This window comes from Duncaniella muricolitica (genome assembly GCF_910574735.1).
GTDB classification, from domain to species: Bacteria; Bacteroidota; Bacteroidia; order Bacteroidales; family Muribaculaceae; genus Duncaniella; species Duncaniella muricolitica.
In genome coordinates this window covers 1-57671 of the sequence record NZ_CAJTCF010000011.1, presented here as the reverse complement: position 1 = coordinate 57671, position 57671 = coordinate 1, and the positions used below count along the sequence as shown (strand labels likewise).

46 protein-coding genes (1 of these 46 running past the window's edge) are annotated in these 57671 nt (G+C 53.8%); 21 read left to right on the top strand and 25 right to left on the bottom strand.

What is annotated here, in order from left to right; all coding sequences use genetic code 11:
* From QGT73_RS04005 to QGT73_RS03990, 4 genes are all read left to right on the top strand, one after another.
* A protein-coding gene (locus QGT73_RS04005) for an LTA synthase family protein (RefSeq protein ID WP_280121516.1) crosses the window boundary here: on the top strand, positions 1–875 show its 3' portion. It extends 973 nt beyond the left edge of the window; the window shows 875 of its 1848 coding nt (coding positions 974–1848); its start codon lies beyond the left edge, outside the window; its stop codon occupies positions 873–875.
* 92 nt (positions 876–967) lie between these two features.
* On the top strand, positions 968–1354 hold the full coding sequence (locus tag QGT73_RS04000; protein ID WP_280121515.1) for a hypothetical protein: 387 nt from the start codon (positions 968–970) through the stop codon (positions 1352–1354).
* Between the two features lie 7 nt (positions 1355–1361).
* On the top strand, positions 1362–2327 hold the full coding sequence (locus QGT73_RS03995) for a GSCFA domain-containing protein (RefSeq protein WP_280121514.1): 966 nt from the start codon (positions 1362–1364) through the stop codon (positions 2325–2327).
* On the top strand, positions 2317–4794 hold the full coding sequence (locus QGT73_RS03990) for a bifunctional UDP-N-acetylmuramoyl-tripeptide:D-alanyl-D-alanine ligase/alanine racemase (RefSeq protein ID WP_280121513.1): 2478 nt from the start codon (positions 2317–2319) through the stop codon (positions 4792–4794). Before QGT73_RS03995 ends, QGT73_RS03990 begins: the two co-directional genes overlap by 11 nt.
* An 11-nt stretch (positions 4795–4805) precedes the next feature.
* Here the strand turns inward: QGT73_RS03990 and QGT73_RS03985 are convergent, their stop codons facing one another.
* On the bottom strand, positions 4806–6299 hold the full coding sequence (locus tag QGT73_RS03985) for a potassium/proton antiporter (RefSeq protein WP_280121512.1): 1494 nt from the start codon (positions 6297–6299) through the stop codon (positions 4806–4808).
* 89 nt (positions 6300–6388) lie between these two features.
* Here QGT73_RS03985 and QGT73_RS03980 point away from each other — a divergent pair, with 89 nt between their 5' ends.
* Both QGT73_RS03980 and QGT73_RS03975 read left to right on the top strand, forming a co-directional pair.
* A complete protein-coding gene (locus QGT73_RS03980) occupies positions 6389–8278 on the top strand; it encodes an amidophosphoribosyltransferase (RefSeq protein ID WP_280121511.1) in 1890 nt (629 codons plus the stop codon).
* A 50-nt stretch (positions 8279–8328) separates the two neighbouring features.
* A complete protein-coding gene (locus QGT73_RS03975) occupies positions 8329–9348 on the top strand; it encodes a hypothetical protein (RefSeq protein ID WP_280121510.1) in 1020 nt (339 codons plus the stop codon).
* Positions 9349–9356: 8 nt separating this feature from the next.
* On the opposite strand, the gene QGT73_RS03970 is transcribed toward QGT73_RS03975, so the two are convergent.
* The 4 genes from QGT73_RS03970 to QGT73_RS03955 are packed head-to-tail and all read right to left on the bottom strand — an operon-like array spanning position 9357 to position 13947.
* The gene (locus tag QGT73_RS03970; protein WP_280121509.1) at positions 9357–11360 is read right to left on the bottom strand and encodes a ComEC/Rec2 family competence protein; all 2004 of its coding nucleotides are present in this window, start codon (positions 11358–11360) and stop codon (positions 9357–9359) included.
* Positions 11360–12385 (bottom strand): YeiH family protein, encoded by a 1026-nt coding sequence (locus tag QGT73_RS03965; RefSeq protein WP_123616433.1) that lies wholly within the window; start codon positions 12383–12385, stop codon positions 11360–11362. The genes QGT73_RS03970 and QGT73_RS03965 overlap by 1 nt, the downstream gene beginning before the upstream one ends.
* Before the next feature lie 29 nt (positions 12386–12414).
* A complete protein-coding gene (locus QGT73_RS03960) occupies positions 12415–13179 on the bottom strand; it encodes a shikimate dehydrogenase family protein (RefSeq protein ID WP_280121508.1) in 765 nt (254 codons plus the stop codon).
* 6 nt (positions 13180–13185) lie between these two features.
* The gene (locus tag QGT73_RS03955) at positions 13186–13947 is read right to left on the bottom strand and encodes a hypothetical protein (protein ID WP_280121507.1); all 762 of its coding nucleotides are present in this window, start codon (positions 13945–13947) and stop codon (positions 13186–13188) included.
* A gap of 228 nt (positions 13948–14175) precedes the next feature.
* On the opposite strand from QGT73_RS03955, the gene QGT73_RS03950 reads away from it, so the two are divergent.
* The 5 genes from QGT73_RS03950 to QGT73_RS03930 are packed head-to-tail and all read left to right on the top strand — an operon-like array spanning position 14176 to position 19826.
* Positions 14176–14853 (top strand): ABC transporter ATP-binding protein, encoded by a 678-nt coding sequence (locus tag QGT73_RS03950; protein WP_280121523.1) that lies wholly within the window; start codon positions 14176–14178, stop codon positions 14851–14853.
* Positions 14850–16073, top strand: coding sequence for an ABC transporter permease (locus tag QGT73_RS03945; RefSeq protein WP_280121506.1), 1224 nt, complete (start codon positions 14850–14852; stop codon positions 16071–16073). The genes QGT73_RS03950 and QGT73_RS03945 overlap by 4 nt, the downstream gene beginning before the upstream one ends.
* Before the next feature lie 6 nt (positions 16074–16079).
* On the top strand, positions 16080–17324 hold the full coding sequence (locus QGT73_RS03940) for an ABC transporter permease (protein ID WP_280121505.1): 1245 nt from the start codon (positions 16080–16082) through the stop codon (positions 17322–17324).
* 39 nt (positions 17325–17363) lie between these two features.
* Entirely contained in the window at positions 17364–18494 is a 1131-nt protein-coding gene (locus tag QGT73_RS03935; protein WP_280121504.1) for an efflux RND transporter periplasmic adaptor subunit, read from the top strand.
* A gap of 9 nt (positions 18495–18503) precedes the next feature.
* A complete protein-coding gene (locus QGT73_RS03930; RefSeq protein ID WP_280121503.1) occupies positions 18504–19826 on the top strand; it encodes a TolC family protein in 1323 nt (440 codons plus the stop codon).
* Positions 19827–19960: 134 nt separating this feature from the next.
* On the opposite strand, the gene galK is transcribed toward QGT73_RS03930, so the two are convergent.
* The 11 genes from galK to QGT73_RS03875 form a co-directional block, all read right to left on the bottom strand.
* Positions 19961–21097, bottom strand: a complete 1137-nt coding sequence (galK, locus tag QGT73_RS03925) for a galactokinase (RefSeq protein WP_280121502.1) — start codon at positions 21095–21097, stop codon at positions 19961–19963.
* Between the two features lie 36 nt (positions 21098–21133).
* Positions 21134–22039, bottom strand: coding sequence for a sugar phosphate nucleotidyltransferase (locus QGT73_RS03920; RefSeq protein WP_280121501.1), 906 nt, complete (start codon positions 22037–22039; stop codon positions 21134–21136).
* Between the two features lie 129 nt (positions 22040–22168).
* Positions 22169–23209, bottom strand: a complete 1041-nt coding sequence (locus tag QGT73_RS03915; protein WP_280121500.1) for an aldose epimerase family protein — start codon at positions 23207–23209, stop codon at positions 22169–22171.
* A gap of 104 nt (positions 23210–23313) precedes the next feature.
* Positions 23314–24777 carry a rod shape-determining protein RodA gene (rodA, locus tag QGT73_RS03910; RefSeq protein WP_280121499.1) on the bottom strand — a complete coding sequence of 488 codons (1464 nt, stop codon included), beginning with the start codon at positions 24775–24777 and terminating at the stop codon, positions 23314–23316.
* Positions 24778–24853: 76 nt separating this feature from the next.
* Positions 24854–26716, bottom strand: coding sequence for a penicillin-binding protein 2 (mrdA, locus tag QGT73_RS03905; RefSeq protein WP_280121498.1), 1863 nt, complete (start codon positions 26714–26716; stop codon positions 24854–24856).
* Complete coding sequence (locus QGT73_RS03900; protein WP_280121497.1) at positions 26700–27221, bottom strand: rod shape-determining protein MreD; 522 nt, start codon at positions 27219–27221, stop codon at positions 26700–26702. The genes mrdA and QGT73_RS03900 overlap by 17 nt, the downstream gene beginning before the upstream one ends.
* A 9-nt stretch (positions 27222–27230) precedes the next feature.
* Positions 27231–28085 (bottom strand): rod shape-determining protein MreC, encoded by an 855-nt coding sequence (gene mreC / locus QGT73_RS03895; protein WP_280121496.1) that lies wholly within the window; start codon positions 28083–28085, stop codon positions 27231–27233.
* Positions 28086–28291: 206 nt separating this feature from the next.
* On the bottom strand, positions 28292–29311 hold the full coding sequence (locus QGT73_RS03890) for a rod shape-determining protein (RefSeq protein WP_123616449.1): 1020 nt from the start codon (positions 29309–29311) through the stop codon (positions 28292–28294).
* Positions 29312–29342: 31 nt separating this feature from the next.
* Positions 29343–30887 carry a bifunctional phosphoribosylaminoimidazolecarboxamide formyltransferase/IMP cyclohydrolase gene (gene purH / locus QGT73_RS03885; RefSeq protein WP_280121495.1) on the bottom strand — a complete coding sequence of 515 codons (1545 nt, stop codon included), beginning with the start codon at positions 30885–30887 and terminating at the stop codon, positions 29343–29345.
* Positions 30888–31025: 138 nt separating this feature from the next.
* Positions 31026–31901 (bottom strand): EamA family transporter, encoded by an 876-nt coding sequence (locus QGT73_RS03880; protein ID WP_280121494.1) that lies wholly within the window; start codon positions 31899–31901, stop codon positions 31026–31028.
* Between the two features lie 28 nt (positions 31902–31929).
* Positions 31930–33630 carry a SulP family inorganic anion transporter gene (locus tag QGT73_RS03875; protein WP_280121493.1) on the bottom strand — a complete coding sequence of 567 codons (1701 nt, stop codon included), beginning with the start codon at positions 33628–33630 and terminating at the stop codon, positions 31930–31932.
* Between the two features lie 347 nt (positions 33631–33977).
* On the opposite strand from QGT73_RS03875, the gene QGT73_RS03870 reads away from it, so the two are divergent.
* Complete coding sequence (locus QGT73_RS03870) at positions 33978–35474, top strand: sensor histidine kinase (RefSeq protein WP_280121492.1); 1497 nt, start codon at positions 33978–33980, stop codon at positions 35472–35474.
* Between the two features lie 6 nt (positions 35475–35480).
* The gene (gene rprY / locus QGT73_RS03865; RefSeq protein ID WP_123616454.1) at positions 35481–36188 is read left to right on the top strand and encodes a response regulator transcription factor RprY; all 708 of its coding nucleotides are present in this window, start codon (positions 35481–35483) and stop codon (positions 36186–36188) included.
* 232 nt (positions 36189–36420) lie between these two features.
* On the opposite strand, the gene QGT73_RS03860 is transcribed toward rprY, so the two are convergent.
* The 4 genes from QGT73_RS03860 to QGT73_RS03845 form a co-directional block, all read right to left on the bottom strand.
* Positions 36421–37281 (bottom strand): energy transducer TonB, encoded by an 861-nt coding sequence (locus QGT73_RS03860; protein WP_123616455.1) that lies wholly within the window; start codon positions 37279–37281, stop codon positions 36421–36423.
* Between the two features lie 47 nt (positions 37282–37328).
* Positions 37329–38081 (bottom strand): ExbD/TolR family protein, encoded by a 753-nt coding sequence (locus QGT73_RS03855; RefSeq protein ID WP_123616456.1) that lies wholly within the window; start codon positions 38079–38081, stop codon positions 37329–37331.
* 7 nt (positions 38082–38088) lie between these two features.
* Positions 38089–38805 carry an ExbD/TolR family protein gene (locus QGT73_RS03850; RefSeq protein WP_123616457.1) on the bottom strand — a complete coding sequence of 239 codons (717 nt, stop codon included), beginning with the start codon at positions 38803–38805 and terminating at the stop codon, positions 38089–38091.
* 70 nt (positions 38806–38875) lie between these two features.
* Positions 38876–39694 carry a MotA/TolQ/ExbB proton channel family protein gene (locus QGT73_RS03845; protein WP_123616458.1) on the bottom strand — a complete coding sequence of 273 codons (819 nt, stop codon included), beginning with the start codon at positions 39692–39694 and terminating at the stop codon, positions 38876–38878.
* 597 nt (positions 39695–40291) lie between these two features.
* Between QGT73_RS03845 and QGT73_RS03840 the strand changes: the two genes are divergently transcribed.
* From QGT73_RS03840 to nqrF, 6 genes are read left to right on the top strand one after another with little or no spacing between them, the layout of a single operon-like run.
* Positions 40292–41632, top strand: coding sequence for a Na(+)-translocating NADH-quinone reductase subunit A (locus QGT73_RS03840; protein ID WP_280121491.1), 1341 nt, complete (start codon positions 40292–40294; stop codon positions 41630–41632).
* A 32-nt stretch (positions 41633–41664) separates the two neighbouring features.
* Positions 41665–42873 (top strand): NADH:ubiquinone reductase (Na(+)-transporting) subunit B, encoded by a 1209-nt coding sequence (locus QGT73_RS03835; protein WP_280121490.1) that lies wholly within the window; start codon positions 41665–41667, stop codon positions 42871–42873.
* A 26-nt stretch (positions 42874–42899) separates the two neighbouring features.
* Positions 42900–43616 (top strand): NADH:ubiquinone reductase (Na(+)-transporting) subunit C, encoded by a 717-nt coding sequence (gene nqrC, locus QGT73_RS03830; protein WP_280121489.1) that lies wholly within the window; start codon positions 42900–42902, stop codon positions 43614–43616.
* 27 nt (positions 43617–43643) lie between these two features.
* Positions 43644–44270 carry an NADH:ubiquinone reductase (Na(+)-transporting) subunit D gene (locus QGT73_RS03825; RefSeq protein ID WP_123616462.1) on the top strand — a complete coding sequence of 209 codons (627 nt, stop codon included), beginning with the start codon at positions 43644–43646 and terminating at the stop codon, positions 44268–44270.
* A gap of 18 nt (positions 44271–44288) precedes the next feature.
* Positions 44289–44906 carry an NADH:ubiquinone reductase (Na(+)-transporting) subunit E gene (nqrE, locus tag QGT73_RS03820; RefSeq protein ID WP_123616463.1) on the top strand — a complete coding sequence of 206 codons (618 nt, stop codon included), beginning with the start codon at positions 44289–44291 and terminating at the stop codon, positions 44904–44906.
* A 51-nt stretch (positions 44907–44957) separates the two neighbouring features.
* Positions 44958–46223, top strand: coding sequence for an NADH:ubiquinone reductase (Na(+)-transporting) subunit F (nqrF, locus tag QGT73_RS03815; protein WP_123616464.1), 1266 nt, complete (start codon positions 44958–44960; stop codon positions 46221–46223).
* A gap of 113 nt (positions 46224–46336) precedes the next feature.
* Here the strand turns inward: nqrF and QGT73_RS03810 are convergent, their stop codons facing one another.
* From QGT73_RS03810 to QGT73_RS03795, 4 genes are read right to left on the bottom strand one after another with little or no spacing between them, the layout of a single operon-like run.
* A complete protein-coding gene (locus QGT73_RS03810) occupies positions 46337–46798 on the bottom strand; it encodes a hypothetical protein (protein ID WP_280121488.1) in 462 nt (153 codons plus the stop codon).
* Positions 46799–46838: 40 nt separating this feature from the next.
* Positions 46839–49577, bottom strand: coding sequence for a bifunctional fucokinase/fucose-1-phosphate guanylyltransferase (locus QGT73_RS03805; protein WP_280121487.1), 2739 nt, complete (start codon positions 49575–49577; stop codon positions 46839–46841).
* 36 nt (positions 49578–49613) lie between these two features.
* The gene (gene fucP, locus QGT73_RS03800; RefSeq protein ID WP_280121486.1) at positions 49614–50927 is read right to left on the bottom strand and encodes an L-fucose:H+ symporter permease; all 1314 of its coding nucleotides are present in this window, start codon (positions 50925–50927) and stop codon (positions 49614–49616) included.
* A 10-nt stretch (positions 50928–50937) separates the two neighbouring features.
* Positions 50938–52539: a family 43 glycosylhydrolase gene (locus QGT73_RS03795; RefSeq protein ID WP_280121485.1), complete on the bottom strand. Its 1602-nt coding sequence runs from the start codon at positions 52537–52539 to the stop codon at positions 50938–50940.
* 219 nt (positions 52540–52758) lie between these two features.
* On the opposite strand from QGT73_RS03795, the gene QGT73_RS03790 reads away from it, so the two are divergent.
* Positions 52759–54624: a TonB-dependent receptor gene (locus QGT73_RS03790; RefSeq protein ID WP_280121484.1), complete on the top strand. Its 1866-nt coding sequence runs from the start codon at positions 52759–52761 to the stop codon at positions 54622–54624.
* 16 nt (positions 54625–54640) lie between these two features.
* Positions 54641–55618 carry a DUF362 domain-containing protein gene (locus QGT73_RS03785; RefSeq protein ID WP_280121483.1) on the top strand — a complete coding sequence of 326 codons (978 nt, stop codon included), beginning with the start codon at positions 54641–54643 and terminating at the stop codon, positions 55616–55618.
* A 170-nt stretch (positions 55619–55788) separates the two neighbouring features.
* Here QGT73_RS03785 and QGT73_RS03780 read toward each other — a convergent pair whose 3' ends face one another.
* Positions 55789–57126 carry an NADP-specific glutamate dehydrogenase gene (locus QGT73_RS03780; RefSeq protein WP_280121482.1) on the bottom strand — a complete coding sequence of 446 codons (1338 nt, stop codon included), beginning with the start codon at positions 57124–57126 and terminating at the stop codon, positions 55789–55791.
* Positions 57127–57671: the final 545 nt, after the last annotated feature.

Here is a 57671-nt window from a genome sequence, read left to right as displayed (position 1 = left end):
ACCGCGGACTTGTGGCTCTGCTCAGCGGCTATCTCGCCCAGCCTACCACCAGCGTGATACGCATGACCAAAAAGGTGCCCAATCTGCCTGCCTTGCCACGCCGCTTCAAGGAAGCGGGTTATGACACCATGGCGGTACACGGCGGCGACCTCACCATATTTCACAAAGGCGAATATTACCTCACCGTAGGCCACGACCGCGTGGTGGGTGACAAAGACCTGCCCAAAGGACTCCCTTCGGGCAAATGGGGCATACATGACGGAGCAGTGCTCGACTGGATATATGACGACATCATGGACAAGACATCCAAAGGGCGCAGATGGTACACCACATTTCAGACCCTCAGCTCACACGAGCCCTGGATTGTGCCTTACACCCGTCTCAAGGATGACGAGATAGCCAACACCTTTGCCTATGTCGACGATGCCATCGGACGCTTTGTCGACCGCCTCAAAAAGACTCCGGCATGGGACTCTCTGCTTATTGTCATCACTGGTGACCACGGATGCAACACCGGCCAGCACTTGCCGGCCGACCGCTATGCCCACATCCCGCTGCTGATGACAGGCGGAGCCGTCAAGGCCCCGCGGCGCATCGACACCATAATGTCGCAGACCGACACGGCGGCCACGCTGCTCGGACAGCTTGGCATCAGTCATGACGAATTTATATTCAGCCGCGATGTCATGGCCGAAAGCTACACCTATCCGTTCGGATTTCACACGTTTGTCAACGGCTTTATGTTTCGCGACGCCACAGGCTACACCGTCTATGACAACGTGTCAGACACCGCGACCGACTCGCCCGACCCTGACCGCGAACGCAAAGGCCGTATAATACTCCAATATCTCTATGAGGATCTGGCCCGTAGATAAGTCAAAAAAGTGGGGGTAAAACAAAAAATTGCATGCGTTAAAAGAAAATTGTATTTTTGTGTGTTAATAAAGGTAACAAAAGTTTATCTGATATGAATCACTTGCCACTTCCCGCAAAAAAATCGCTTCGCTATCCGGGGCTTCTTCTTGTCATGCTCCTGACAGTCACAACACTCACGTCATGCGAGCCTGACGATGACAACTTCTTCTACTACGACATCGCAGGCCGATGGATGGAGGTGGCACCCTACTACGGTGACATCTATGACTTTAACAGCGATGGCACCGGCTACTGCTATTACGAAGACGGAGATTACTCCTACTTTGAATGGGAAGCCGACAACTATTATCTGACTCTTTATTTCACTAACGGTTATGAAGAGACAGTCGAATATTACTCATGGTCGTTTCAGGGCAACTCGCTCTACCTCTACCCCAACTACGACACCTCCAATCCACTCGTGCTAAAACCATATTAACCCGCCAATGGACTTCCGCACCGAAATCAAGCCGGAGCCGGGTCATGAGGGTATGATTTCACACACCGGCCCGGTAGTGCTTATAGGGTCGTGCTTCACCGATAACATAGGGGCCTGTATGCGCGACGAACTGTTTGACGTCACTGTCAATCCTTTCGGTCCCATCTACAATCCCGCATCGGTGAGACGCGCCATCGAGACCATCGTTGACCGTCGGCATGTGGAGACCGACGAGCTCTTCGAGCACGAAGGACACAGTCACAGCTTCCTGTTTCACTCACGCTACTCGGCTCCGACACGAGCCGAGGCTCTGCTCAAAATGAACTCGAGCATTGAGTCGGCACGCGAAGCACTGAAAAATGCCGACATATTGATAATCACCCTTGGCACAACGCGGGTGTTTTGCCTCACCGGCTCAGGCGACGTCGTGGCCAACTGCCACAAACTCCCCCCGAAAACGTTTCATGAGCGACAACTGTCGCTCGACGAGTGCGTGACTCATCTGACCGCACTCACCGACAAGGCCCGCAGCCTCAATCCCGGTGTGCGTCTGCTCTTCACGGTCAGCCCCCTGCGTTACCTCAACAATGGCGCGCATGCCAACACGCTGTCAAAATCGACACTCTTTCTGGCTATCGACCGACTTATGAAAGAGCGAGACAACATACATTATTTCCCGTCCTACGAAATAATGATGGACGACCTGCGCGACTATCGCTTCTATGCCGAGGACATGAAGCACCCCACACTCCAGGCCGTCGGTTACATCTACTCTATATTCAGCGACACCTATTACTCTCCATCCACACGCGAGCTCGCCCGCCGGTGCGGACGATTCACCCGCCGTCTGGCCCACCGCCCGCTCGGTGCGGCTCCTGACGCCAGGTCAAACGACGCGATAATCAACGAATTTAAACGAACCAATCCCAACCTGTCGACTATCGTCGACCTGTATATTTCAGATGGAATATAGCATTACCAAGATAGCCTCACTAATCGGAGCCGACTTACGGGTCCGTCATGACGATAAAATCACATCTCTGCTCACCGACAGCCGTTCGCTCCTCGAGCCGGCCGGCACACTTTTCTTTGCCCTGCGCACCCCCTCGGGCGACGGCCACAGATACATCTCGCAACTCTATCTGCGCGGGGTTCGCAACTTCGTGGTCGAGCATGTGCCTGAGGATGCTGTCACAATGCCCGAGGCCAATTTTCTCGTTACAGAGTCTCCGCTCGAGGCATTGCAGACAATCGCCACACACTGTCGCCGCGAAAGCAAAGCCACTGTCATTGCCATCACCGGCAGCCGCGGCAAGACTACAGTCAAGGAGTGGATATACAGGCTGATAAGTCCCGATATGCTCACAGTGCGCTCTCCACGCAGCTTCAACTCCCAGACAGGCGTCCCACTGTCGCTCTGGCAGCTCACCCCCGACACCGAGACCGCAATAATCGAGGCCGGAATATCGCAACCCGGCGAAATGGCCCGGCTGGAAAAAATAATCGAGCCGCGGATTGGCGTCTTCACCAACATCGGAGCCGCCCACAGCCGTGATTTCGGCTCTATCGAAGAGAAATGCCGCGAGAAGGCTCAGCTTATGAAAAGATGCAGCCACGTGGTGTATTGCGCCGACAATGACCTCATAGCATCCTCTCTCCCCGAAGGGCCTGAACGCGTAGCCTGGACACGCTGTAACGCGCCTGACGCCGCGCTCAAGGTCACATCGGTCGAAAGACACAACGGTGTCACAACCATAAGATATAGCTGGACTCCGACCGCTACCGACGGCGAGACCACCATACCGTTCACCTCCGAGCGTGACATTGAGAATGCCCTGCACACTCTCACCGTGTCGCTTCTCTCGGGCATCGCTCCGGCCGACATCTCGACCCGCATGGCCTCGCTGCGCCCTGTCAACACCCGCCTTGAGGTGGTCGACGGCGTACACGGATGTCAACTCATACACGACACATTCTCATCTGACATCACATCGCTCACGCTGGCCCTCGACTTTGCCCACAGACGTAGCATCCCTGGCCACAGCATCACACTCATCGTGGGTGATCTCTCGGCCCAAGGTTCTGACCCGGCCCGTGCCTATGCTCTCGCCGGCAAACTCGCACGCCAGTATGACATAAACCGCATCATAGCCATCGGGCATGAAATCGGCCGCTATGCCGACCTCCTGCCCCAGAACAAAAGTATATATGCCGACGTCGATGAGTTTCTGAAAGCGGAGCACACCGAGTCGTTTCAGGACCAGCTCGTGCTCATCAAAGGTTCACCCGAAGAGCCGTTCGACTCCATAGCCCGCATGCTCGAGAAGCGTCGCCATGAGACTGTGCTTGAGATAAATCTCGACGCAGTGGTCGATAATTTCAACTTTTTCCGCTCCCACATACGCCCGACCACAGGCATAGCCTGCATGATCAAGGCCTCGGGCTACGGAGCCGGCTCACACGAGCTCGCCAAGACACTCCAGAGCCAGGGTGCGACATATCTTGCAGTTGCCGTGCATGACGAAGGGGTCGATCTGCGTCAGGCAGGTATCACCATGCCCATCATAGTGCTCAACCCCGCCGTCGACGATCTAAGCACCATCTTTGACAACCGTCTGGAACCGGAAATATACTCGCTCGACTTTCTCCGCAGCCTCATCGCCGAGGCCACCCGACGCGGCATCAAGGGCTATCCCGTACACATCAAAATCGACTCGGGCATGCACCGTCTGGGCTTCCGTCTCGAGACACTGCCTGAAGTCATCGAAGTGCTGCGCGGTGAGGACAGCGTCGTGCCGGCAAGCATCTTCTCTCATCTCTGCGCAGCCGACGACCCGCAGGAGGATGACTACACACGCGGCCAGTTTGATTACTTCGACAACTGTTGCGACATGCTTCTCCAGGCTTTCCCTCAGCATAAAATCCTCCGCCATATACTCAACTCCACCGGCATCACGCGCTTTCCCGAGCGACAATACGACATGGTGCGCCTCGGCATAGGTCTCTATGGTATATGCACAATGCATGACGGCTCGCAGGATGCCCTGCGCCCTGTGTCATCGTTGCGTACATCGATTATCTCGCTCAAACACTGGCCGGCCGGCACCACCATCGGTTATAACCGCCGCGGACTCCTGTCGCGCGACTCAGTAATAGCCACCATCCCCATAGGCTATGCCGACGGACTCAACCGCCATCTGGGCTATGGCAACGCATCGTTCAATGTGAGAGGTGTGAAGTGTCCCACCGTGGGCAGCATATGTATGGACGCATGCATGATAGATGTCACCGATGTCACCGGTTTGGAGACCGGCGACCGCGTGGAAATATTCGGAGAAACCATCCCTGTCGAAACACTCTCCGACACACTCGGCACCATCCCCTACGAAATACTCACCTCCGTGTCACAACGCGTCAAGCGAGTATATTACCGCGAATAATCACTCTCACATCATCCGGCCGAGGAATCCTCGGTAATCACCAGCAGTTTGTCTCCGACAAGGAGACGGCGTGTGCCGTTGGGCACCATATATCGGTCGCCGCGCTTGATCATCATCACAAGCGAACCCTCGGGCAGCGACATGTCACGGAGCGTATTGCCGTCGGCAAGATGACGCTCCGTGAGCACTATGGTGTGGAGCGAGGTAGGAAGCTCGTCGGCAAGTTCGACACCGAAATCATCCTCTTCGGTGCTCTCGTCATCCACAAGTCCCAGCCGTCGGGCCGAACGTATGACCGTAGTGCCCTGAATCAGCAATGACAGCAGCGTGACGAAAAACACTATATTGAATATGAGTCCGGCTCCCTCGAGTCCGGCCACCACAGGATAGGTGGCAAAGATTATGGGAACGGCTCCGCGCAATCCCACCCACGAAATCCACACCTTGGAACGGGTGGTTATGTTGCGGAAAGGAGCCAGCGAGAGAAACACGCTGAGCGGACGCCCTACGAGTATCATAAACACACCTATGAGCAGCGACACGGCCGCCACGTCGAGCATCTCGTGAGGATTGACAAGCAGTCCGAGCATAAGAAAGACCACTATCTGCATGAGCCATGTCATACCGTCCATAAATTTGCTGATGCCGCGATGGTTGGGCAGACGCTCGTTGCCAAGCACTATGCCGCATATATACACGGCCAGATAGCCATTGCCGGCAAGCTCGGTAGTGGCCGAGAAGGTGAGAAACACCGACCCGAGCACCAGTATCGACAGCATGGCGGTGGCCTGTGAGGGGTCTTCGTCGTGACCGGCCTTGCCACCCCAACGCCTGTAAAGGTCGATAAGCCTTAAAGTCAGCTTGCCCATGGCCCAACCCATGCCTCCGCCTATGCCAAACTGCATCAGCAACTGGCCGGCCACTTTCCAGCCCGACAGCTCGCCCCCGAGGGTTATTGTCTCTATAAGTATAATGGTGAGCATATAGGCCATAGGGTCGTTAGAACCGCTCTCGAGCTCCAGGAGGGGACGCAGATTATGGCGCATACCCACTTTCTGGCTACCGAGTATGCCGAACACCGACGCCGAGTCGGTCGACGACATTGTGGCCGCAAGAAGCAGCGACGGCATAAAGGCAAAATGGATATTGGTCCAGCTCAGACCTGAAAGAAACCATATGAACAGACCGGTCACAAGAGCCGTAAGCAGCACTCCTATTGTCGACAGCACGAGGCCCGGCGCGATAACAGGACGTATGGCTGAAATCTTGGTGCCCATACCGCCTGAAAACAGTATGACACACAGGGCTATCATGCCTATGAACTGGGCCGTGTGCATGTCACTGAACTGTATACCGACACCGTCCGTGCCGAAGCCCATGCCCACAAGCAGGAATATAAGCAGCAACGGCAGTCCCACACGATAGCTCGACTTTCCTATCAGCACGCCCGCGATGAGCAGCACCGAACCGATGAGCATGATGCTCTCTAACGTTAGAATCTCCATAATGTGCAAAATTAGTGAAATTATTCGTGAAAGCCTAATGAGGTTTTTTACTTTTTTATGTACTTTTGTGGCGTAATAAGCCAACATAGATGGAGATACTCAAACACGAGTGTGGCGTGGCAATGATACGCCTGCTCAAACCGCTTGAATATTACAAGCAGAAGTATGGCGCGTATGCCTACGGTCTTAACAAGCTCTACCTCCTCATGGAGAAGCAGCATAACCGCGGGCAGGAAGGCGCAGGTATAGGAGTCGTGAAACTACATTCACTCCCGGGCAACGAATATGTCTATCGCGAACGCGCTCTGGGCAAGGACGCCATCCAGGAGATTTTCGACACGGTCAGAGGCAAAGTGGCCCACTATGATGTCGACTCACTGTCGGCACGACAGGTCGAGGAGGATGTGCCGTTTATCGGAGAAATCTATATGGGACATCTGCGCTACTCGACCACAGGCAAGAGCGGCATCTCATATTGCCACCCCTTCCTGCGTCGCAACAACTGGCGCGCGCGTAACCTGCTGATGTGTGGCAACTTCAACATGACCAATGTCGACACCATCTTTCAGGAGGTGGTCAAGAGCGGACAGCATCCGCGCATCTACAGCGACACTGTGATATTGCTCGAACAGCTCGGCGCGGCTCTCGACAAGGAAAACCACCGCATCTACCGCCAGTATCGCGACTCGCTCGACGAACCGTTGCTCACCAACACCATCGAGGATAATCTCGACATCACACGAGTGCTCTCATCCACAGCTCCCGCATGGGACGGCGGATTTGTCATCTGCGGAGCCACCGGATCGGGTGACATGTTTGCCCTGCGCGACCGCCACGGCATACGTCCCGCTTTTTACTATTATGACGATGAAATCGTGGTGCTCGCATCCGAGCGTCCTGTAATCCAGACTGTGCTCGACGTAGCGCGCCGCGAAGTCAACGAGCTCGCCCCGGGCAGCGCGCTCATCGTCGACAAGGCCGGACGTGTCAAAGTCACCGACATACTCGGCGAAGACACCAACCAGCGATGCTCGTTTGAGCGCATATACTTCTCGCGCGGAAGCGACGCCGACATCTATCGCGAGCGCAAGCAGCTCGGAGCCAACCTCGTGCCACAGATCATGCAAAGCATCGGTGGCGACATAGCCCACACGGCGTTCTCATTCATCCCCAATACGGCCGAAGTAGCATTCATAGGTATGGTGTCGGGATTTGAGGATGAACTCAATAAAGTCAAGACCACACAGATACTCAATGCGCAGACAGCCGGAACACTCAACGAGCAACGTCTCAACGAAATCATGAGCCAGCGTCTGAGAGTAGAGAAAGTGGCAATCAAAGACATCAAACTGCGCACATTTATCACCGAAGGCGACTCGCGCAACGACCTCGCCGCCCACGTCTATGACGTCACTTACGGCATCGTCGAAAACAACGTGGACACCCTCGTGGTGATTGACGACAGCATCGTGCGAGGCACTACACTCAAACAGTCGATACTCCATATGCTCGACCGTCTGCACCCGCGCAAGATTGTAGTGGTGTCCTCCTCACCCCAGGTGCGCTATCCCGACTACTACGGCATCGACATGTCGCGTATGGGCGAGTTCATAGCCTTCCGCGCAGCCGTCGAACTGCTCAAGGACAAAGGCATGGACTACATATTGCGCGAGACATATGACCGCTGCCGCCAGCAGGAAGGACTCCTCGACTTTGAGATAACCAACTGCGTCAAAGCTGTCTATGCTCCCTTTACACAGGAGGACATCTCACGCAAGATAGCCGACATGCTCACAGCCGACGGCTCCATTTCGGCCGAAGTCGACATCATCTATCAGTCACTTGACGGACTTCGCTCGGCAATCCCCGACCATCCGGGTGACTGGTACTTCTCGGGCAACTATCCGACCCCGGGCGGCACGCGCCTTGTCAACCGCGCCTTCATCAACTACTACGAAGGCAACGTCGACAAACGATGACCCTCCTCCATACTCTCTCTATACTTTCCCCTCTATACTCTATACTAAAAATGAGACCTATAGGCCTTACACTGCTTGGCTGGGTGTGCGTCTGCACATCCGGCCATGTGTATGCCTCGGACGAAATCCGGCGCATCCATCTCGACTCACCGCTCACACTAAGTGACACCACTCTGTCGCGACACCTCTGCGGTCCGGAGACCCCGCCGGCATCAGTCACTGTCGAGGCACGCGCATCGCTCGGAAAACTCAAGGAGCGCAGAGGCTTGTCAAAGGCCCATTGGGGAGTGTCGCTGACATCACCAGCCGACACAATCAAGGTCACACTTCAATTTGGCAACACCGACTTCGGCGACATTCTTGACCGCCGCATAGCCATTATTACCGTAACACACAACGGCACAGAGCTGTACAGCCACGAAGCCGTGGGCTTCCGCATGTCGGCCGGCGACCTCAACACCCTGTCGGTCAGTCTCTCCGACAGCACGCTCCACATAGGCGGAGGGGGCACACGCAACCGACAGCTCGCGGACATCAGCATCGGTCAACACACATTTCAGCCCACCGATGCCAGTGTATGGAGCCAAGGCCACATGTATCTGACATTATTCTCAACCGAAGTGCGACCTCATCCGTCATTTTCACTGGCCACTGATTACACTCACGAGCGACTGGCAGAACGGTTCAAATCGTCACGCGACCCAGTAGAGGGTTACTGGACCTACTTTGACCGGGCCAACGACCCTGTATACGCCCGTCCGGGAGGACAATACACCCTGGCCGTCGTGCGCAACGACTCCAATGCCGACGACACCGGGGCAACATATGATATAATCTACATCTCCGGGGCTGTGACTCTCGGCGACAGTTGGCACCCTATGATGCTCAAAGGCTCATTGCGCCCAACTATATTTCAAGGCCACTATGATATGGAATGGATTGATTCGACATTCAGCCGGATCAGCTCCGACATACATGCCTCGCTCGACAGCAACAACGCACTGCTCACATTGTCGTTTCCTCTGCTCAAGACCACACTCCGATTCTCACGTGTACCATCGCGCGAATAGCACCACGCTTATCTCCCGACTACATGCAGCGGAGCGTCACGCAGCGAACGATGAGGAATGAAAGCCTGCGTAAGTTCGCGCACATACCGGTCGTGACGGCGGCGGTCGAGGTCGCGGCTCAGCAACACCGAGTCGGCACCCACCGTCATGGCAAGGGCACACACATCTCCGCGAAAACCGCGACACACCACGGCATATGAGGGCGCGAAGGCATAATTTCTTACCTGGCTGCCTTGGCTCACAAAGACAAAACTTTTGCCGCATGCCACCACAAGGTTATCCTCACGTGCCGTGAGGCCGCTACGCATACCATCGGCCATCATGGTCAACCGGTCTATGCCGCGTCGTGTCATGTATCCCCCGCAACGTCGCTCCATACGCACCTTGACATCATCGACACGTCCACGTGTAGCAGTAGTGTGGACATACAGACTGTCACCTTCCCGCACCACCATCGAGGTCTCGGAAACCGAGCGCACGATATAGGCCTCATGCTCCGGCAGCCTGTCATCGGTCATTGTGCCCCACACCACAGCCGATACCCCTATCGCCCCCATGGCATAGAGTGTCACCACACGACGTCGGTAAAGCCACAGAGCAAAGAGCGAGAGCAGGACAAAATACACACCCACCATCCAACCCGACAGCCACAGACCGTCAACTGTGGCACATGGCAGTGCGGCAACGCCTCGCGCCACCCATTGCACCAGGTCCATAAGGCTGTCGACCGCCCCACCGAGCCATGCGGCTCTCACTCCCGCCACATTGAGCAGCAACAACACCACTCCGCCGCCGAGCAACGGAGGCAGCAGCAGCGACACGGCAATATTGGTAATCAGAAAACCGACGGGAAAGATGTGGAAATTATAGGCACACACCATGCCGGTGCCAAGCATGGCCGCAACCGTCACACACAGATAGCCGGCCAAAAGACGCAGCCATGGATGACGATAGTCAAACGGATTGATTTTTCCGGCAAACACTATTATGGAAAGAACGGCGAGAAATGTGAGCATAAAACCGAGCGTATAGACCTGCTCCGGTGCAAACAGTAGTATCAGCAACGCAGCCGCCCCGAGAGCGTTCAACGGACACCACACCCTCTGGAGCATCGTGCATCCGGCAAAGAGCGTAGCCATGACCACCGCGCGCACCACCGATGGCGACAGCCCCGTCATGACGGCAAAAATCCACAATACGACCACCGTAACCGTCATGCGCCTATAGCGTCCGCCCGCCATGCCGGTGAACGGAAACAGCATCAGAGTCACTACAAGAGTGAGCACACCCACGTGAAGTCCGCTGAGCGCGAGCACATGGGCTATGCCTGTGACCGAAAACAGCTCACGTGTCTCCGCCGCAACCCATGAACGGTCGCCCGTAAGCGCGGCTATCAGAAAACTACGAGTGTCGCCGTCAAGAGGAGCACAGGCTATGAGCCGCTGCACATCGCGTCTCATGCGCCTTATGTCATACACCACTCCCGATTCGGGCACTACGACGGTCACGCTGTCAGGCTCAATGACGGTCGCGGCCTGTATGCCAAGACGTCTTAGGGCGGCATTATAGTCATTCTCGTCGGGCAGGTCGGTGTTGCTGTCAAGAGACTGCATACGGGCGGAAAACCTCATCCTGTCAGTCTCGTCGAGAGCTGGCAGCATCGACGGGACGAGACACTTGATCATAAACGACGGACACGCCTCACCCTCACAGGTGTCAACCCTCACAATCACCATCTGCGCTCCCTCATACTCTCTGTGCTCGGCCACAGTGCCCGACCATGAGTGCCGTCTCTCGAAACACTCCTCAGGCAAAGGCTGCGGGGCGCGGACCAAGGCTACAAAAAATCCGGCCACCGCGCAGAGCGACAGTATGGCCGGATATATACGTTTACACACAAGCAGCACTATGGCCGCCGTAATCAGAGCCACCATCGGCCACACCCCTCCGCCGGCACCCTCCAACAGAATACCGACAATGAAAGCGAGAGCCACAGGCAGCAGCGGAGCCATCAGTCAATAGTCTCCATCACCACTATAAAGCTGCTCACGCCTATCACAATCCACAGCATCACAGCGAGGACAAAAGGCTTCACACCCACATTTTTTATCATCTTGACCGAGAGTCCGGCCCCTATGAGGAAGAGAGTGAGCACAAGTCCCTTCTTGGCCAGATACACCAGTGTGGCGGTGAGCCATGCGGGAAGCGGCAGATAGGTATTGACAATCATTGCCGCAACAAAAAGCAATATAAACCAGGGAATTGACACCTTGCTGCCTTTCTCCCTGAATATGAGCATCGTCATCAGAGCCAGCGGAATAATCCAGAGGGCACGCGTGAGTTTGATGAGTGTGGCGAGCTTAAGAGCATCGGCGGCATCGGCGACACCGGCCGAAGCAAGCATGGCTGAATATGCGTCGCCGGCACCTACCACCGACGATGTGTCATGAATGGCTATCGCAGCCCATGTGCCAAACTGACGGGCCGACATCTCGAAATAAGCACCGATGGGCGGAAATATGAAGAGTGCTATGGCATTGAGCACAAACACCACTCCGAGCGACACGGCCATCTCATGGTCATCGGCCTTGAGCACCGGGCCTACAGCAGCTATGGCACTGCCGCCGCATATGGCTGTGCCCGACGAAATGAGATAGGACGTCTTGCGGTTGAGCTTAAGCCAGTAACCGAACAGCACACCCATAATCATCACGCCAAACACCGACACGATGGTAAACATCATGCCGTCGCTTCCGCTTTTGAGCGACTCGGTGAGATTCATGCCGAAACCGAGTCCGACCACCGAAGCCTGGAGCAGATATTTGGAAGTCTTCTTGTTGAATTTAGGATAAGGACACTCAAAAACCAGTGCATAGACTATGCCCAGAAACAGTGCGAACCAAGGGGCGACAGTCACTCCCGTACCGAGCAGGTCAAACGGTGTCACAACCAGTAAAATCAGAAGGATATAAAGACATTTTTTTCTGTCAAGGCCTGACACCGTCTCGGCCGGATTGAACTGCACGCTATTAAGCATAACTTTTTGTAATTACTATTATCTTATTCTCAATTCTCATTCCATATTCTCCATGCATCAAATGCCTGCAGCAACAGCATCTCGAGTCCGTTTTTGACCTCAGCCCCGCGGGCCGCGCCCTTCTTCATAAAGGCTGTCACATCAGGATTGTATATCAGGTCATAGAGCAGATGGTCGGGAGTCAGACACTCGTAAGGTATGTCGGGGCAACTGTCGACCTTGGGATACATGCCGAGCGGAGTGGTGTTGACTATCACCTTGTGAGAGGCCATCACTTCAGGAGTAAGGTCGGCATATCCGAGCACACCCTTGCGCGCCGTGCGCGAAACATACACAGGCTCTACGCCAAGCTGCCGCAATCCGTGATACACTGCCTTGGAAGCTCCTCCGGTGCCGAGTATCAGGGCCTTGTCGCGACCCGGTGTCAGCAACGGAGAGATGGAGTCACGAAAACCTACGACGTCAGAGTTGTAGCCCACGAGCTCAAAATCGTCATCGTCGGTCGGATCATGACGCACTACCTTGATTACATTGACGGCCCCTATGGCGGCGGCATCGTCATCAAGACGGTCAAGAAAGGGTATCACCTGCTCCTTGTAAGGTATAGTGACATTAAGTCCGGCAAGATCGGTATGGTCATCGAGCACATCGCGAATATCACCCACCGAGGGTATCTCAAAGTTGCAATACTCGGCGTCTATGCCTTCGGCGGCAAACTTGTCGTTGAAATATCCGCGCGAGAACGAGTGGCCGAGCGGATAGCCTATAAGTCCGTATACCTTGTGATTTCTCATATAGCTTTATCTCTTCTTTTTATTTATGGTAAGCAGAGCCGAAACAAAATCGGCCGTCTCGCGGTCGCCCTCCTCGAGCCGCTTCATTATCGACTCGCGGTCGGCAGGCTGAGTGTAGCCAAACCGACGGGCCTGACGTTCGATATAATCGGTCTTGAGGTTGACTATCTGGAAGTCAAACGGATTGAAATCGCCATGCGCTTCCAGTTCCCAGTAGTCGCGGCGTATGTCATAGCCCGTAAGTCTGAGCGATGGTAATTTCTTTTTGAGCCGGCCTCGCGACTTGTCGGCAGCCTTGTCAAGAATAGCCGCAGCCCGTGGCTCGCCCGCGACATCCGCACTGCATATGTATTGCAGGGGGACATCGGCATATATGGTGCCCGAAGCATAGGGACGTATAAACTTCTGAGCCATCTCGAGCAAATCCTTACCCGAACGATAGTCATCGTTGTTTTTCAGCTCTATGACAAAAGCAGCGGCTCTACGGTCATAACCGATGCAGCTTGACGCAGAGGCCCGGTAGTTGCTGAAAAAGTAGAAACGGGCCACCTCGGTGCCGTCATTTTTCGACACAGCCACCATTGCAGGCTTGTCGCCACGGGTCTTTCTTATCTCAAAGTTCACGTCGGGTACCGCCGAGCCGTCGGCAAGAGTGATAAAATATTTTTTCTGCACGGCCTGAGTCTCGGCTCCGGTCGGCTCGACAGGCAATCCATAGGTCTGTCCGCATAGCATCAGAAGAGCCGACAACAACAGTATGTGTTTCATTTTTAACGTCGTTTGAGGTTGCAAAATTAGCCTTTTCCACGCAAATAACCAACTAATCGGCCCGATTATGAAACATATCACCACACATTATCGCTTATTTTTAGTCAAACTATGTTATAAACGCATGATTTTAACGGGCAAAAACCTAAATTTATTAAAATTTCCGACCTATTGTGAAACTATTGTGATAAATTTGCGTCATATTGAGTGCAATAAGCAATAATCATGATAATAGACCTTAAAGATATCAACAAATCCTATCCGGGAGCAGTGCCCCTGCATGTGCTAAAGGATGTCAACCTGCAAATCGAAAAAGGTGAGCTCGTGTCAATCATGGGCGCATCGGGTTCGGGCAAATCAACACTGCTCAACATTCTCGGCATACTCGACAACTATGACTCGGGCGAATATCATCTCGACGGCGTGCTCATCAAAAACCTCACAGAGAACAAGGCTGCCGACCTGCGCAACTACATGATAGGATTCGTATTCCAGTCATTCAACCTCATAGGCTATAAAAACGCGCTTGAAAACGTTGCCCTCCCGCTCTTCTACCGTGGCATCTCACGCAGGAAACGCAACCTCATGGCCATGGAGCAGCTCGAACGCATGGGCATGGCCGACCGCGCCACCCATCTGCCAAGCGAGTTGTCGGGAGGTCAGAAACAGCGTGTAGCCATAGCCCGTTCGCTAATCACCAACCCCTCCATACTTCTGGCCGACGAACCCACCGGCGCGCTCGACTCCAAGACCTCCAAAGAGGTGATGCAGGTGTTTCGCGACCTCAATGCCGAGGGACGCACCATCGTCATCGTCACCCACGATCCCGGCGTGGGCGAGCAGACCAACCGTATAATCCGCATATCCGACGGACGTATAGTCACACCATCCACCGACATCCGATGACCGACCTCATAAACGAAATACTCGCCACCCTACGCCACAACAAGCTGCGCACGGCCCTCACGGGATTTGCCGTCTCATGGGGCATCTTTCTCCTCATAGTGCTGCTCAGCGTGTCGCGCGGTCTGATCAACGGCATGGACTCGATGTTTTCCAAACGCGACACCGAGTCGATAACCGTCGAGGGCGGTTGGGCCCACAAGCCATACCAGGGCCTGACCGACGACCGAAGGATACAGTTGCGCGAACGCGACGTCAACCTGATAGGCAACCGCAACGCCGACTTTGCCGCACGCATCACTCCCGAGATAAGCAGCGACACCGCCACCATATCGACAGGCAAGGACTATATCACCGGCGGCTTCAAGGGTGTATATCCGTCGGGGATGAAAGCCGACGGTGCAACGATTGTCGAGGGACGGTTTGTAAACGACAACGACATCAGACTCAAACGACGCGTAATCGTGCTCCATAAGGACAATGCCCGAAACCTTTTCGGCGACAAGAAGGCCGTCGGACAGCTCGTCAAGATGAACGACCTGTTGTTTACCGTAATCGGCATCTTTGCCCACGAATGGAACACCAAGAGCTACATCCCCTACTCCACCGCCCGCAACCTCACCGGCGGAGGAGAGGATATAAACAAAGTCACGGTCAATGTCCACGGCATAACCACTGTTCAGGAAGGAACTCAAGCCGAAAACGATCTCTATGAGACTCTCGGCAAGGAACACCGGTTTGACCCCACTGACAAAAGCGCGCTGTGGGTACGCAACCGCTTTAACGAGCATCTCACCCAATCGTCGGCCTCGGGCGCACTCAATATAGCCATATGGGTCATCGGTCTTCTCACCATGCTCTCGGGCATAGTGGGCGTGAGCAACATCATGTTTGTGTCAGTACGCGAACGCACTCACGAGATCGGTGTGCGCCGCGCCATCGGAGCACGTCCGCTGAGCATACTCAAGCAGATCATACTTGAGAGCGTGGCCATAACCACACTGTTTGGCTACATAGGCATAGTGTTCGGAGTAGCCGTTGCCCAGCTCATCGACTATATCTGCACCAAGGGCAATATGGAATTTATGCAAAATCCGTCGGTCGACCTCAGCGTGGCACTCCAGGTGACTGTCGTGCTGATAATTGCCGGAGCGTTTGCCGGACTGTTTCCGGCCCTGAAATCCCTTAAAATCAAACCCGTCGAAGCCCTGCGAGACGAATAGCAGAATATGAAGAATCCCGTATTTGACATAGAAAACTGGCGCGAAATAGGCACCACTCTGGCCCAGAACAAGACGCGCACATTCATGACAGCCTTCGGCATATTCTGGGGCACTGCAATCCTGGCTCTGCTCATCGGCGGGTCGGAAGGACTGAAGCATTTCATGTCGCGCAACTTCGAGGGCTTTGCCACAAATGCCGCCGCGATATTTCCCGGGCGCACCACCAAGAGCTATGGAGGCTTTAACAAAGGCATGGATGTCGAGCTCAACCTTCAGGATGCCGTCAATCTGCGTCGCGCGCTTCCAAGCCTCGCTCACTCGTCATCAGTAGTGTTTCAGTGGGCCAACGCGCTCTACGGCCAGAAGAAATCCAACGCCCAACTCACAGGAGTCGAAAAGGACTACAACAAGATATTCGAGCCCATCGTCTATGAAGGCCGCTTCATCAACGAGGCCGACGACGTAAACTTCCGCAAAGTATGCGTCATAGGCAAGAAGGTCGCGGAAGAACTCTTCGGCACAGGCTCGGCCGTAGGCAAGGAGATTCAGCTCAACAATATATATTATAAAGTGATAGGTGTCATAGGACAGACCTCCGAGATAAATATCGGAGCCAAGATGGACGAGTCGATATTCATCCCCTACAACACCATGCGCCGCAGCTATAACCTCGGCAACCGCATACACATATTCATGATGACGTTCAGGAACGGATGCAAGCCCGGCGATTATGAACGGCTCGTGCGCCACGTCATCGCCTCCAACCATCCCATCGCTCCCGACGATGACGGAGCCATCAGCTATTTCAACATCTCCGAGATGTTTGAGATGGTCGACAACGTGTTTGCCGGCATCACGCTCCTCGCGCTCTTTGTCGGTATCGGCACACTGCTGTCGGGCGTGATAGGTGTTGGCAACATCATGTGGATAATCGTGCGCGAACGCACTCACGAGATAGGCATACGCCGCGCCATCGGAGCAAAGCCGCGCGACATCATAACCCAGATACTCTCCGAGTCAATGGTGCTCACGACCATAGCCGGCATCGCGGGCATCGTGTTTGCCACAATCATACTCGGTCTGGTCGAAATGGCCAGCGACGGACCTACGGGCCCCATACGCTTTCAGCTTAGTTTCTCCCAGGCGACAGGTATCCTCATTACCTTCCTCATACTCGGCACTGCCGCCGGCATAATCCCGGCAGTCAAGGCTATGCGCATCAAGCCTATCGAGGCTCTCAATGACAAATGACAAGATTAAAATTTCAGAATATATAACACTGACAATCATATGAAAAAATTTTTCAGAATCCTGCTGTGGTCACTTGTAGGTGTGCTGTTTATAGGCACATTCGTGTATCTTTTCATCAAGTCACAACCCACCGAGACACGCTATGAGCTTGTCAGCCCGACTATGAGCGACATCGAGCGCACCACCATACTCACGGGCACCATCGAGCCGCGCGACGAAATCGAAATCAAGCCCCAGGTGTCGGGCATCATCTCGGAAATCAATGTCGAGGCCGGCGATATGGTCAAGGAGGGCGACGTCGTGGCCCGCATCAAGATTATACCTGACGAGGGACAGCTCTCATCGGCACTCTCTCGCATAGAGACCGCAAAAATCAATCTCGAAGACGCCCGCGTAAAGCATGAACGCAACACTCTACTGCTCGAGAAAAAAGTCATCAGCCGCGAGGAGTATGAGGCTACCGCCACAACGCTGGCCCTGTCAAAAGCCGAACTCGACGCTGCCCGCGACGCCTATTCAATAGTCAAGGAGGGTGTGTCACGCACCAATGCCAAGGAGAGCAACACTCTTGTACGCGCCACCATCACTGGACTTGTGCTTGACGTGCCCGTCAAGGTCGGATCGTCGGTAATCCAGGCCAACACCATGAACGACGGCACCACAGTGGCAACCGTAGCCGACATGAACAATCTGATATTCAAAGGTAAAGTCGATGAGACCGAGGTGGGACAGCTCAGTGTCAACCAGCCTATGGAGATTTCAATAGGCGCGCTCCCTGATCTCAGCCTTGACGCCGTAATCGAAAACATCGCCCCCAAGGGCACGGAGACCAACGGTGCCAACACTTTTGAAATCAAGGCCGCCATCAATGTACCCGAAGGACGACAGTTGCGCGCCGGCTACAGTGCCAACGCTTCGGTCATGCTCAACAGTGCCCGTGGCGTGCTCACCGTGCCCGAAAGCGTTATCGAATGGGCCGGCGACAAGACCTATGTCTATGTACTCACCGACTCGGTCAAAGAACAGAAATTTGACCGCACCGAGGTTGCCACAGGTATCTCGGACGGCATAAACATTGAAGTGAAATCGGGTGTCGACAAGACGGCTCGCCTGCGAGGCGCAGTAATCAACGAAAAAGCCCGTAAAGCATCTGAAAACCAAAACAAATAGCCCACACCCATGCGACTCCCTGTAATTATTGCCGGCACAGCCATACTCTTGACCTCGTCAGTCTCTGCCCGGGGCGAGGCCTGGAGCCTGGACAGTTGCATAAACTATGCCATTGACCATAACCTCGATGTACGCTCGGCTCTTATCGAACGCTACAAAGGCGACTTGAATGTCACCGAAGCCAAAGACCGTTTTCTGCCCACACTCTCGGCCGGAGCGGCCCAGAGCTGGAGTTTCGGCCGAGGTCTGACCGCCGAAAACACCTATGCCAACCGCAACACATCCTCTCTCGGGTGGAACGCCAATCTCTCACTCCCGCTTTTCCAAGGTCTCAGCGCGCTGCGTCAGTTGCGCCAGGCCCAAGCCAATATACGCACTCTCGACCTGCAGGTCGAGGACGCCAAGGACAATGTCACTCTCGGCATCATGGCCTATTATCTCCAGGTGCTCTACAGCCGCGAGATGCTTGCCGTGCGCCGTGAGGAGCTGCGCCTCTCACAGACTCAGCTTCAGAGGCAGAACGACCTGCTTGAATCGGGCAAAGTCCCCGAGGTAGATGTGCTTCAGGCCAAAGCACAGGTTGCTTCGGGCGAAGTGGCTGTCGTCAATGCCGAAAACGATTACCGCCTCGCGCTCGTCGACCTTACCCGCGCCCTCGAGCTTGACGACACCCGTGGGTTTGACATTCTGCCGGTCGACTTTGACAGCACCATATCTCTTCCGGCATCAGCCGACGATGTGTATCGCAACGCTTTGAACACCAACAATGGCATACTCGCCGCCCGCTCAGGCATCACACAGGCCGACCATGCCGTCTCGATAGCCAAGAGCGGTTATCTGCCGACTCTCTCGTTCAACGCCGGACTCGGGTCAAACTACTACACACTTTCGGGCGTCGAGAATCCCTCATTTGCCCGCCAGATGAAGGACAATTTCTCCAAATCAATCGGTTTTTCGCTCAATATACCTATTTTTGACGCCTTCTCGACCCGCAACCGCGTACGTCAGGCTCGCGCCCAGCGTCTTTCGGCCGAGCTCGAAGTGCAACGCCGCGAGAGCGATCTGCTCAAGACCATACGTCAGGCCTACAGCCAGGCCGAAGGAGCCACTGCCCGATACAAGGCCGGAGAGGCCGCAGTCACCTCGGCCAAAGCCGCACTCGACGCTATGACCGACAAATACACCTACGGCCGTGCCAATGCCACTGAATGGGAACAGGCCCGCTCTAACTACATCACCACCCTATCCCAGCAGGTACAGGCTAAATACGAAATGATACTCCGCACCCGCATCCTCAACTTCTACAACAACGGTTCGCAAGCTAACCGTTGAGTTTAGGAGTTTAAAGTTTAAAAAGTTTATACATAGATTACCCGGCACATAACATTTGATGCTGTGCCGGGTAATCTATGTATAAACTTTTTAAACTTTAAACTCCTAAACTGTAAAAATGAGCATGCTCATTTTTACAGACGGCGGGCTCCATCCGAGATAATGACGTCGTAGATTTTGGGTTCGTGGCCATATTTGGCTGCGAACTTCTCTTTGGCTGTCGCGATGAAGTGGTCATACTTGTCATCGGCCACGAGGTTGATAGTGCAGCCGCCAAAGCCGCCGCCCATGATGCGCGAACCGGTTACGCCACACTCCTTGGCGATGTCATTGAGATAGTCAAGCTCCTCGCACGACACTTCATAATCCTTCGACAGTCCCTCGTGGGTCTCATACATGCAACGTCCAACGGTGGCAAGGTCGCCGCGTCCGAGTGCGTCACACACGTCAAGCACACGCTGCTTCTCTCCGATGACAAACTTGGCACGCATGTAGTCCTCAGCCGAAATGTCGCCTTTCACAGCGTCAAGAGCCTCCATGTCGGCGTCGCGGAGTGTCTCGATGCCGAGACGCTTGGCCACACGCTCACACGACTGACGACGCTTGTTGTAGGGCGAATCGACAAGTTCGTGCTTAACCACAGAGTCGACAAGCACCAGCTTGTGGCCGTCGATGCGGAAGGGGAAGTATTCAAACTCGAGCGAGCGGCAGTCGAGACGTATCAGACAGTCCTTCTTGCCGAATACAGATGCAAACTGGTCCATGATGCCGCAGTTCACACCGCAATAGTTGTGCTCGGTCGACTGGCCGATTTTGGCCAGCTCAAACTTCTCGATAGTGTTGCCGTTAAAAAGATCGTTCATCGCAAAAGCAAAGCACGACTCAAGGGCAGCCGACGACGAGAGTCCTGCGCCAAGAGGCACATTGCCCGCAAACACTGCGTCAAAACCCTTGACTGTGCCGCCGCGCTTGATAATCTCGCGACATACGCCAAACACGTAGCGGGCCCACTGCTGCGAGGGGGCGTCCTCCTCGTTGAGACCGAAGTGCGACTCTTCATTGAGGTCGAGCGAGTAGAGGTTGACAATGTCAGAGTCGTTGGGACGGATGTCGGCCATGATTACCTTGTCGATGGCTCCGGGAAATACGAAGCCGCCGTTATAGTCGGTATGCTCACCGATGAGGTTGATACGTCCGGCCGAGGCATAAAGTGTGCCTTCACCCCCGAAGTGCTCCTCAAAGGCTTTTACGATTTTTTCTTTTAACTCCATGGTTAGATGAGATAATAGGTAAGAGATTATATTTTTTTAAAACATTTTATCGGGATATACACCATCGGCATGAAGCTGGGCAAACTTCTCGACCACTCCGGGACGGTCGGCGGTATAGGTCACGCCAAACCAGCGGGAATCGGTGTCAAGCACCTTGACAGTAGCTTCGCCGTTGTGGATAAGAGTGTCGACACAGAGAGGGATGAAAAACTCAGCCTTGGGTGTGTTGATATCTTTGTCAAGGAATTTCTTGAACTCACGCTCGCTGTAATCGAAGTAGTCGGGAGTGAAGCCCCAGAGATTCATCGACACAGGAGTCATGGGGTCGAGGGTCTGCTCTACACCGTTTTCGTCGGTAAACACGATGTCACCGTTGGGAGCATAGCTGATGGCTGTGCGCTCCACCACACCGGTGAGATTGCCGTCGTCACCCTTGGAGCATACTCCGCGTGACACAGAGCCGTTTTCAGTCATGGTGTTGCCTACACGAAATCCTACCATCGAATAGTCGCCATTGCCTTCGCGGGGACGCATGAGGTCTTCGGCCATCACACGGAAGGCGTCACGGCCATAGAAGTCGTCGGCATTGATTACGGCAAACGGCTCGTTGATTACCTCCTTGCCCATAAGCACGGCATGATTGGTGCCCCAGGGCTTGGTGCGGTCGGCAGGACAGGTGTAACCCTCGGGGAGCTTGTCGGTAGCCTGAAACACTACCTCGACAGGAATGTGTCCTTCATATTTGGAGAGAATCTTCTCGCGGAAATCATTTTCAAAGTCCTTGCAGATCACAAACACTACTTTGCCAAATCCGGCCTGTATGGCATCATAGATTGAATAGTCCATGATGGTCTGGCCCTGAGGGCCAAGGGGATCAAGCTGTTTGAGACCTCCGTAACGGCTACCCATACCGGCAGCAAGAACAAAAAGAGTTGGTTTCATATTCTTTTAAATGTGATTTTTTATTGGATTCTTATGGATGACAAGAGAAGCAAAAGCCACAACTCCCGCGCCTCTGTGCTCTAATACTCTATACTATATAATCTCACTCAAATTATAATCTCACTCAAATTATGAGAATCTGAATACTATCGTCTCGTCATACTCCTGACCCGGAAGAAGCACGGGCGAAGGAAACGACGGCTTGTTGGGGGCATCGGGAAATCCCTGACACTCTATGGCCACACCGTCATAGTCGTTATACTCGCCGCCCGAGATGCTTTCGGGACATCCTGCGAGCCAGTTGCCAGTGTATATCTGCATGCCTGGCTGTGTCGAAGCCACAGTCATCACACGGCCCGATTTCGGCCCGCGCAACTCGGCTACCTCGCGGAGAGTGCCTTTCTCATATCCGTCCACCACCCAGCAATGGTCATAACCCTTGCCTATGCGGAGAGCCTCAAAGTCGGCCTTGATGTCCTTGCCGATAGGCTTTAACTCCGTAAAGTCCATCGGTGTGCCGGCCACGGGAGCAAGCTCGCCGGTCGGTATCTGGGTCTCGTCGGTCGGAAGCCAGCGCGAAGCATTGAGCCTGAGCTCATGGTCGAGCACCGAACCGGCATTCTCGCCGTCGAGGTTGAAATAGGCATGATTGGTGAGATTGATTACAGTCGGGGCGTCGGTCGTGGCACCGAGACGCAGTGTCAGCTCGTTGGCGTCGCTCCAGGTGTACTCGGCCGTCACAATGAGATTGCCCGGATAACCTTCCTCGCCATCCTCGGCGCAATAGACCATCACCACCGAATTGTCACCGACGGTGCGTGCGTCCCATATCTGATTCATGAACCCTTCGGGGCCGCCGTGAAGGGCGTTGGGCCCGTTGTTTATGGCGAGAGTGTATTCCTTGCCTTCGAGTGTGAAATGCCCGCGCGCTATACGGTTGGCAAAGCGTCCGGGCACCTTGCCCATACACGGACCGTCGGCTATCCACGACGCCGCGTCCTTATATCCGAGAGCCACGTTGGCCATCTCGCCCGATTTGTCGGGAACCATGACTGATACAATGCCTGCTCCGAGAGTCGAGAGTGTAACGCTCGCGCCCGAAGCATTGGTTATTGTAAAATGAGTAATTGTACCTTTAGGTGAGCTAAATGATTTTTCGGTAATAGACATGATGATTATGATGTTTTGGCAAATTTAATCATAAATCATATTGCATACAACCAAAAGTCCGTCAAAAAAGTATAAATTTATGTCTTTTTACCATCTGTTTTTCATCAGAACGAACGTTCTCTGCGCGAGGCGTCAATGCGAAGCAATATGAACAGCAGAAACGTGAAGCCCCACAGCGACGAACCTCCATAGCTGAAAAACGGCAACGGAATACCTATGACCGGACACAGACCTATCACCATGCCTATATTGATGGCTATATGGAATATGAAATAGCTGGCCACACAGTAGGCATACACGCGACCAAACACCGTGGGCTGACGCTCGGCAATAGCGAGCACTCTGAGTATCAATATCACAAACAGTAGCAACACCATCGACGAGCCTACAAAGCCCTCCTCCTCACCTATGGTGCAGAAAATGAAGTCGGTGTGCTGCTCGGGCACGTATTTGAGTTTGGTCTGGGTGCCGTTGAGAAATCCTTTGCCCCACATGCCGCCCGAGCCGACGGCTATCTTGGACTGGTTGACGTTGTAACCGACTCCCTGCAGGTCATCCTCTATGCCGAGCGCGACCTTGATACGCATCTGCTGATGCTCCTTGAGCACCGAAGTAAACGTGTAGTTGACCGAAAAGAGAAACGCCACCGACACGATGGCCGCACTGACAGTAATCATGAGTTTGCGAGCCTTGGTCTTGAACATGAGCAGTATGCAATAGACCAGCGCGACACCTATCACCGTGAGAAAAAACACGAGTCCGGGCACTTCGAGTCCGGCAATGGTCAGTCCGGCCGAGAGTGCGCCGCTGCCCACAAACCACAGCAGCACGTTACGTGCCGCTTCGGTCTCCTTACAATAACCGCCGAGCATGGCCACAATCAGCACCATTATCATCATAAACACAGCGGCCTGGCCCGTAGGGATGCCGAGAAGCAATGTATCGGTAAACTTCACCGCCACTACAAAAAACACCACCGCACACAGAGCGGCCAGCAACACCAGTCCGCTCATGCCCTCGCGATACAACACGAAAAAGAGCGACATATACACCAGAGCCGAACCGGTCTCATTCTGACCGAGAATCAATATCACTGGCAGAAATATCACCGTGAGCACCCTCATGTAATTCTGGCGTGAAGCATTGAGCGAGAAGTTATAGCTCGAAAACAGTTTGGCAAGACACAGCGCGGTGGCAAACTTGCCAAACTCGGCCGGCTGCAAACTCATCGGGCCCAGCACAAGCCATGAATGCGAGCCCTTGATGTCGGGAGCTATGAAAATCGTAATCAGCAGCAACACAAGCAGTCCGGCATATATGACATAAGCATAATTCTCATACACACGCACGTCGATAAGCAGTATCACCAGACCGAGACCGAGCGACAATCCTATCCAACGGAACTGCTTGCCCGAAAACTCGGCGAAGCTCAACATATTGGCGTGGTCAAAGTCATAGCTGGCGGCATATATGCTCACCATGCCGAGAGTCACAAGGATAAGATAGAGTATCACCGTAAACCAGTCGACATATTTGAACACCGAAGCTGTTGTCTCCTTCTCCTGCATTGTCTGTATTGAGGTATGTTGAATGATAAAAAATGAATTTGTAAAATCCCGCCAATTACTAATTACTAATTGAACATCAGTGTTTCTTGGTGCCGGCATACTGTATGGTATTGCTCTGCAGCATACGCTCCTCCAGATGTTTTCGTTCGGGAGGAATATAACCGCGCAGATACTTCTCCATCACGAGCGAGCCGATAGGCACACCGAAAGTGGCACCGAAACCGGCATTTTCCACATAGACCGCTATCGCTATCTTGGGGTCATGATAGGGAGCAAACCCCATAAAAGCCGAGTGGTCGCGGCCGTGAGGATTCTGGGCCGTACCCGTCTTGCCGCACACCTCTATGTCGGCAAGATTGGCCACTCGACACGTACCGCCTGTGACAGCCATGCGCATGCCCTCGGCAATCTCCTCATACCATCGGCGGTCGATCGACGTGTCATGCCGCTCGAGAAACTCGGCCGGCACCACAGTGTCCTGTATCTCCTTTACGACATGAGGCGTTATGTAATGGCCGCGGTTGGCTATCGTGGCCGACAGATTGGCTATCTGCAACGGAGTGGCAAGTATCTCGCCCTGACCGATGGCGATGGATATGACAGTGGTCGCGCTCCAGTGACCGTCGCCGTAACGCTTGTTGTAAAACTCCACGTTGGGGATAAATCCGCGATACTCACCCGGGAGGTCGATGCCGAGCTTATAGCCGTAGCCCTGCGAAATCATGTGATGCTTCCACACGTCAAAAGCCTTGGCCACAGTGCCATACTTGCTCTTCTTGTCAATCATGTTTTTCAGACCCCAACAGAAATAGGCGTTACATGACGTCTGCAACGCCGGCTTGAGCGGCAACGGCGAGCCGTGGCCGTGGCAGCCCACTTTCAGACGACCCAGCACAAAGCCGTGATAGCACGGATAGGGTGTCGAAGGTGTGATGATGCCTTCCTGGAGAAATATCAGGCCCTGCGTGGGTTTGAACGTCGAGCCGGGAGGATATGTGGCCTGGATGGCACGGTTGAGAAGCGGCTTGTCGAGGTCGCGCATCATCTTGTTGTAATTGTTGCCACGCTCACGCCCCACGAGCAGCGAGGGGTCATAGGATGGAGCCGTGACCAGACACAACACTTCGCCAGTAGACGGCTCTATAGCCACGACGGCACCTTTCTTGTTGACCATCAGCGACTCGGCATACTGCTGAAGCTCTATATTAAGACTCAGTTTGATATTCTTTCCGGCCACGGCCTCACGGTCGAGTGCGCCCTCCTCATATCGGCCCTGTATGCGGCCGAGGGCGTCGCGCATCAACACCTCGGTGCCTTTGACGCCACGCAAAAAACGCTCGTAGGTGTTCTCGACACCCACGTCGCCCATATAGTCGCCGCGGGCATAATAGGGATCCTTCTCCATATCGGAGGGTCCCACCTCTCGGATGTTACCGAGCACATTTGACGCGCATTTATAGTTATACTCGCGCAATATCTTCTTCTGGATATAGAATCCGGGGAAACGATAGAGCTTCTCCTGCAGACGCCCGTACTCCTCGGCCGAAAGATGCGACAGGAGTTTCTGAGGCGAATAAGGCGACCATCCGGGATTGCGACGCTTGTCACGCATATCCTCCATGCGCTTCACGAGGTCCTCGGGAGTGATGTTGACGGCGCGGCAAAAGTCGAGCGTGTCGAAATCCTTGATGTCGCGCGGGATAATCATCACGTCATAAGCCGGCTGGTTATATACTACAAGACGTCCGTCACGGTCATATATTATGCCACGCGACGGATAGACGGCCTTGCGCAGAAAAGCGTTGGAGTCGGCCGAGTCCTTGTATTTGTCCTCCATCACCTGGAGGTTGAAGAGGCGTATCACATATATTATAGCAATTATAACTATGAATCCGCCTATGACATATTGCCGTTTGGCCAGGTTATAGTCTTTTCTCACTTCTTGGAGTCATTATCGAGTCGATGCCGAGCATCAGAAACATTGACAGCAATGTGCTGAATATGATGCGCAACACGAGCTGGAGAGGATTGAAAAAGGTAAAGGCTTCGATAAGAAATATCAGCGTACAGTAGATGAGCGTCATCGTCAGAAGATATTTCATGAAGACGGCGGTGCCGAGCGAGAGCATCGACGGCTCGGGACGTGTCAGGTCCTCCTCGCGAGGCACATAGAGTCTCAGCACCGGACGCTTGAGCATGGCGAGCACCGTACAGGCGATGGCGTTCATGCCGTAGGTGTCGGAAAACACGTCGACCACCAGACCGAGAAAAAATCCGACGGTGAGTGTCCAGTTGAGCGACAGCGTGATGGGCAGGCGTATGATAAGATAGATAAATACCATGGGCACCGCCACATTGAACAGGCAGATGTGATTGAACACTATCACCTGTGCGAGCACCAGTATGAGTCCGAGTAATATGAATTGCAGCGTGGTCTTGCTCATCGTGTGACGTTAGTTGACATTCTTGACTTCGAGTTCCTTCTCGACAGTGGCAAGCTCGTCGCGCATGTTGTCGCGGATGACACGCACGGTCGAGAGGGTTGAAAAATCGGTAAACAGTTTGACGCGCAACGTATAGAAATTATCCTCCATATCGCGCGAACTCGACACTACGGTGCCGACCGGCACACCTTCGGGAAAGGCCGAGGAGTAGCCGCTGGTGACGATGGTATCGCCCGGCATGAACTCGGAGTGCTTGGGCAGCTCTTCGAGTATGACCTCGGTAGGGTCTTTGCCGTCCCATACGAGCGAACCCACCTGATTGTGGCCCTTGACCTTGCATGCAAGACGCAGATAGGGATTAAGCACCGATATGAGTCGCGCCGTGTGGTCGCCCACCACATTCACTATGCCCACGATGCCGTTCTGATCCATGACACCCATCTCAGGCTCCACTCCGTCGAGACGTCCTTTCTCGATGGTGATATAATTGTGGGCATGATTGATGGAGTTGTTGATTACGTGGGCTATGATGAAATGATAGCGCGACAGGGCCGAGTCGACACTCATGGTGTCGGCATAGAGCCGGCTGCTGTAATCGTCTATGACCTTGTTGAGACGATACACCTCAATCTCAAGGTCAGAGTTACGACGTTGCAGATCCTCGTTTATCTCCTTGAGAGAAAAATAGGATGTGACACTGTTGGATGCCTTGTAAAGCCCCGATGACACTTCGTTGGCCGACGTCAGATACACATGATGCTGAAACGGATTGCCCGAAAAGAGCAGCACACTTCCGGCTATCAGATATATGACGAACAGAAACCACGAACTGTATCGCACAAAAAATTTCAGCAGTTCGCTCACTTGTCTGTCTTTATTGTATGTGTGTCACACCACACTCCCGACGCCGCTTGCCTCTCTGAGACACAATGCGTCAAAAATGTCAGCTTGCAGGAGGCTTGCATAATTGCATCCGTGGACGGGGTCATCACGGAGCCCCATTCTGCAAACTGACATTTTGACACACGCTCTGTCCGAGGCTCATGCCTCAGGCGCGTAGTGCTGATATGTTATCGGATGAGGAATGAGAATGTCTCGATGTTTTTGAGAGCCACACCGGTACCCTTGGCCACCGCGAGGAGTGGATCCTCGGCGATATGGAACTGGATGCCTATCTTGTCGGTGAGACGCTTGTCGAGACCGCGGAGCATGGCACCGCCGCCGGCAAGAAAGATGCCGTTCATCACGATGTCGGAGTAGAGTTCCGGGGGAGTCTCGTCAAGGGCCTGAAGCACGGCTGCCTCGATACGCGAGATTGACTTCTCGATACAGTGAGAGATTTCCTGGTAGCTCACGGGCACCTCCATGGGGAGTGCGGTCATCTTGTTGGGACCGTGTACGATGAAGTCCTCGGGCGGGTTTTCAAGCTCGGTGAGGGCCGAACCGACATTGATTTTGATCTGCTCGGCTGTGCGCTCGCCCACCTTGACATTGTGCACGCGGCTCATGTGTTCCATGATGTCGTCGGTAAGGTCGTCGCCGGCCACCTGGATGCTCTTGTTTGACACGATGCCACCCAGCGAGATTACGGCAATCTCAGTGGTGCCGCCGCCTATGTCGACAATCATGTTGCCCTGCGGGGCGAGCACGTCGATGCCGATACCGAGGGCTGCTGCCATCGGCTCGTATATCATGTAGACGTCACGTCCGCCGGCATGCTCCGACGAGTCGCGCACGGCACGTATCTCGACCTCGGTAGAGCCCGAGGGGATACCCACCACCATCTTCATGGAGGGGGAGAACCAGTTGCTCTTCGAGCTGGCCTTCTTGATAAGGCCGCGTATCATCATCTCGGCGGCATTGAAGTTGGCTATCACACCCTTGCGGAGCGGGCGGATGGTCTCGATGCCGTCGTTTTCCTTGCCCTGCATGAGCTTGGCCTCGCGACCGACGGCGATGAGCTTGCCGGTGCGCTTCTCCAAGGCTACGATCGAAGGCTCGTCGATGACGATCTTGTCGTTGTGTATGATGATAGTATTGGCGGTACCAAGGTCAATAGCTATCTCTTTGGTGAATGAAAAAAGTCCCATTTAATATATTAATGTGTTTTTAGGAGGAGGATTAGTGCTTGAAGTGGCGATATCCGGTAGTGACCATGGCCATGTCGTGGGCGTCGCAGTAAGCTACGCTCTCGGCGTCACGGATGGAACCTCCGGGGTGTATCACTGCTGTGATACCGGCCTCGCCTGCTATCTCCACACAGTCGGGGAAGGGGAAGAAGGCGTCGGAAGCCATGACTGCACCGTTGAGGTCGTGGCCAAACGAGCGTGCTTTCTCGATAGCCTGCTTGAGCGCGTCGACACGTGAGGTCTGGCCTACGCCGCTGGCAAGAAGCATTCCGTCCTTGGCAAGAACAATGGCGTTGCTCTTGGAGTTCTTGACAATCTTGTTGGCAAACAGGAGGTCGGCCACCTGAGCGGGGCTGACGGCCTTGGCTGTCACCTGCTTGAGCTCTTCGGGTGTCTCAATCTTGAGGTCGCGGTCCTGCACAAGCGCGCCGTTGAGGCATGAGCGGAACTGGCGGGTGGTGGCGAGGGGTGACTTCTGAACGAGAATAATGCGGTTCTTTTTCTGCTTGAGTATCTCGAGAGCCTCGGGAGTGTAGGCGGGGGCGATGATTACCTCAAAGAATATCTTGTTGATTTCCTCGGCTGCATCGGCCTCGACTGTGCCGTTGGTGATGAGCACTCCGCCAAACGCGCTGACGGGGTCGCCGGCAAGTGCGTCCTTCCAGGCTTCGGCTATCGTGGAGCGTGTGGCCAGACCGCAAGCGTTGTTGTGCTTGAGCACTGCGAAGGTCGGATCGGTAAACTCCGAGATGAGGCTGACAGCCGCATCGATGTCGAGGAGGTTGTTGTAGGAAATCTCCTTGCCGTGAAGCTGCTCGAACATGGCGTCGAAATCGCCGTAGAAGGTGCCCTTCTGGTGGGGATTCTCGCCATAGCGCATCGCCTTGGAATCGTCAAAAGCTATGCGGAGCTCCTCAACAGGAGCGATGGGGCTTTCGACGGGGGTCGATGCGAAATAGTTGAAGATGTCGGTGTCATAGCCTGACGACACGGCAAAAGCCTGTCCGGCAAACCAGCGACGCTCCTCGAGCGATGACTCCGCGCCGTTGCGCTTGAGCATCTCGGCCAAGGGAGCATACTGGGCCTTGGAAGCCACGATGACCACATCTTTATAATTCTTGGCAGCTCCGCGTATGAGCGAGATGCCGCCTATGTCGATCTTCTCGATGATATCGGCTTCGGGTGCGCCTGAAGCCACTGTCGCGCTGAAGGGATAGAGGTCTACAATCACCAGGTCAATCTCGGGGATTTCATACTGTGCTATCTGAGCGCGGTCACCCTCATTGTCGCGACGGTTAAGGATGCCTCCGAACACTTTGGGGTGAAGTGTCTTCACACGGCCTCCGAGAATGGAGGGATAGCCGGTGAGGTCTTCCACTGCCTGACAGGGGTAGCCGAGGCCTTCGATGAAGGTGCGGGTGCCGCCGGTCGAAAGGAATGTCACACCGTTCTGGTGGAGGAGCGAAAGGATTTCTTCAAGCCCGTCCTTATAAAATACGGATACGAGCGCGGTCTTGATACGTTTATTATCTGACATGAGGGTAGCTATTGGATTTTTTTCAGAGTGCAAAGTTAGCGATTTTTAATCACTAAATGAAGAATGATATTCAAGTTTTAAGAAACTTTTTTATACGCCTTTTCACAGGCCTTTTCACAGGCCTTTTCATCAGCTTTTTCACAAGCTTCCTATCACGAGGAAAGTCAGACCTATGAGCAGCATGGTCAGGTCAATGAGCTTGAGCCGGATATTTTTCTCGTGCAGTGCTATCACACCATAGAAAAACGACACTATCACACTGCCGCGCCTTATCATTGACACGACTGCAATCATCGACCCATCGAGCGACAGCGAATAGAAGTAGGCGATGTCGGCCACGGTCAGAAACACCGATATGAGCGGAATGGTCCACCGCCAGCGCAACGGGGTGGTGACACGGGTGACCTTCATGATTACGCCCAGCGTCACGCCCACTATCACGAGCTGATAGAGCGAATACCAGGCCTGGACCTCGAGCGGCTCGAAGCGTGTGAGCAGATACTTGTCATAGAGTGCGCTGACAGCTCCGAGCGCGGTGGCTCCGATGGCCATCCACACCCAGCGGCTGCTTTTGAGCGAAAATCCTTCGCGCCCTCCGACACGGCTGATGAAGAACAGCGACCAGAAGCCGATGAGCACACCGGCCCACTGCCAGAGGTTGAGACGCTCGCCGAATATGAGCAGCGCGCCCACAAGCACTAGCACCGGACGCGAAGCATTGACCGGCCCGGCGATGGTCAGGGGCAGATGCTTGATGCTCGCATAGCCGAGCAGCCATGAGGCGAGCACTATGCCCGACTTGACGAGAATGAAGCCGTGACCGGCAAGCGTGCCGCCAAGCCCGTAATTGCCGTGCATAAGCCCGACGATAATCACGGGCAGCATGAACAGCGCGCCAAACAGGGTGTTGAGAAACAGCACTCCGAGCACATTGTTGCCGCTTACCGACAACTTCTTCATCACGTCATAGAAGCCAAGACACAGGGCCGAGACTGTAGCGAGAAGTACCCACATTGCTATTTTTCGGTTTTAAGAGTGTGGTTTAAGCCAGAGTGGCGCGTGAGCCGTCCACGGGAGCAAGATTGTTGGCCATGACCACGGCTTTGGTTATGTGGTCACATATATGGTCGGGACCAAGGAGCTTGTCGATACCGGCGTTGACCAGTGAGTGACGCACATTGTCCTGAACGCCCGAGAGCACTACATGTATGCCCTCCTCATGCGACGACTTGATGAGTATCTCGAGATTGTGTATGCCGGTCGAGTCGATAAATGGCACTCTGCGCATGCGTATGATACGCACTTTGGGCTTACGGCCGAGGGTCGTGCGCATCATCTCGTCAAATTTGGTGGCGACTCCGAAGAAGAACGGGCCGTCTATCTCATAGATTTCAACTCCGGGATTGACGTTGAGCACCTCATGAACGGTCGACTCCGAACCCTCGGCTATGTCGAGCTGCTCGGAATACACCTTGATTTCCGTATTTTCCATCACACGGCGCAGGAAGAGGATGACTGCGAGCAGCAGACCCATCTCGATGGCGATGGTGAGGTCAAATATCACAGTGAGCAGGAATGTCACCGCCAACACCGAAATGTCGCTCTTGGGATTGTGAAGCAGTGCACGGATTGTGCGCCATCCGCTCATGTTGTAGGCCACGACAATAAGTACGGCGGCCAGACACGACATGGGCACAAGATTGATGAGCGGCATCATGAAGAGGAATATAAGGAACAACACCACGGCGTGAACGATACCGGCCACAGGAGTGCGGCCACCATTGGTGATATTGGTCATGGTACGGGCGATGGCTCCTGTGACGGGGATACCGCCGAAGAAGGGCACCACGATGTTGGCCATACCCTGACCGATAAGCTCGGTGTTGGAGTTGGTCTTGGAGCCCGTCACACCGTCGGCCACCGTGGCCGAGAGAAGACTCTCAATAGCTCCGAGGATGGCTATAGTGAAGGCCGATGGGAGCAGACGGTTGATTGTAGCCATGTTGAGCACAAAGCCGTGGGGCTGGGGGATGTCGGTGGCAAGTTCACCGAAACGGTCACCGATGGTCTCGACATGCACGCCCGGGAGCAGCGACACCACAGCCGTCACAATGATGATGGCAAGCAGCGCGCCGGGCAGACGGCGCGACACCATGGGGGTCACAATGATGATGAGCAGCGACACGAGGCCGACTATCAGAGTCGTGAGGTCGATGGAGCCGAGGTTGGTCAGATATACACCCCACTTGGGCAGAAACTCGCTCGGCACCTGCTTGAGTCCGAGACCCAGGAAGTCATTGATCTGGGTCGAGAATATAGTGAGGGCGATACCTGCGGTGAAACCTACAACGATGGGATAAGGGATAAACTTGATGACTGTGCCCAGACGGAATACTCCGAGGGCCACAAGTATGAGTCCGGCCATAAAGGTGGCCACAGCAAGCCCTTCGAGACCGAAGTTGGCTATAATATTGTAGACAATCACAATGAACGCACCTGTCGGACCACCTATCTGCACCGAGCATCCGCCGGCTGCCGACACGATGAAACCGCCGATTATGGCGGTGATGAGACCTACCGTGGGATTGACACCGCTTGCGATGCCAAAGGCGATGGCGAGCGGCAATGCCACGATGCCCACTACGATACCGGCCACAAGGTCGGTCTTGAATTTCTCAAACGAATAGTGACTCAAGGCGGAAATCAATTTCGGCCTGAAGTCCAACGGACCTGTTAAATTCATCTTTACAGTTTTTTTAGTTCCGGCGATGCAGCTTCAGGGCCGGATGATGCAATCTTTTCTACTGATTATATTTTGGAGGTGCAAAATTACATAAAAAAACTTAATCAACCACAAAAAACATAAATAAAAGCACTTTACACCCGCTCATGGCAAAATAACGGTTGATGAAGTCTTGCAAATTTCACATTAATTTGTTAATTTTGACGTGAAATGTTAAAATCAAATTTAAACATTTTGTTAATTTTTTACAACAATTACACTTCCCGGTTGTTAACACTATAAACAAATCGCCTCTTGGACAACACACGTCGGTGTCAACGAGAGGGATGTACGCCTCACAACAAGATATGAAAAAGTCTACAATCTGGTTTCTGACAATAATTATGGCTCTCACCTTCATGGGATTGCTCTATGTGCAGATAATGTACATGAACAACATGAAGAAGATGCGTGACGACCAGTTCGCCGAAGGGGTGAAGCGGTCGCTCTATGCCGTAAGCACACGTCTGGAGCAGGACGAGGCCAAATATTATCTCGAAGAAGACATCGCGTCGCTTGAGACCGACCTCTATCCGAGAGTCAACTCCGACGGATCGGTAGGCATAAACAACAAATTCACTACCTCCGAAGGCATCAACTATGACCTCTCGCTCAAGATGCACGTCGACCGCAGAGCCGTGTCACCCTCGATGCGCGAGATGCTCCGCGGCAAATATCTCTACCAGAAAGGATTGCTTGACGAAGTCATCCTCTCCATCATCAACGAGTCAAGCGACCGCCCCATAACCGAACGCGCCGACTCGGCCGAAGTGGCCCGCTATCTGCGCTCGGAGCTTGACAACAACGGGCTCACGATACCGTTTGAATTTGCCGTCGTAAACCGTGTGGGAGCCTACGTGTATAAGTCGGCTGGATTCCGCCCTTCGGTCAAGGATGACTCAGGCATGTTTGTCCAGACGCTCTTCCCCAACGACCCCAAAAACAAGATGTATTACCTCAAGGTCTATTTCCCGACCAAGAGCGATTACATCTTCGACTCCATACGGTTCATGATACCGTCGTTTATCTTCACATTCATCCTGCTCGTGACATTCCTCTGCACCATCATTCTCGCATTCCGCCAGAAGAAACTCACCGAGATGAAAAACGACTTTATCAACAACATGACCCACGAGTTCAAGACCCCCATCTCGACTATATCGCTGGCCGCACAGATGCTCAACGACAATGCCGTGCTCAAGTCACCCAACATGCTCGGACACATCTCGACAGTCATCAATGACGAGACCAAACGCCTGCGCTTCCAGGTAGAAAAAGTGCTCCAGATGTCAATGTTTGACCGCCAGAAAGCCACCCTCCGTCTCCAGAATCTCGACGCCAACCAGGTGATAGCCGGCATCACCTCGACCTTCAAACTCAAGGCCGAGAAATATGGCGGACGCATCGACACGGTGCTCAACGCACAGGAGTCGACCGTCAATGTCGACGAGATGCACTTTACCAACGTAATATTCAATCTTCTCGACAACGCCGTGAAATATCGTCGCGAGGACACCCCGCTGCAGCTCACAGTGAGCACACGCAACGTAAAGATGCACGGCGAGGAAAAATTTCAGGTCACCGTGAGCGACAACGGCATAGGCATGCGTCGCGAAGACCTCAAAAAGATATTCGAGAAATTCTATCGCGTGTCGACCGGCAACCGCCATGATGTCAAAGGCTTCGGCCTTGGTCTGGCCTATGTCAAAAAGATGGTTGGCGAGCTGGGCGGCGAAATCAACGTCGAAAGTGAAATCAATGTAGGAACAAAATTTATAATAACTCTACCAATAACTCAAAATTAAGAAATTATGGAAGATCGTTTGCGCATATTGCTCTGCGAGGATGACGAAAACCTCGGCATGCTGCTTAGGGAATACCTCCAGGCCAAAGGTCTTAACGCCGACCTTTTTCCCGATGGAGAAAGCGGATATAAAGCTTTCCTCAAGGGCAAATACGATCTGTGCGTGCTTGACGTAATGATGCCCAAGAAGGACGGATTTGCGCTGGCACAGGAGATACGTACAGTCAACTCTGAAGTACCCATCATCTTCCTCACCGCCAAGTCACTCAAAGAAGACATCCTCGAGGGCTTCAAAATCGGTGCGGACGACTATATCACCAAACCTTTCTCAATGGAGGAACTCGTGTTTCGCATCGAGGCCATCCTGCGCCGTGTCAAGGGCAAGAAGGGCAAGGAGATTACAATGTATAAGATAGGCAAGTTTACCTTCGACACTCAGAAGCAAGTACTTCTTATCGACGACAAGGTGACCAAGCTCACTACCAAGGAGTCGGAACTGCTCAGCCTGCTCTGCGCACACGTCAACGAGATACTCGAGCGCAACTTCGCCCTCAAGACCATCTGGATTGACGACAATTACTTCAACGCCCGCTCCATGGACGTCTACATCACCAAGCTGCGCAAGCATCTCAAGGATGACCCGTCCATCGAAATCATCAACATCCACGGCAAGGGCTATAAACTCATCGCTCCTGATGTAGAAGCCGGAGCATAAGGCCACTGCCTACACGCTCTATACAAGCCAAAATCACGACACCCGCTACCGTCCCGGCGCAAAGCCTACCGACGATAGCGGGTGTCGTATTTTCAGATCGTATTAAGCGGGCGTTTCATGACAAATGTCACCCCATCCTACAACCGTCCCGCCATCTGACATATCAGTAAAAACATTCCGGCCCGGTGGCTTGATGCCATCGGCCCGGAAAGGTTTTAGTATATGTCAGGGATTAGATGCCCTGGAGCTTGAACTGGATGGGGAGTGTGTACCACACGTTCACTGCGTGACCGTTCATCTTACCGGGGACAAACTTGGGAAGTGACTTAACCACGCGGACAGCCTCTTTGTCGAGGTCAGGGTCCTTACCGCGGACAACTTTCACTTCGCCTACAGCACCTGTCTTGGTTACGACGAACTGTACAACCACACGACCCTGGATATTGTTTTCCTGAGCCATGGCCGGATAGCGTATGTGCTCCGAAACATATTTGAGAAGTGCAGCCTCACCACCGGGGAACTGGGGCTTCTGCTCTACGACGTCAAATACGCGGTTGTCATCTACAGGTTCGGGCGACTTCTCTTCCACAATGATTTCCTCCTTGTGCTCACGGACCACATTAAGGTCGTCGGTACCCTTGTCAAAGTCAGTTGTACCTACGGCAGTCTCGGTGTCCTTAAGCTCATCCTGGCTCTTGATTTCATCCTGGACTTCTTCGTCACGGACGATCGCAAGCTCGGTAGCCTTTACAGTGTTGAGGATTTCTTCGGGGAGAGCCTCGGGCTGCTGCTCCTCAACGCGCTGCTGTTCGGGTTCATCCTCGGGTTCGGGTTCTTCCTGCTCTTCGGTCGAGTAGTCAATGAGAGCCTGCTCGATCTGGTCATCGGGACGGTCCTCAGCCTTCTGCATCACAGTGTTGGCGAGGAGACCCAAAAGGGCCACTACAAGAAGTACGATAAGGATAACGAGCATAGCGCGGTTGTGACGCTTGGCTGAGGCCTTACGGAGAGTATACGCTCCAAATTCTTTATTTTTTCCTTCAAATATAAGGTCAATCCATTCTGATGATGAAAGATCTACATCTTTTGCCATATTTCGTAAGAGATTTTTCGGGTTAATATATATCTGTCATCAACGGATTAGTTCTTAGGATTCTTCTTGAGGTAGTCAAGAATCAGCACTGAGTCAGTCTTGTTGATGTTGTCAATCTGATAGCGAGATATCTGATTGATCTGCATCTCGTCAAGAGCTGAAATCAGGCTTTCCCAGGAAGCTTCGGGAGCGGCCTTGATAATGACCACAGGGCGGGTGAGCGTCGAGTCGTTACGGATCTGACGGGCGTGGGCCTGGTAGATAGAGTCGTTGGCAGCGGAATTGCCGGGGGCAAATTCCTTATTGCGCCAGCGCGCCTTCTCTACCTCGATCTTGTCAAGAACAAGTTTGTTGCGGTCATGAAGGATTTTACGGATACCCTGCTGGATTTTACCGTCGTTGCCTATGAACTGCTCGGCTTTGAGCTTGTTGTTGTCGATGAGGCCGTCACCGTCGGTGTCGGCGATCTCGGGCATACCTTCATAGAAATATACGGTGTTCATGGGACGTCCGGCGTCGTCTTTCTTGACTTCGCCATTGTCATTGCGGTCGGTCGTAAGGATGAGCGTGATTGCTTCAGATTCTTTAGCTTTGTTCATCTCCTGCTGTTCCACCTTTTCGTTCGAGGGGAGCGAAATGGTGAGTGTCTGAGACTTAATCATAGTGGTACAAAGCATGAAGAATGTAATCAGAAGCATGTTCATGTCCACCATGGGGGTGAAGTCCACATGGATCGACATTTTCTTCTGGGCGCCTTTTTTCTTTTTGCCGCCCTTGTCTGATTGTTCGATTTGTGCCATGGTGTGATTATTCTTGCTCAGTTTTTAATGCGGTCATGATGCTGAAGCGGTTCATCTTGAGCGACTGAAGGTTGTCAAGGACATCATGAACTACGTCATAGGGGGTGTCCTTGTCGGCCTTTACGGCGATACCTTCGCCCTTCTTCATTGCTTTCTGAAGGTTGTCATTGCCCGAGTTATAGATGGCGCGCATCCAGATTTGGAACTCGTTAAGGTGCTCCATGTCCTTGTTTTCAGCGATGGGTATACCCACGCCTTTCTGGGTCAGGTCAGCGATATACTTGTCCTGATCGGCCTGAGACATGGCGAGGAACTGGTGAAGGACTTGGAAAGGTACTCCAAACATATTGATTTTGGAGAAAGCCTCACGATCCTGTGCTGTAAGCTGAATAGCCTTTGAGGGATTCTGCTTGTTATAGAGCGTTACTGCTTCATCGAGGATGGTCTTGCGAAGAGCCTCGGTTCCCCATGTGTCTTTGGTTTCGGCATCAGCGTCACCGGCAATGGAGATGAAGACTTTTCCTTCGGGGCTCACGAGTATCGACGCCAGGTTGGCGGTCGGCACTTTCTGCTCCGACACAGAAGAAGGCGTCAGTACGGTGACGGGTTCTTTCTGAAGGAAGGTCGATGTCAACATGAAGAAAGTAAGCAAGAGCACAGTCACGTCGCTCATCGCGGTCATGTCGATGAGGGTGCTTTTTCTCTTAATTTTTACTTTTCCCATATTACGTTATCGGTTGAAGAGTGTTTTTGGTGTTATTTAAGAATTATCTTCTTGATAATGTAATGTGGAATTAGTGTGTAGCGGCAAATGTCTGCACGATTGAGAAGCCGATCTCGTCAATAGCGTAGGTCAGGTTGTCAATCTTGTTTGTGTAGAAGTTGTAAGAGATTACAGCGAATGCACCGGTTGCGATACCGAAGGCGGTGTTGATAAGGGCCTCAGAGATACCGGTAGAGAGCTCAGTCGAGTCAGGTGCACCTGAAGCGGCGAGAGCCTGGAACGATTTGATCATACCGATTACAGTACCGAGAAGACCAACGAGAGTACCGAGAGTTGTGAGGGTAGCTACGATGGGGAGATTCTGCTGAAGAGCGGGCATCTCAAGTGCGGTGGCTTCCTCTACAGTCTTCTGGAGGTTGGTGATCTTCTGCTCTTTGGTGAGAACAGTGTTCTTGTCCATTTCCTCATATGAATTGAGAGCTGCGGCTACGATAGCGGCTACTGACCCCTTCTGATTCTTGCAGAGATTCTTGGCGGCCTGGATGTCATTGGCAGCGAGAGCCTTCTTTACACCGGCTACAAACTTCTCGATTGAGCCTTTGCCCTTAGCTGAAGAGAGGGCGATCCAACGCTCTACAGAGAGAACGATTACGGTAAGGAAGAGGGTCTGGAGGATAGGTACGATAAATCCGCCCTTGTAGATGGTGCCCCAGAGGTCGATGGGGTGGCCTTCCTCAAAGTGCGACTCGTGGCCGAACCAGAACATGAAAAGGAGTACTGCTACTACGAAGCATGCGAGGATAACCAGGAATGCATTCTTGATACCGGCAACATTGCTGCCTTCTTTTTTTGCAGCCTGCTTGGCTACGGTGGGCTTTTGAGCTTCCATAATTTGTTTTAACTGTTTTTGTTTTGGTTTATTAGTTTGATGTTATTAGTTTTGATGATTTCGTCTTGGACATTGCCTTTCCACACTGCTGACGCTATCGAGCAATACGACAAAGCCACGGCCGGGATGTGGTTGGTGGCGCGGCCGCGATTGTTGACTCGGACGTAATGGGGGCCATGTGTGCGGTGTGGGTGGCAGTCAATTTAAGGATTAGATATTGATAGTTTAAAAAATTGATTACACTGTCGCTGCATGCTCGCAATCGGGCGTAGCAGAGAAACGATATGCAAATTTAAAATGAAATTTCCGTGTATGCAAACGTTTTATCCGTTTTTTTAGGCACGTAGCATTTATTTTTACCAGTAAAAGGCAAGGATGTATCATTTTGACTCATTTTTCGCGTTTTTCACTTAAGAAATGAAAAAATATTTAAAATTAATTTATTACCTTTGCCACTTCTAAGGTAAAGATTAAGTAAAGTTCGTCCATGTCTTGTTTGGTAAATTCACAGCTATATGCCCTAAGCCGGCAATATTATAGGATGAGCTGACATCTGACAACATCTGACGGTACAAAATTTTTTTATTATTTAAATAAATGAGAAGGACAATCAACCTCAAGAAAGGACTCAACATGCGTCTTGAGGGCTCGCTCGGCGACACGGCTGTCGCCGAGACAATCATGCCCGACAGGATAGCCATAGTCCCTGACGATTTCCCCGGTTTCCTCCCCAAGCTCGATGTCAAGGAGGGCGACGAGGTGAGCCTCGGCAGCCCCCTTATGCACGACAAGAATGACACTGCCATATGTCTCGTCACTCCGGTGGCCGGCATTGTCGAAAGCATTGTCAGAGGGCCACGCCGCAAGATTGAACGTGTAGTCATCAAAACCTCACCCCAAGCTGCTGTCCCCCACCCCGTTCCGGTCGCCGACCGTTCGGAAGAGTCAGTGCGCTCCGCACTCAAGGCCTCGGGACTCTGGGCCATGATGCGTCGCCGCCCCTACGACATCATACCGCAGCCGTCCGACACTCCGCGCGACATCTTCGTCACCGCCATGGACACCGCTCCGCTTGCCCTTAATCTCGAGCAGATGGTCAGCGGAATGGAGGCTTACATCACCGCCGGAGTCGAGGCTCTCGGCTCGCTCACCAAGGGTAATATATATATATGTGTAGCCAAGGGGAGCGGGATGCCCGACATCAAGGGTGCCGAGATAGTCGAGCTGCCAATGCTCCACCCCGCCGGCAACACCGGTGTGCAGATAGCCAACATCGCCCCTGTCAATAAGGGCGAGACCGTGTGGACGCTCGACATCGTGACCCTTGCCCGGATTGGCCAACTCATGAGCGAGGGCCGGGTGGACTATAGCGTGAAAGTAGCCGTGACAGGCAGCGAGGTACAAAATCCCCGTGTGGTGAGCACACTGCCGGGCGCACCGCTCGAGAGTCTGCTCAAAGGCAATGTCAAAGCCGACGGACGCAATCACCGCATCATCTCGGGCAACGTGCTCACCGGCACCCCCGAAGGCCCGGACGGTTATCTGCGTTACCCCTACCGTCAGGTGACGGTAATCCCCGAGGGCGACGATGCCGACGAGTTTATGGGCTGGGCCTCGCTTAGCCCCTCCAAGATGAGCGAGAGCCGCTCGTTTCTCGGACGTTTCCTTGGCCGACGCTTCAATCCCGACGCACGCCTCCAGGGCGGACGCCGAGCCATGATCATGTCGGGCATCTATGACGACTATGTGCCCATGGACATCGTGCCCGAATATCTTATCAAAGCCATCCTTGCCCGCGACATCGACCGCATGGAGGCTCTCGGCATCTATGAAGTGGCCCCCGAGGACTTCGCCCTTGCCGAATATGCCGACCCGTCGAAGCTCGAGCTCCAGCGCATAGTGCGTGAAGGTCTCGACTACATGCGCAGCGAAGTATAGCTCTATAACCCCACATCAACCACCAGTCTAAAATGAAAGTTTTAAGAAATTATCTTAACCGCATAAAGCCCAACTTTGAGCCCGGGGGCAAGCTGCAAAGCCTGCAAAGCGTCTTTGACGGCTTCGAGACTTTTCTCTATACCCCCAACACCACATCGCGCGCCGGAGCGGTCAATGTGCATGACAGTCTCGACTCCAAGCGCATAATGATTATCGTGGTGCTCGCCCTGATGCCGTGTCTGCTCTTCGGCATGTACAACACCGGCTATCAGAACTGGCTCGCCGCCGGAGCCACCGAATTTCCCTTCTGGGAGCTCATGGCCTATGGATTTCTGGCCGTTCTGCCCCGCATCCTCGTAGCCTATGTAGTAGGTCTCGGCATAGAGTTTGCCGTAGCCCAGTGTCGCCACGAGGAGATACAGGAGGGATTTCTCGTCACGGGCATCCTCATCCCCCTCATCTGTCCCGTCGAGACCCCGCTGTGGATGCTCTCCGTAGCCACCGCCTTCTCGGTGATATTTGTCAAGGAAGTGTTTGGAGGTACAGGCTACAACGTGTTTAACGTCGCACTCGTCACACGCGCCTTCCTCTTCTTTGCCTACCCGGCCCAGATGAGCGGCGACAAAGTGTTTGTAAGCACCGGTTCCATCCTCGGTCTCGGCCACGACCTGCCCGACGGATTCACCGGAGCCACCCCCCTCGGCCAGATAGCATCCTTTGCCGGCGACAAACTCGAGCTGCTCAATCTGCGCGGCGACGTCATCTCGGCATGGGACGCCTTCATAGGACTCATCCCCGGCTCCTTTGGCGAGACATCCACACTGTGTATACTCATCGGAGCGGCCCTGCTCCTCTTCACAGGCATAGCCTCGTGGCGCATCATGCTCAGCGTAATCATCGGCGGACTGCTGATGGGATGGATAGCCAACCTGTTTCAGACACCGACCTATCCGGCCTCGTTCCTCTCGCCGGTCGACCAGTTGCTCTACGGAGGTTTTGCCTTCGCGGCAGTCTTCATGGCCACCGACCCGGTGACAGCCGCACGCACCGGCACAGGCAAATACATCTACGGTCTGCTAGTAGGCATAGTCGCAGTACTCATCCGCACCTACAACAACGGTTATCCCGAGGGAGCCATGCTCGCCGTGCTTTTGGCCAACGCCCTCGCACCGCTCATCGACTATTGTGTGGTTCAGACCAACGTATCGCGCCGCATGCGCCGTCTCAAGACCAGAGCCTAATTTAATGTGCATTACTTTCAACGAATATGAATAAGCAAAGCAATACATACACTATCATCTACATCATCGTGCTCGTAGTGCTCGTAGGCACGGCTCTGGCAGCGACATCGCTCTCGCTCAAGGACCGTCAGCAGGAGAATATCGATGCCGACAAGATGAATCAGATACTTGCCGCCGCCCTCATCACTCCGGCCGACGGACAGACGGTGAGCGACTTCAACACCTACATCACCGACCAGTATGTGGTCGATGCCGCCGGACAGCGCATCGACGGCGTGAAGGCGTTTGACGTCAATGTAGCCAACCAGAGCAAACTACCGGCCGACCGCCGCGAGCTCCCCGTCTATGTATGCACCACAGCCGACGGCGCAAAAAAATACATACTCCCCGTCTACGGTGCCGGCCTCTGGGGCCCAATCTGGGGATATGTGGCTTTTGACGCCAACGGCTCTACTATCTACGGTGCCTACTTCGCTCATCAGGGCGAGACTCCCGGACTCGGAGCCGAAATCGAGAAACCGGCTTTCAGCGACCAGTTCAAGGGCAAAAACGTAATCAAGGACGGACGCTTCCGCCCCATAGCCGTAGTAAAGGCCGGCCAACAGCCTCTCGACGGCGAGGATTATGTGGACGGCATCTCGGGCGGCACCATCACCTCCAAAGGGGTCGGCTCGATGCTCGACAACTGTCTGGTGCCCTACCGCAAGTTTCTACAATCTCTTTCCGAGACCACCGATCTCTAAAACTGACACGATTCAAATCCATAACTTATGGCTGAAAAAATCAAGAATACCGACGTGCTCTTCAATCCCCTCTCGAAGAACAATCCCGTCGTAGTGCAGGTGCTCGGCATCTGCTCGGTACTTGCCGTCACCGCCAAACTCGAGCCCGCCATCGTGATGGGCATCTCGGTTATAGCCGTGCTGGCCTTTGCCAACGTGATAATATCGCTCATACGCAACACCATCCCCACCAATATCCGCATCATCGTGCAGCTTGTGGTGGTGGCCGGTCTGGTGGTAATCGTCGACCAGGTGCTCAAAGCCTATGCCTACGACGCCTCCAAGCAGTTGTCGGTGTTTATCGGACTCATCATAACCAACTGTATACTCATGGGCCGTCTCGAAGCCTTCGCCATGGGCAACAAGCCCTGGCCCGCATTTCTCGACGGCGTGGGCAACGGTCTGGGCTATGCGATAATACTCGTCATCGTTGGATTCTTCCGCGAGCTCCTCGGCTCCGGCACTCTGCTCGGCTTTCAGGTCATACCCCAGTGGTGCTATGACAACGGATATGTCAACAACGGCCTCATGATACTCCCCCCCATGGCCCTCATCGTCGTGGCGTGCATCATCTGGGTGCAGAGAAGCATCAACAAAGACCTCCAGGAAGATTAACCCTAAACAAACGACAGTATGGAAAATCTCAACATATTCATCAGGTCGATATTTATCGACAATATGATTTTCGCCTACTTCCTGGGCATGTGCTCCTTCATAGCCGTGTCCAAGAACGTTAAGACGGCCTTTGGCCTCGGCATTGCCGTGACATTCATGCTGGTGGTGACCCTTCCGGTCAACTATCTGCTTGAAAACTACGTGTTGCGTCCCGGCGCGCTCGCATGGCTTGGTCCGGAGTTTGCCGCCGTCGACCTCAGCTTTCTCTCGCTCATAATGTTCATCGCCGTGATTGCCTCCATGACGCAGCTCGTCGAGATGGCCGTCGAGAAGTTCAGCCCCTCGCTCTACTCTTCGCTCGGCATCTTCCTGCCGCTCATCGCCGTCAACTGTGCTATCCTCGGAGGCTCGCTCTTCATGCAGCAGCGTGACTTCCCGAGCATCTGGACAGCAGTGTGCGCCGGCGGCGGATGGGGTCTCGGATGGCTCCTCGCCATCACGGCAATCGCCGCCATACGCGAGCGTCTGGCCGAATACTCCAACATCCCTCGACCGCTGCGCGGTGTCGGCATCACCTTCATCCTCACAGCCCTGATGGGTATAGCATTCATGAGCTTCCTCGGCATCAAAATCTGACCGCGCCGGCCGGAGTTATTACATAATTTCTAAAATATTTCACAACAACTCATGTTAACGATACTGACAGGCGTATGCATATTTCTGGTTATAACACTCCTTCTCGTTATAATCCTGCTAATCGCCAAAAGATATCTCGTACACTCGGGCAAGGTGAAAATCACCATCAACAACGACACCGTCCTCGAGGCCGAGTCCGGCAAGACTCTACTGTCAACGTTTGCCGACCACAACATCTTCCTCTCCTCGGCCTGTGGCGGCAAGGGCAGTTGCGGCCAATGCAAATGTCAGGTGTTCTCGGGTGGCGGAGACATTCTCCCAACTGAAAAAGTCCACTTCTCGCGCAAGCAGCAGCAAGACCACTGGCGTCTCGGATGTCAGGTAAAGGTCAAGGAAGACTGCTCGGTGGGTATACCCGCATCGGCTCTCGATGTCAAGGAGTGGGAGTGTGAGGTCATCTCCAACAAAAACGTCGCGACATTCATCAAGGAGTTTATCGTCGCGCTTCCCAAGGGCGCACACATGGACTTCATCCCCGGCTCCTATGCCCAAATCAAAATCCCTACCTATGAGATGGATTATGACAAGGACATAGACAAGTCGCTCATCGGTGACGAATATCTGCCGGCGTGGGAGAAATTCGGCCTCTTCGGCCTCAAGTGCCGCAACACCGAGACCACTGTGCGAGCCTACTCGATGGCCAACTATCCCGAGGAGGGCGACCGAATCATGCTCACGGTACGCATCGCCACACCTCCCTTCAAGCCCAAACCCCAGACAGGATTCATGGACGTGATGCCAGGCATCGCCTCAAGCTACATCTTCACTCTCAAGCCGGGCGACAAGGTAATCATGTCGGGCCCCTACGGCGACTTCCACCCCATAGTCGACTCCAAGGCCGAAATGATGTGGATAGGCGGTGGCGCAGGCATGGCTCCGCTGCGCGCCCAGATAATGTGGCTCACCAAGACTCTCCACACCACTGACCGCGTGATGAACTACTTCTACGGCGCACGCGCACTCAACGAGGTGTTCTATCTCAACGACTTCCTCGAGCTGGAGAAAGAGTATCCCAACTTCAAGTTTCATCTCGCCCTCGACCGTCCCGACCCCGCAGCCGATGCCGCTGGTGTGAAATACACCGCCGGATTTGTTCATCAGGTCATCTATGAGACTTATCTCAAAAATCATCCCGACCCCGAAGACATCGAATATTACATGTGCGGTCCCGGCCCGATGAGCGCGGCTGTCAACAAAATGCTCGACGACCTCGGCGTAGACCCGACTTCGGTACACTACGACAACTTCGGAGGCTAACCGTCAGCTCTCAGACAAAGGTCTTCATATAAGAAAAGTGTCTATATTCACGGCAAAATGAATATAGACACTTTTCTTATATGAAGACCTTTGTCTGAGGGTATGTATCGTTGTTATTCCGCGTTCGAGCTGTAATTTTTGGCAAGCTCTTCGGGAGTGATGGACATCTCCTTGTCTGACTTAGAGTCCTTGTTGGTGTAAACGAAACGAGCACCGAGCTTAGCGTCGACAAAAGTCTTGCCGGCAGCACCGATATTCTGAAGAGCCGCATTTTTGGTCTCATCGTCAATCTCCAACTGATTATATATGTCGGCATCCTCGATAGCGATGGTGTAGACTACATAGTCGCCGTCGATAGCAAGCTTCTCAAGAGTAAGACCGGCACCCATAGGCTGGGGAAGCTGGCCCGTAAACTGGTCGAGAGTCTTCTGAACGCGCTCGCGGCCCTGAGCCACGGCATCATTTTCGGTCTGCTCGGTAGCATCACCCTTGGAGGCATTGCCCGAGCAGGAAGTAAATGTGAAAGCCCCGCCACATACAAGTGCGGCAGCAAGTGTCAATACAATTTTTTTCATTGTTTTATCAATAGGTTTTGGTTATTGGAATAGGTCTATATCAGCTTCTGGTAATCTGCAATCCCTGATGCGAGAGCGACATCTCCACCATGCGCGAATTGGCCGGCAGAGAAGAATCGGTCGTAAGGATATGGCGTATGCGTCCGGCAGCCTCGGGATCCTTGGCTATCATATAGAGATAGCCTCCGCCGCCCGCGCCCGGCAACTTATAGCCCAGACACAGGTCATCGACAAGACGAGTGATGGCGTCCACTCCCGGAGGATTGGTGCCGTGGTCGAGAGTCATGTTCTGCTGCCAGGTGCGCCGCACGAGACGTCCCATACGGGCGAAATCGTCGCGCTGTATGGCGTCATACATTTCCATGGTATGGTTTTTCATCTCTCGGAGCAGACCTATCTGCTCACCATGATTGAGAAACATTCTTCTTACAATCTCGGCCAGAATATCCTTGGCCGTGCGGGTGATGCCGGTGTAGAACAGCAGGTGACACGGAGCATACTGCGGGTCGGTAAACAGGTCGGATGGCAAACGGCGTATGAGAGGCTCCTGAGCCAGCTCCTTGGTCGACTGGAGCAACTTCACACCCCCTATCACACCGCCATACTGGTCCTGCCATCCGCCGCCGGTGGTCAGCAGTTGCTCAAGTATGAGAGTGCGCTTGCATATCTCGATCTTATCCCAGGCCAGAGCGCAGAAATCGCTTATGGCACCGAGCACCGTCGAAGCGAGTATGCTGCTGGTGCCGAGACCGCTACCCGCCGGTATGGCCGAAAAGAGTGTAATCTCCAGTCCGCCTCCCATATGCATGAGCTGGTCACGCAGCGAAGCGAAATGCTCGGTGCAGAACTGCGGATGGAATCCAGCCAGTGCGAGGGCGGCCTTGGGTATCGAGAACGGCGAACCGACTTTATTGAAATCGCGTAGCTGCTCATACGTCTCTATGGTCTCGGCAGCCCCCAGGTCAATGCTTCGACACACGATGTGGGGCTCGGCACACGGACGCACATAAGCCTGCAACGGAGGCTGGCCGTTGAGCTCTATGGCGAGATTGATGACATTGCCCCCTTCCATGAGACAGAACGGCGGGGTGTCGGTCCATCCGCCGGCTATGTCGATGCGCACGGGCGAGCGGCTCCATACTATCTGGTCGGAACACACGGCCCGGCGTGGCATCTGTTTCTGCTCGAGCACGGTAGATGTCAGCCCTTCGCGAAGCAATCCGAAGGCCTCCTGCTCATATTGCTGCCATGGCTCCGAACGGTGGCGACACACTTCGGCACGAAACATCGCGTCGCTCATGCGTGTAATCAGCGACGCAGAGTTGTCAAGCGGAGCCGGCAACGGAAGATTGTCGGTGGCAAACGCACCGGCGGCGTCATGCAGATCGAGCTGATAGAAGACACTGTGGGCATGGTTGGCAGCCATGGCGGTCCAGTTGAGACTTCTGAACTCTCTGCGCTGGCTCACAAGACGCGGCAACGATGCTTCGTTGGAAATCTCCTCGGCACTCATCAGTCTCTCATATCCGTGCGGCTCCTCTCCTGCAAGAAGGGATTTCACCGCGCGCTCCATCTCTTCGAGACTGTTGACCACGGGGAAGCGGCCACGCTGCTGCTCGGCTCCGGCAAACCGGTCATCGATGTCGTAGACTCTCACAGCCCATGCGTCAGCACCTATCGGCACAATGTCGACACACTTGCCCGGAGCGAGAGCAATATCCCAGTCGTTGCGAGGCACACCCGTGACTATATTATGGTCGGTAAGAGTCCAGCGTGAGGCTATATGGCTGTTCTCGACCCATATATCGTTGTTGGAAGCCGAGAGAGTGATGTCGAGCACCGAATTTTGCACAAAAATCGACGGATGTGGTTTGCGGTCGCGGTGCATGATTTCGCGCTGGTCATTGATACGGTTCTGGATGGCGAGAGTCGACGAAATCATCTCACGGCTCGTGCCATAGTGGTAAAACTCACCGCCGGGCAGCGGGACTATTGCCACCGAAAGCGATGACAGCTCGGGGTCAGGACACGTCGGATTGGTGCCGAGCGCGCCTCCAAACTCGCTGTACAGGTCATACTCGCGCAGACGGCCCTCATTGTCGCGCGAACGGCGACGCAGCATCTCGACCGCCCTGTCGCTCAGCAGCCACACTCCGATATCGGTGAGATAATAGCCCGACTGGAGCAGTCCGTTAAGCTCGTCGACCGAAGGCTTCTGCAACATGCGGTCGAGACGCGAGGGTGAGTCATGACGGCTGTAAAACACGCCGTGGTTTTTGGCTATCGAGGCATCGAGCCACAGACCGTAACACACCACGTCGGCCTCAGGTATCGGAGGAAGAGGCTGCGAGGAGTGGATATACACGTCTCCGCTCACTATGAGGGTGTGCATCCCCTCGGGAGCCGACCGCATGATGCGCTCATAGAGGGGCAACTGCAGGTCGAGCAGTGTCTGGCTCAACTTCTGGCCGCGCTCCCAGCGAAATATGGGCACCGGCGTGAGTATCTTGCCCGAAGGCGCGTATGACGGAAGCCGACGGCTCTGGCCTCCGGCGTGAAGGAGTATTCTTTTTTCCGACGAAAGCCATTCAGCAAAGTCGGCCTCGGCGTCGCCGCTGTTGCGGTGACACTCTTCGAGCAGCCACGTGGTGCCGCCTCCGCTGCCAAGGCGCGCGCCTATGGGGTCGGATGTGCAGAAATATTCTTTTTCAGACAGCCCTGTGACTTCGTGAAATGCATCGACGAGGTTGGGCGGAAGTGACAATAGTTTTTTTGTCATGATATCTTTTAAAGCTGTAGGTTTTAAGGTCAGAATTTAAGCCTTGAGGGTGCGCGAGCCGTAGAGTGCCACCACGGCAAAGCATATCATCGGGATGAAAAACGACAGATTGACCGCCGGAATTTCACCCAGACTCACGCCCGAGTCTATGACTGCACCCTGAAGCGGCGGGAACACCGAGCCGCCGATTATCGACATGATGAGTCCGGCACTGCCCACCTTGACATCCTCGCCAAGTCCGGTAAGTGCTATACCATAGATGGTCGGGAACATAAGCGACATGCACGCGCTCACTCCCACCAGGCAGTAAAGGCCCGTGACGGTGGTCGAAAATATCGCGCCGATGGTGAGCACGACTCCGAGCACGCCGAGCACACACAGCAGACGGCTCGGCGATATGTAGCGCAAGAACCATGTGCATATGAACCGGCTGCACGTAAAGAGAGCCATTGCCCCGATGTTGTAGCGTTGCGACAATATCTCGGCTTCATGCTCGGGCATACCTTCCGACATGAACAGACGGGTGCCATACTGGATGATGAATGTCCAGCACATCACCTGCGCGCCAACATAGAAGAACTGTGCTATTACTCCCTCGCGGTAATTGCGGCGGCCGAGCAGGGCCACAAGTGTGCGAAACACTCCCGTGCTCTTGCCCGAATCACTTGCTCTCGGCATCTTGAGCAAGCGTATTATCACAAGCATGACAAGAGCCACAAGTCCGATATAGACATAAGGCTGGATGAGCACCCACAGATCATGATTTTTGATGGCGTCAAACTCGGCCTCGGAGAGTGTGGCGCGTGCCTCGGAGTCGAGCGGGTGCATACGGGCCTGAATAAAGTGCATGGCCACCCACATGCCGGCAAGCGCGCCCACAGGATTGAATGCCTGCGCGAGATTGAGCCGTCGGGTCGCTGTGGCCTCGGGACCCATGCTGTAGATGTAGGGGTTGCAGCTTGTCTCGAGAAACGAGAGACCGCATGTCATTACGAAATAGGCGAGCAGAAAGGGATAATACATGCCTGTCCACTGGGCCGGCACAAACAGCAGTGCGCCCACTCCGTAGAGCAGCAGACCGAGCATCACACCGGCCTTGTAGGTGTAACGCTGTATGAACATGGCCGCGGGAAACGCCATGCAGAAATAGCCGAGATAGAAAGCCACCTGTACAAGCGCACCCTCGGTGACACTCATGCGGAAGATTTTGGAAAACGCTTTGACAAGCGGTGCGGTGATGTCATTGGCAAAGCCCCACATGGCAAAACAAGTCGTGACTGCCAGAAACGGGAGCAACAGAATAACGCCCTGACGTGAAGATAGCAGCGGTGTGTTGTCGGATTGTGACATTATTCAGATATTATTCAGATTGAAATTGCAGATGTGTGATTGTACATAACGATTTGCCCTTGACAGGCGACGAGAATGTAAGATAAAGCGGATGTTTGCCCGAGAGAGCAGTCACCCCCGTGACATCGGCCGTCATCCTGACTGGAGTCTCAGGCATGCCGGCCCTCAGCTCTATACGTCCGGCCGGAGCGGGATTGCCCTTCCACGGAGCCGAGGTGTAGACAGTAATGATACCGTCAATGCCTTCCGGCACAAGGTCGAGCACGAGCCGCGCGTTCTTGCGTCCGTTGAGCCGGTCAAAGTTGAAGTACTTGTATCCGAGTATAGATCCGTCAGTGTTGTTGACCACAGGGCTGACATTGATGCTGTCGTTATAAGGGTCGGCTACAGCATGGTCGTCGACATAGACCGACTTGAAATGCGAGCCTGAATAGACCATTTCGGGATATTTCTGATAGGCAGGAGTCGGACCGGTGATGTGCGAGGCGATGGCTGCGGGATAGCGGCGCAGCGGGTCGAGTCCGTCGGTATCGAATCCCTCCGAAGTATATTCGGCCTCACTTATGCTCACCCTGCCGCCGGGGCCCGGTGTCACGCTCACTTCTATCGGGGCAACCATGGCCTGACGGGCATACTCGTCAGTGCCCGACTGTCGGTGATAGAACACCCACCATCGGTCACCGATTTTCAGTATGCTTCCGTGGGTGTTGCCATTGGGCGTGGAGGTAGCTATGGCATTGCCATCGGCATCGGTGTCGCGCCCGCGGCCGTCTATTATGGTGCCGCCGTAAGTATACGGGCCGAGTGGACTGTCGCTGTAGGCATAGGCCAGAGTGTAATTGCTCTGCGGGAGCCCCCACTCGCCGTCGGCGGTCCAGCGGCTGTAGACCAGCACATATTTATCATCAATCTTGCGCATCGACGAGGCTTCGTAAAATCTGAACACCTCATCCTGTTTATATCCGGGTATGAGATTCTCCACCACATCGGTGCCGGGCTTCACAGTAGCCATGGTGGAAGGGTCGAGTTCGGCAGCCATGGAGTTGCCGAATCCCCAGTAGCCATACACTCGCCCGTCATCGTCGACAAACACCGCCGGGTCAAAACGCAGCACACCATCGGTCGAGTCGGCTTTCTCCTTACTCCAGTTTATCACCCTGAACGGGCCGTCGGGGCGTTCAGAACACGCCACCATGCCGTTGCGGCCTCCGGCTTGATTGTTGGGATAGAGATAATACATTTTCTTGCCGTCGGGCATGGTCTTCACAGCCACATCGGGCGCATAGAGCACATCGCCTGAGCCGTCGGCCCGCAGCGGCTTGCCGTCGCGGTCGGTGCGCGACTCGAATATCACTCCGTCATAACGCCATGTGTCAAGCGAGTCGGGCGACGCCGACCACACTACCAGATCGGTGCCGCAATACATGGTGCGCAGCATGTCGTGCGAACCGTATATATACACTCGCTTCTTGCCGGGCACATCCGGGTCGTCAAAAAGATATGGCTCTCCGTCGGGTATATGTTCCCAAAGAGGAAGATAGGGATTGACACACAACGCATACTGGAAGGCAAATGCGACAAGAATCAAGGGGAGAAAGCGGTTGAACTTCATGGGTTGAATCCGAAGATTTTAGAATTGAGTATGCAAACTTAGTGAAAATCCCCGACTTGTGAGGCGAAATTGCCACAAAAATTTGTCATCGGCATGCAATACATGCAAATACATGCAATATTGGTAATCATTACCGATAATTGTATTATCCTTATTATATATGTGTAATGTATTTTTGCAGATGGAAAATAGGGCTTACTTACACTTTAATCCTGAAAAATGAACATACGTGCAATCACTCTCTCCATTTTTCCGCTCCTGTCATCGGGCATCGCGATGTCGGCCGATGACAAGGATGACGGCACCATGTCGCTGAGTCTTGAGGAAGTGGTGGTAACAGGGAGCAACCGGGCCGTGGGCCGCGACCTCACCCCTTACACCGTATCGGTGATTGACCGACAACAACTCGAGACCACCGGCGACACCCGCGTGCTCTCGGCTGTGTCGGGACAAGTGCCGAGTCTCTTTGTCACCGAGCGCGGGCTCATAGGATTCGGCGTGAGCAACGGCGGTGCCGGTCACATCAAACTGCGAGGTGTCGGCGGCGACCGCGCGAGCGGAGTGCTGATGATGGTCGACGGACAGCCGCAGTTTGCCGGCATATACTCCCATCATGTGGCCGACTTCTACGACACCGAACGTGTGGAGCGTGTCGAAGTGTTGCGCGGCCCCGGCTCGGTGCTCTACGGTTCAAACGCTATGGCCGGAGTCATCAACGTAATCACACGCGGAGTGCATGCCGATGGTGTACACACCACCCTTTCGTCACAATATGGCAGCTACAACACCTGGCTCTCGTCGGTGACCAACACCGTGAGGGCCGGAGGCTTCACCTCGCTCGTCTCGCTCTCTTATGACCGCACCGACGGGGTGAACGACGCGCTGAAATTCAGGCAAGGCGGCGGATATGCCAAACTCGGCTATGACTTCGCCGGTCCATGGCGCATGGGAGCCGACTTTACACTCACCAATTTCAAGGGGCGCGACAGGATATATCCCACCCTCTCCGACCCGACGTCGACCGACATGTATCGCCAGAACGTGACGCGCGGCGAGGCCTCGGTGTCGGTGACCAATAATTACGGCTCGACCGACGGTAACGCCATGCTCTATTACAGCTATGGCAACCATATCATCGATGACCCGCGCCACTTCCGCAGCAATGACAACCGTCTGGGCGCGCTGCTCTTTCAGAACTTCCGCCCCTGGCATGGAGCCGGCATGACTGCGGGATTTGACTTCAACACATATTCGGGTAAAATACCCGTGTCGGGCGGACGTCCGCACACCGACGGCTCCAAGACTACAATCTCGCGCAAACGCATCACGGAATACTCTCCATATCTCACACTGTCACAGTCACTCATGGACGAGATGATAGTGCTCAACGGCGGATTGAGAATGAGCAACAGCGACTTGTTTCACACCGGATGGGTGCCGCAATGCGGAGTGTCGGTCAACCCCGGCCACGGTTTCAACATCAAGGCTTCGCTATCCAAGGGTTATCGCAACCCTTCGTTTCGCGAGCTCTATCTCTACGCCATGGCCAATCCCGACCTCGAGCCCGAGAGCATGATGAACTATGAGGTGTCGCTCTCACGCCGCTTCGGCACCGGAGCCACAGCTTCGCTGACAGCCTATTACTGCAAGGGCGACAATATGATTCAGACACTCGACATGAAAAACCAAAACACAGGCCGATTTATCAACAAAGGCATCGAGGCCTCGCTCGGCTGGCAGCCTGTCATCTCTCTGTCGCTCTCGGCCACCTACAGCTATCTGCACACATCACTCCACGACCTCACCGGCGCGCCACGCCACCAATATTATATAGGTGCCGACTGGCGGGTGAGCCCGACTGTAAATATCGGTGCCGATCTCAAAGGTGTGAGCCGTCTGTTTGTTCACGAGAGCATGGACCATCAGTCTTATGCCGTGGTCAATCTCAAAGCCTCATGGTCGGCTTGCCGGCATGCCGACCTGTTTGTACGCATCGAAAATCTCACCGATGCCTCCTACGTAATCAACCGCGGCTATGACATGCCCGGACTGAGCGCGCTCGGCGGATTCAAACTACATTTTTAAACCCATTCCTTATATAATGAAAAAACTTTCCATCACACTGTGCATGGCAGCCATGCTGACAGCATCCTGTACCGGAGCCAGGGCTCAGGCCGAACCCGAAACGTCGACCGCCGACACCGTTACATCCAAGGTGTACATGCTCACCGACATCACCCCCGAAAACCTTGTGAAAATCTATGATGCTCTCGGTCGCGAGGCAAAAGGCAAAGTGGCCGTGAAAATCTCGACCGGCGAACCGGGTGGACACAATTTTCTCAGCCCGGACCTCATCAAACCCCTCGTAGAAAAAGTCAACGGCACCATCGTGGAGTGCAACACAGCCTATAACGGCCGCCGGTCGTCGACTGCCGAACACATGAAGGCGGCCGAAGAGCACGGTTTTACAGCCATAGCCCCGGTTGACATAATGGATGCCGAAGGCGAGGTGAGACTGCCGGTCAACGGCGGCAAACATCTTGACTATGATATCGTGGGCTCGCACTTCCCACAATATGATTTCACCATCATACTTTCACACTTCAAGGGCCACGCCATGGGCGGATTTGGCGGCGCGGTCAAAAACATGTCGATAGGCATAGCCTCGGCCAACGGTAAGTCGTGGATACATTCGGCTGCCAAGACGGCCAATCCCGACAGCCTGTGGCAGAATCTCGCCGAGCAGGACATGTTTCTCGAATCAATGGCCGAAGCAGCCAAGGCTGTCGCCGACCATTGCGGTGACAATATCGTGTACATAAGCGTGGCCAACAATCTCTCGGTCGACTGCGACTGTGACAGTTCGCCCGAGGACCCAAAAATGGGCGACATCGGCATTCTTGCCTCGCTTGACCCTGTGGCTCTTGACCGCGCATGCACCGACCTGGTGCGTTCGTCGTCCGACCACGGCAAAATCCACCTCATCGAACGCATCGATTCACGCCACGGCATGCACACTCTCGACCACGGCAAAGCCATCGGCCTCGGCTCACAAAAATATCAACTGATCAGACTATAACAGGTAAATATATATACGTGATTTCGATATAAACAGTCCCGTTTTTAACACTTACTCCCACTTGTTGACACACATTAAAAAAAGACGGCAAGCTCATGCCTGCCATCCGTACTATCGTTTTTTCATAATATCAAAACCGACAGTATCTCATTTTTAACATCCGTTCTTTATCAAAGGATACCCTGTGCCATCATGGCGCGGGCCACTTTCATGAAGCCTGCCACATTAGCACCCTTCACGTAGTTGATATATCCGTCCTCCTCGGTGCCGTATTTCACGCACTGGTTGTGGATTTCGGTCATAATCTGCTGGAGCTTGGCGTCAACCTCTTCCTCGCTCCATGAGAGCTTCTGAGAGTTCTGTGCCATTTCGAGACCCGACACCGACACACCGCCTGCGTTGGCAGCCTTGCCGGGAGCATAGAGTATGCGGGCTTTCTGGAACTCGCGTATAGCATCGGGAGTCGAAGGCATGTTGGCACCCTCGCTCACTGCGATACAGCCGTTGGCTATGAGGGCACGAGCATCATCACCGTCGATTTCGTTCTGGGTAGCCGAGGGCATCGCGATGTCACACTTGGCAATGTGCCAGGGACGCTCGCCGGGGAAATACTGGCAGTCATACTCTTCGGCAAACTCACGGATGCGGCCACGATACACGTTCTTGAGCTTGAATACATAGTCGAGCTGCTCGCGGGTCATGCCTTCGGGCATATAGATGGTGCCGTCAGAGTCGCTCATCGACACAACCTTTGCTCCGAGTGTGAGGAGCTTGTCGGCTGTATAGGTAGCCACATTACCCGAGCCTGAGATAGCCACGGTCTTGCCGGCGATGTCAATGCCGCGTGTGCGGAGCATCTCGAGGAGGAAATATACGTTGCCGTATCCTGTGGCCTCGGGACGTATCTTGGAGCCGCCAAATTCGAGGCCTTTGCCGGTGAATGTGCCTGTAAACTCGCGGGCCATTTTCTTGTATTGGCCAAACATGTAGCCGACCTCACGGCCGCCAACGCCTATGTCGCCGGCTGGTACGTCGGTGTCGGGGCCTATCTGACGCCACAGCTCGGTAATGAAGGCCTGGCAGAAGCGCATCACCTCCATGTCGCTCTTGCCGCGGGGCGAGAAGTCGCTGCCTCCCTTGGCTCCGCCCATGGCGAGGGTGGTCAGAGAGTTCTTGAAAGTCTGCTCAAAGGCGAGAAATTTGAGAATTGAGAGGTTGACCGACGAGTGGAAGCGGATGCCGCCCTTGTAGGGACCGATAGCGTTGTTGTGCTGCACGCGATAACCCATGTTGTTGTGGACTTTGCCCTTGTCGTCAACCCACGATACACGGAATGAGAAGATGCGGTCGGGTATGCAGAGACGCTCTATGAGGTTGTAGCGTTCAAACTCGGGATTCTCGTTATATACGTCCTCGATGGTGGTGAGCACCTCGTCTACGGCCTGGATATACTCGGGTTCGTTGGGAAAACGACGCTTCAGGTCGTCAATCACTTCTACTGCTTTCATACCTTAGTCAAATTGTTGTCTTTTTGGTTATAATTATTGTGTACTGCTCAAAAAAGAGAGGTTTTCGCACCAATTTTCTTTTCTTTCCGTACTTTTCACGGCAAAGTTACATATATTATCGCAATAACCAAAACATTTGCAATAAAAGTTGCGAAATTTATTAAAGTTATGAAGTCACAAGGCTAAAAAACAAGTAAAATGACGCGAAACGAAGAAATAATGCAACAATAATCCATTTATTCCAATCTTAAATATATGCAAAAAAAAATTACTCGTCATCGCGACGAATAACTTTTCTACCTTAAATCTAATACCATGAAAAACTTGTAGCAAAAGTATATCGCTAACTCAAATTGTCCAAATTTTTCATGTAAATAATTCCATCTGTTAACTAAAATTAACCTTAAAAGAGTAAAAAGGGGGAAAAATGACGCTTATGTGTAACTACTCAGGTAGGTTTGTCGTACTCCCCCATGCACAACTTCCCTCGTTGCAACCAACGAGAGTAAATCGTTTTTTTACAAAATATGAAGCTGTTTATAATG

Excerpts from the sequence above, each read along its gene's own strand:
- QGT73_RS03835 (WP_280121490.1), top strand. The coding sequence starts at position 41,665 with ATGAAAGTTTTAAGAAATTATCTTAACCGCATAAAGCCCAACTTTGAG.
- rodA (WP_280121499.1), bottom strand. The coding sequence starts at position 24,777 with ATGCAGGAGAAGGAGACAACAGCTTCGGTGTTCAAATATGTCGACTGG.
- nqrF (WP_123616464.1), top strand. The coding sequence starts at position 44,958 with ATGTTAACGATACTGACAGGCGTATGCATATTTCTGGTTATAACACTC.
- QGT73_RS03990 (WP_280121513.1), top strand. The coding sequence starts at position 2,317 with ATGGAATATAGCATTACCAAGATAGCCTCACTAATCGGAGCCGACTTA.
- QGT73_RS03915 (WP_280121500.1), bottom strand. The coding sequence starts at position 23,209 with ATGTCTATTACCGAAAAATCATTTAGCTCACCTAAAGGTACAATTACT.
- QGT73_RS03930 (WP_280121503.1), top strand. The coding sequence starts at position 18,504 with ATGCGACTCCCTGTAATTATTGCCGGCACAGCCATACTCTTGACCTCG.
- QGT73_RS03855 (WP_123616456.1), bottom strand. The coding sequence starts at position 38,081 with ATGGCACAAATCGAACAATCAGACAAGGGCGGCAAAAAGAAAAAAGGC.
- QGT73_RS03960 (WP_280121508.1), bottom strand. The coding sequence starts at position 13,179 with ATGAGAAATCACAAGGTATACGGACTTATAGGCTATCCGCTCGGCCAC.
- QGT73_RS03920 (WP_280121501.1), bottom strand. The coding sequence starts at position 22,039 with ATGAAACCAACTCTTTTTGTTCTTGCTGCCGGTATGGGTAGCCGTTAC.
- QGT73_RS03870 (WP_280121492.1), top strand. The coding sequence starts at position 33,978 with ATGAAAAAGTCTACAATCTGGTTTCTGACAATAATTATGGCTCTCACC.
- QGT73_RS03780 (WP_280121482.1), bottom strand. The coding sequence starts at position 57,126 with ATGAAAGCAGTAGAAGTGATTGACGACCTGAAGCGTCGTTTTCCCAAC.
- purH (WP_280121495.1), bottom strand. The coding sequence starts at position 30,887 with ATGTCAGATAATAAACGTATCAAGACCGCGCTCGTATCCGTATTTTAT.
- QGT73_RS03970 (WP_280121509.1), bottom strand. The coding sequence starts at position 11,360 with ATGGCTCCGCTGCTGCCTGTGGCTCTCGCTTTCATTGTCGGTATTCTG.
- QGT73_RS03845 (WP_123616458.1), bottom strand. The coding sequence starts at position 39,694 with ATGGAAGCTCAAAAGCCCACCGTAGCCAAGCAGGCTGCAAAAAAAGAA.
- QGT73_RS04000 (WP_280121515.1), top strand. The coding sequence starts at position 968 with ATGAATCACTTGCCACTTCCCGCAAAAAAATCGCTTCGCTATCCGGGG.
- QGT73_RS03940 (WP_280121505.1), top strand. The coding sequence starts at position 16,080 with ATGAAGAATCCCGTATTTGACATAGAAAACTGGCGCGAAATAGGCACC.
- QGT73_RS03995 (WP_280121514.1), top strand. The coding sequence starts at position 1,362 with ATGGACTTCCGCACCGAAATCAAGCCGGAGCCGGGTCATGAGGGTATG.
- rprY (WP_123616454.1), top strand. The coding sequence starts at position 35,481 with ATGGAAGATCGTTTGCGCATATTGCTCTGCGAGGATGACGAAAACCTC.
- QGT73_RS03900 (WP_280121497.1), bottom strand. The coding sequence starts at position 27,221 with ATGAGCAAGACCACGCTGCAATTCATATTACTCGGACTCATACTGGTG.
- QGT73_RS03810 (WP_280121488.1), bottom strand. The coding sequence starts at position 46,798 with ATGAAAAAAATTGTATTGACACTTGCTGCCGCACTTGTATGTGGCGGG.
- QGT73_RS03875 (WP_280121493.1), bottom strand. The coding sequence starts at position 33,630 with ATGAATTTAACAGGTCCGTTGGACTTCAGGCCGAAATTGATTTCCGCC.
- QGT73_RS03790 (WP_280121484.1), top strand. The coding sequence starts at position 52,759 with ATGAACATACGTGCAATCACTCTCTCCATTTTTCCGCTCCTGTCATCG.
- QGT73_RS03840 (WP_280121491.1), top strand. The coding sequence starts at position 40,292 with ATGAGAAGGACAATCAACCTCAAGAAAGGACTCAACATGCGTCTTGAG.
- QGT73_RS03880 (WP_280121494.1), bottom strand. The coding sequence starts at position 31,901 with ATGTGGGTACTTCTCGCTACAGTCTCGGCCCTGTGTCTTGGCTTCTAT.
- QGT73_RS03955 (WP_280121507.1), bottom strand. The coding sequence starts at position 13,947 with ATGAAACACATACTGTTGTTGTCGGCTCTTCTGATGCTATGCGGACAG.
- QGT73_RS03890 (WP_123616449.1), bottom strand. The coding sequence starts at position 29,311 with ATGGGACTTTTTTCATTCACCAAAGAGATAGCTATTGACCTTGGTACC.
- QGT73_RS03945 (WP_280121506.1), top strand. The coding sequence starts at position 14,850 with ATGACCGACCTCATAAACGAAATACTCGCCACCCTACGCCACAACAAG.
- nqrC (WP_280121489.1), top strand. The coding sequence starts at position 42,900 with ATGAATAAGCAAAGCAATACATACACTATCATCTACATCATCGTGCTC.
- QGT73_RS03805 (WP_280121487.1), bottom strand. The coding sequence starts at position 49,577 with ATGACAAAAAAACTATTGTCACTTCCGCCCAACCTCGTCGATGCATTT.
- QGT73_RS03985 (WP_280121512.1), bottom strand. The coding sequence starts at position 6,299 with ATGGAGATTCTAACGTTAGAGAGCATCATGCTCATCGGTTCGGTGCTG.
- nqrE (WP_123616463.1), top strand. The coding sequence starts at position 44,289 with ATGGAAAATCTCAACATATTCATCAGGTCGATATTTATCGACAATATG.
- QGT73_RS03850 (WP_123616457.1), bottom strand. The coding sequence starts at position 38,805 with ATGGGAAAAGTAAAAATTAAGAGAAAAAGCACCCTCATCGACATGACC.
- galK (WP_280121502.1), bottom strand. The coding sequence starts at position 21,097 with ATGGAGTTAAAAGAAAAAATCGTAAAAGCCTTTGAGGAGCACTTCGGG.
- QGT73_RS03795 (WP_280121485.1), bottom strand. The coding sequence starts at position 52,539 with ATGAAGTTCAACCGCTTTCTCCCCTTGATTCTTGTCGCATTTGCCTTC.
- QGT73_RS03825 (WP_123616462.1), top strand. The coding sequence starts at position 43,644 with ATGGCTGAAAAAATCAAGAATACCGACGTGCTCTTCAATCCCCTCTCG.
- QGT73_RS03860 (WP_123616455.1), bottom strand. The coding sequence starts at position 37,281 with ATGGCAAAAGATGTAGATCTTTCATCATCAGAATGGATTGACCTTATA.
- QGT73_RS03935 (WP_280121504.1), top strand. The coding sequence starts at position 17,364 with ATGAAAAAATTTTTCAGAATCCTGCTGTGGTCACTTGTAGGTGTGCTG.
- QGT73_RS03785 (WP_280121483.1), top strand. The coding sequence starts at position 54,641 with ATGAAAAAACTTTCCATCACACTGTGCATGGCAGCCATGCTGACAGCA.
- QGT73_RS03980 (WP_280121511.1), top strand. The coding sequence starts at position 6,389 with ATGGAGATACTCAAACACGAGTGTGGCGTGGCAATGATACGCCTGCTC.
- QGT73_RS03965 (WP_123616433.1), bottom strand. The coding sequence starts at position 12,385 with ATGCTTAATAGCGTGCAGTTCAATCCGGCCGAGACGGTGTCAGGCCTT.
- QGT73_RS03975 (WP_280121510.1), top strand. The coding sequence starts at position 8,329 with ATGAGACCTATAGGCCTTACACTGCTTGGCTGGGTGTGCGTCTGCACA.
- fucP (WP_280121486.1), bottom strand. The coding sequence starts at position 50,927 with ATGTCACAATCCGACAACACACCGCTGCTATCTTCACGTCAGGGCGTT.